Source organism: Mesorhizobium sp. Cs1321R2N1 (genome assembly GCF_037179725.1).
GTDB lineage: Bacteria > Pseudomonadota > Alphaproteobacteria > Rhizobiales > Rhizobiaceae > Mesorhizobium > Mesorhizobium salmacidum.
In genome coordinates this window covers 1-55310 of sequence record NZ_JAPYKP010000021.1, presented here as the reverse complement: position 1 = coordinate 55310, position 55310 = coordinate 1, and the positions used below count along the sequence as shown (strand labels likewise).

The following is a 55310-nucleotide window of genomic DNA, read 5'->3' as shown; positions in this document are numbered from 1 at the left end:
TCGCGCCCCGGGGGGAGCGCGGCAAAAGCCACAGTTACGCGCGTATGGCCGCCCGCATATCCGCGCGCGCGGGTAACGGCTTTGACGGCTTTAGGTCCTTTACGCGCACCCGTAACGGAGGGCCACCGAGGGTAGCGGCAAAGCCGACCATGGCAGGGAAATACTTTGCTCGGCTTTTCAGCTCGGCCTCTAGATCGGCTCCCCCGGGATGGGCGGAAGATCCCGGCGCCGAAACGGCTCGATGCTCTCGAACAGATCGCTCCTAATCCACCGAACCTCGGTGGTCACCCCCTTCAGCTTCTTGGTCGTCTTGCCGTGGTCGACGCCTTCGCGGCCAATCCCGGCCAGAAGCCTTCCGAGGACCTGGCGCTTCGTACTCCTGAACGGGCCGGAGTCCTTTCTGTCGAGGAACCGGTGAAAGTCCTCGAAGCGAAAGTAGATGCGCCTGTCCTCGTCTACGTGGGCGGGCTTACCCAGCATGAGGTCTTCGACGCTGCCGCCGCGATGCCTGTGCATGCAGAACTCGCGCAGCGCGTCACGGAACATACCCTCGACGGTTTCGTCGGGTGGAATCTGTTTCTCCTCCGCAACCGCGAGGGCAGTTGCGATCTGATCATTCCACGCGTCGGCCTTCATGTGGCGAAAGGACGTCCGCAGCTTGTCAGCGCATCGCATGTTGAAGGTCCAGTAGTGCATCGCTTCCTTGACCGGCAGCGTAATGGTGCCGTGTCCGGCCAGCGTGATTTCCCACAGGGTCTCCTCGCCGCCGCGCCAGATGACGATGCTCTCGATGCGAGGATACCTCCCTCCCTCTTCCTCGCGGTCAGGGGCCTCTTTTCTTCCGTCCGCAATGCCGCGCCGGATGTGGTCGGTCGCCTCGAAGGGCGGCAGCGGAGTGCGGCTGTCGAAGGTCGCGGCCTTCAACAGCGCGCTACAGACTGCATCCTCGTCGATCCAGTCCGCGCCGATCAGTCGTCCCATGTCCTTCGCGCGCCCATAGAGAAGCTTTGCCCGCCCGCCCTGCCGCTGTGCCGCTATCTCTGCGCAGTATCTCGCCAAGTCGCACTGCGCCCTCGCTGGTCTTTCTTCGCCCACCTCGCCTGCACAACCATTCATCGGCCGGTCTCCCCGGGACCCTGAGCCGAGCGCCCGCGTGAGGGCGACGAGTTCCGTGTGCGAGGTCTGTGCTCCCCCCGCTGCCGCGACGAACTCCGCCAGGGTCATCACCAGGCCGCCAGCCTTCACCGCATAGCGGTTCGTTCGCTGGTCGCCCTCGAAGTAGGGCATGTTCAGCCAGTTTCCCGGTCCGTCGGCCCGGGGGAACACGTCGGCTCGTGGGAAGCCGAGTTTGGCCGCCATCATCTTCAGCGCACAGTTCACGGTTTTCTGCGGCGTCCAGTCGTCGAGAAAGAGCAGCAGATGGGCACCCCCCGACTTCGATCGGCAGACGATCAGCGGAAGATTCGCCCTCTCGACCCCATCGACAACATCAGCGAGGCGTACATCGCCGTAGTTGCCGCTAGGCACGTCCCGGCCGTCCACGTCAATCACGCCCCATCTGCACATACCGTCGGCGCGTACCGGGCGGATGCCTAGCGGTACGACGCCGCCGAGGTGCTGCCGCCAAAGGTCCGGCGTTGGGGACCCCGGTACGTCTCGCGGCCCTCGCCCGGTCTCATCCTTCATTTCCATCTTGCTTCCGGCGAGGTGCAGTCCTTTGTCATACGTACCGTGGTGATTCCGATCCCCCTCGAAAAGTTCGTAGAGCCGCTCGGCCTTGCGATCGTCCGGCAACTTTGTCGCTGGCTCGCTCATCTGTCGGCCTCCTCGTCCGGCTTGTAAAGTTCGCCGGCGTCCTCCGCTGCGGTCCGGCAGATGGCCCGCATCACGCGATAGAACCACTCTTTCGGTTCGACCCAAGCGAACACCACCAGGAGCCGCTCCATGGCTCGCGCATGGAACGTTCGGTATCGCAGGATATCCCGCGCTTGCAGCGTCATCGTGCCGGCACCGACTAGGGTAATCTGCCACTGTGCACCCCTGCCGGCACCGTGGGAGATAAGGCGCAGGATCTCAGGGGCCTCCGAGCTCGAGGCCGTCCTCATCAGAACCGTCCGCCAGACAGGGCGTACTCGGACCTGGCCTTCAGCTTGGCGCGCTGAACGGCCGCCGACTCCTCGTTCTCACTGGAGGCGATCCAGTCGCGAATCGCGTTGGCGCTGATGCGAACGACCGAGCCGACCATGCGTATCTCGCGGGGCGCGCGCCCCTCGCAGCGCATCTTGTAGTACGTAGGCGTCGAGATGCCAAAGCGACGACAGAACTCCGGGATGGAGATTGCCCCCTCAAGATCAGGGTTAGCGACTTCCTTGATTGAATTCATTGGCCTAGCTCCGTTTTATCAACAGAGCTAAAGGGTAGCCCGGCTTCGCCCGCATTATTAGCCCCGCGCGCTAAGCGCGCGGTCTAATCTTAGAAGATTCTTGCTTCAGACATGCGTCGGACGGCCTTCTCAATCGCCCAGGCAGTCGTGTCCAGCTGGCGAGCTTTGGCGTTCTTCACCCTCGCCCGGGCGGCCGCGAAGGTCTCATCGGCACGTCGAACCTCGAACGCCATCAAATCCATCGCCCGCGACTGATAAATGCCCGTTCGTTTGTTAGGGTAGGAACCTCGCAAGATACCGACATACCGCTCATGTCGCCGCCTTGCTTCGGCTGGAGTTATTGTCCCTTCCTTCCTCTGACTTGGGCCGCGATTGTGAAGGGCGTTGGCTGCAATCAGGTCGGCGACGACGCCTAGGAAGTGGCGGGAAGGTTGCTCTGCTCGCAGGCACGCGATTAAATCGTCCCACGCATCGAGCTTGCCCGCTTCCTGACGCTTCGCTCCCCGCAAAACGGCCCCGTATTCTTCGCGCGAAACGCGCGGCATACTCGCGAGATAGCGGTGCAGATCATCGCGTGAAGCTGCGGTCAGGTTGCTCTCAGGCGCATCGTGGGGTTCGTAGTCCTGCTGCTGGATCCAATCACTCATCGCGGCCAACTGAGCATTGCTGGGCTTCTCCACGCCCCACTTGGGCGGGGCGGGCGTCGGATAGTCCGGCTGCGGCTCCTCGCCCGGAATGTAGCGCGTCACCGCTGCGCCTCCGTCAAGGGCACGACACTCGTCGGCGCCGTCATACCGAAACGCGGCCCACTATTGCGGATCGCCTCGTCGCGATAGTCCTCGGTCAGGTGGCCATAATGGCGCTCCACCATGCGCGTGTCTCTGTGCCCTAGGTTCTCGGCCACGATCATCAGCGGCATCCTGTTCATCACCGCCAGTGAGGCCCACGTGTGGCGCAGTTGGTGGAAGCCGACGGCCGGGACGATCTTCGCCGCTGTGCAGGCGTCGCGCATGGGCCTTGCCTGATGCGACTTAGCCCACGCCGAGCCGTCCGCGTGCGCGAATATCAGGGCATCCGCCGGGCGGCCCGCCGTCAGCGACCGGAAGAACGTTGCCGCCTCGTCGGTCAGGCGCACGTCGCGCGGCTTGCCGCTCTTGGATTCGCGAACGACGATGCGCCCACGCTGGAAGTCACCCACTCGCAGACGACAAAGCTCGCCGTAGCGGCACCCGGTCAGGAGCGCGCCGTGCGCAAGGTCGCGGAAGCCGGACTCTGCATCGGCGGCGTTTATGAGTCGCTGGGCCTCGGCGACGGACAGGTGGCCGGGTCGGGCCACGTCTACCTTGTCGAACAGCTTCAGCCGCCGCCATGCCAAGTCGTCATTCACCCGCCCGTGCTCGAACGCACGGTTCAGCGCGGCCTTGAGCACAGTGGCGGTCCGGTTGACCGTTGCTCGACGAGCACGGGCGTCGCCTGGCGTGGCCGGCGCCGGCCGATAGCGCTGCTCCCTGCCCTTTCGCGTGCGCAGCCGGGCGGGCGCGGCGGCCAGCGCGTCCCGCCACTGTACCAAGCGCTCGGTGGTCAGTTCTGCGACCTTGAGACCGCCAAGCTGCGGCAGGATGAAATTGTCGGCGCGCCGCTCGGCATCGCGGCCGGTTCGCCGCTCAGCCTTCAGGAACGCGACGTAGTCATCGACAACGTCGCGCACTGTCGGATGCCGGGGGGACGTGACGGCCCCTCCCCTCGACGCCGCTGCAGCCCACTCGTGCGCCCGCCTCTGCACGTCCGAGTAGGACAGCACCGTCACTCCGTCGGCCTCCCGGTAGTCGTCGGCAAGGCCGATCGTCTCCTTCTGGTAGGGGTTCTTGCCCTTCTCAACCGCCCCTAGGTAGCGTCTGACCAGCCACTTGCCCGGCGCATCGGCGCGCCTCTTACGGTATCCCAGATGAAGCTCGCCCGGCACCAGCGTTCGCCAGTATGGATCGTCCCCCTTCGGCAGCCTCGACCGCGCCGCCCTCGTCTCAAGTTTAGCGTCTCTCACCGTTCTCGCCACTTCCTGATCTCCAGCATCCCCGGCCAACCGGGTTAAGAATCAGGTTAATATGCCAGGGCGCTCCCGCGCTAGCCTTTGCTACTCGCCCGCGCCGAAAAAATATTGACATCAGTGCTTTAGTTGAGTTTATCCGAGCTAGCGGGGGCTAACGGAGGTGCCGAAACGCGGCCCTTTCACGGCGGTAACAGGGGTTCGATTCCCCTTGGGCGTACCAGATCTTCCGGACCTCCGGCCCCTCTTCCGATTCTACGCAGCGAACGCCTGGCCAATGCAATTTGGCAGGGGCGACATCGCGTCGACAACATTGCGGGTTACGCCATCCGTTGCAGCCGATACCCCATGCCTTTCGCGCTAGTCTAGCGCCCGGCTCCTCTGTCTTGTCGATCAGACGGGCCGGTGGTTAAATGGAATACGAAGGGAGCGCTCATATGGCAGTTCACCTTTCGGCGGATATACGCGCTCCCGCGGCAATGCCACCGAGATATCTCTTTGGTCCGCTCGCGGACTTTCTGATGCTCGGCGGCAGCGCATTCCTGATCTTGCCGGCGCTGTACTTCGTGCCACTGAGATACGAAGGTCTCGTGGCGGCGACGATGCTTTTCCTGGCTTATCTGATCAACTATCCGCACTTCGCCCACTCATACCAACTCTTCTACCGCCATTTTGGGCGGAAGCTGCGCGGCGACGGCTACGACAGGAACCTCCAGATCCGCTACATCGTCGCCGGCATCGTCGTTCCCCTGCTCATGGGTGCATTTTTTGCCTACGGCTCGATAACGGCGAACGCCCGGCTGCTGGGCAACGCAACCAACGCGATGTTCTTTTTCGTGGGCTGGCACTACGTCAAGCAAGGCTACGGTATGTTGATGGTGGATGCCGTCCTGAAGCGCAGGTTCTTCACCGATCCGGACAAGAAAATCCTGCTGATCAACAGCTATGCCGTTTGGCTGTTCGCATGGCTTCAGACGAACACGGCAGTCAGGCAGGGAAAATACCTGGGGCTGGAATATTATACGTTTGCCACCCCCTGCATGGCTCAACGCGATTGCGCTGTCGGCCGCGGCCGCTTCCACGGCCGCCACTGCCGTGATGCTGATCAATCGTTGGAGCAGGAATGGCGGCAGCCTGCCGTATAACGGCGTCATCGCCTACATCGCGTCCCTATATCTCTGGATTCTGATCGTAAGGACAAATCCGCTCTGGCTGCTTGTGGTGCCGGCGCTCCATTCCTTGCAGTACCTGGCGGTAGTCTGGCGTTGCCAGAGCAATTTCGAGCGTGACGAGCGCGATGCCGAGAACGTTCCACCATCCAGAATCCTGTCCATCCTTGGTCCGGCTTACAGGGTGCGGCTTCTGGAGTTCATCAGTGCTGGCCTTCTCCTCGGCGGTCTGGGTTTCTGGCTGGTGCCGACCGTGCTGACGGCCCTTATCCCCTATGACCGGGAAGTCCTGGGATCGTCGCTGTTCTTCTTCATCGTGTTGATTTTCATCAACGTGCACCATTACTTCCTCGACAATGTGATGTGGCGCCGCGGCAACCCCGAAGTGTCGAAATATCTGTTCCGTTAGAACTTTTTTTGCGCTCAAGCGGAAACGCTTGGCGTAATGCGGAAATGGACCAGGGATGGATCCACTCCCGCCCGATCCACCAGTCCATCAGCTTCGGAATTTTGGAGGCCTCGCCTCGGAATCGAACCGAGGCTTCCGAGATTTGCAGTCTCTAGCGTAGCCGCTCCGCCACGAGGCCATACGTGCTCTGGTAACGGGCAGAAGTTTAAAGATCCTTGATGTCTTGGATAAACTTTCGGCTACGCCCCACTGTGAAAAAGGGCCCGTCACGCGGCAGAAAAGCGCCGACCCATGACTCCTTTGCCAGACTTGAATTGCATGCTCGTCAACGAGGGGAACTCATGCAGCCCGGCCGCAGGGCTCGAGGCCAGCAGATTCGCGGTTGGCGGACTAGGTGGCTAACCGCCGACCAGCGGCACGGTAACGGTCGTCGCGTAATTGATCGGGTAGGCGTCGAAATATGGGAAATCTATGACGAACGCATAGGCAGCGGTCAGGTGCGCCATGCGAAAGCCGCCGCTCGCCGGGTCGGTGGCGATCGTGACGTTCACGTTCTTCAGACCCAGCGCAAGCAGTTTCTGCGTCGCGATCGCCTGGATGTCGGCCTGGGTCAGCGTGTTGTTAAGCTGCAGGGACCGTGCGGACGCCTCCAGCGTGTAGCGAACGCTGGAGGCCGAATTCATCGACCAGCCGAAGGCGAAGATTCCGAATAGCAGCATGATAAGGAACGGTGCGATCAGCGCGAATTCGAGCGCGGCTCCGCCCGATCGATCGGCCCTGAAGCCTCCCGCATTACCGAACACGGATCAGCTCCCGCTGGCCGATCGCGCTGGGGGCGGAAAACACGCCGAAGGTGAAGGGCGGAGTCCACGTCGCCGATGCGTCGATCTGGACAAAGACCGACGGTGCTTTCGGCCCGCTGCACAAGGTCGAGGCGTCGACCACGGTCGTCCCGCATTTGTAGATCCGGCTCAGCGTGACCTGACCGTCGTCCGGCATCCTCTCCCAGTTCGCCAGTGCCGCGGCCCGCGTCGCGCTGTCGTCGGCGGAGCCCGCCAAGACCATGTTCGCCGCCGTCTTCACGCCGGCACGCATCGACAGCGAACTGGTGACGTATGACCAGCCGTCGGCGATGCCTAGCAGTACCACGCAAAGGATGGGCAGGACCATCGCGAACTCAACCGCGGCAGCGCCCGCGTCTTCGCGAATGGCTGGGATCAATCGATGGGCCACGCGCTTCATTCGACAATCGCGACCGACGCCGCCGCGGGGATGTCCTTCATTCCCAGGCTCGAGCAGTCCTGGTTGATCGTGGAATTGCCGGACCACTGGATAGTGTCGGCCACAATCTGCGTGCAGCCATTGTTGCCTGAGAAATTGCCGAGGTAGTTGACCTGCTGCTTGGGGAAATAGACGGCGCCGGTCAGCAAGGATGTTGCCGTACCGTTGAAGGTACTCTGCGCCGCCGTGCCTGTCCTGTCACCGTAGAACAGCATGCCGGAATAGGTGCCCGACTGCGGCGCGCTGAGCGTCACCGTCGCGTTCCCGTTCATGCTGACGGTGCTGCTGCCCGCCATGAAGATGGTCACGCCGTCGCCTTGGATGACCGCGCCCGCGTTGATTTTCAAATTGCCCTGGACAACATAAACGCCGGGAGAAAGCGTGACATTGCCGTTGAGGCTCATGCCACTGCAATAGGTCCCGGGCTGGATCGTTTGGGTCGACTTGCCTCCGTTGACATTCTGGCATGGATTGCTGGCGGCGGGCGCTGGCACGCTGGCGAACGGATCGGGTATGGGCAAGGCCTGGGTGATCGGCGCCTTGCAGATCGTGGTCACCGGATTATTCAGCACGACGCCGCCCGCCGAGATCAGGCAGTCGGCCGTGAGAGCCGCCGATCCCTGCACCTTGATGGCGTCGCTGGCGATCGAATTCGTCATGATGACGCAGCCGTTGAGCGTCATGCTGGTGCTGCCGGAGAAGAGCACCGACTGCGGTGCCGACGGATTGAGCGCCCGGAGGCAAGCCTTGGAGGCGTCGGTGATGAGCGCCACCGCCCTCGCCTGTTCTGGAACCTGGCTCTGAGTGAAGATCAAGGTGAACATCCGGTCGAGATTCTGGCCGAGGACCACCTCGACGGCCTTTTTGGCAATGTTCGGCCCTGACGTCGGCGGCGTATTGACGACGATGGTGCCGTTCCCGAGGCCGTTGTCGGTCGCCGACTGGGTCGCGGCCGCGACGATTGTCGGCGTGTCGGAACCCGCGATCTTCTCCAGCGCGCCGGCATAGGCCGCGGCATCCGCCGTGGCCTGCAATCTCAAGCTGTTGTAGTACCAATAGGAGGTTTCAACGCCAAAACCCGCCGCACCGACAACGATCGGCAGGGTAAGGGCAAAGATGGTGGCGACGTTCGCGGCTCTGCTGCGGCGCATGCCGGCCGCCACGAGCCGAATCCGGGTGAAGCAGTTGAACAGCATGATCAATTAGAAAGCATGCATGTATGAATGAACGGCTAAAAAGTTCGATTCACTTTCTACGAGGCGGCCATTGGCTAGCAGCCATTGGCTCCAACAGCCGGCCTCGGCACGCGGACCTTCTCGGCACGCCATGGAGGGCAAATGACGCATTTCCGGCGTCGCCAAGCGTGCAGCCTGCTTGCGGGCAGGATTTACTTCAGGCGGTAAGGATCGGGACCTCTTCCACGGTCGCACCAGCCGATAATTCTCTTTGAACGGCAAGGAAGAACCTGCGCACTTCGTCACCGGCTGCCGTTCTGTCCCTGCCCGTCCCGACAATGAGATCGAGCAACTCCGCCGCCTTTGTCTTCCAGAACGAGGTGGCGGTCTCGCCATGCAGATTGCCGAGCTTGGCGGCAACTTCCCTGACCAAGAACAGCTGACGATCGATCGGGAACGCACGGACTTTTTCTGAGGACATCTTCCGACCCATGAAACTGACGCAACGAATCAACCATTGCCGAACAATCAATGGCTAACCGCGAAGGTGGAAACGGAAGCTTAACAGCGCCGGCCAATGCATCGGCGCAAGCGAATCGTCATGCACACTCAAGCTGAACTGGTTCCCCCCACTCGATGAAGCCCTCAGGCCTGCAGCGCTCTCGCCTCGCCGCTGCGCCTGCGCGGCGCCATCATGTCGCCGGCCATCAGTCCGGCGACGCGGCAGAACGCCATGAACGCCCGGCAGGCGTCTTCGGTCTCGACCACATCGACCGTGGCACCGAAACAGGCATTGAAGGCTTTCTGATACACCGGTCCCTGCCGGCGCGCCGGCCAGTCCTGCAGAAAATCGAGCGCCTGCTCGACGCTGTAGATTTCCTCGACGGGCAAGCCAGGGCCTGGTGCGATGCGCACCGGCACCTCGAATTGCAATCTGTCCATCCGACATCTCCCGACCGGCATCGCCCAAGCAACGCCGCTTATCGTCAAAAGTTGCTTTGTGCGGTGTGCCACGGAAATGTGTCGTCACTGCGGAAAACTGCCTCCTTGCTGCATCTGGCGCCGGCATCGAGCGGCCCGGCAGGCCTTTCCGGCGGCAGCGACTACTGGTTGGCCGGGTCGGTCTCCGCGTCGAAGGCCGTGCGCCTGACCGGCGGGGCAAGCGAATATCCGGCCGTTGGGGCCGCATCAGGCAGTTCGTCCTTGAACCTTTCGCCCTCAGGTGCCAAATCTGGTGACATCTCCGCGCCCGCGCTCCTGCGGCGCGCCACCTTCTATATGGGCAAAATGGTCACCTATCTCGACGCCGCCACGGCACCGCTCAGAAACACCGGCCAGATCCGCCTTTATGGCGAGGAAGGCTTTGCCGGCATGCGCAAGGCATGCGACCTCACCGCGCGCTGCCTGGACGAGCTGGTGCCGATGGTCGGCCCCGGAGTCACCACCGACACCATCGACCGTTTCGTCTTCGAGTTCGGCATGGACCACGGCGCACTGCCGGCCACGCTCAACTATCGCGGCTACACGAAATCGTCCTGCACCTCGATCAACCATGTCGTCTGTCACGGCATTCCCGACAACAAGCCGCTGAAGGATGGCGATATCGTCAACATCGACGTGACCTACATCCTCGACGGCTGGCACGGCGATTCCTCGCGTATGTATCCGGTCGGCACGATCAAGCGGGCAGCCGAACGCCTGCTCGAGGTCACCCACGAATGCCTGATGCGCGGCATCGCCGCCGTCAGGCCGGGCGCGCGCACCGGTGTCATCGGCGCCGCCATCCAGACCTACGCCGAAGCCGAGCGCTGCTCGGTGGTGCGCGATTTCTGCGGCCACGGCGTCGGTCAGCTGTTCCACGACGCTCCCAACATCCTGCACTACGGCAATGCCAATGAAGGCGTGGAAATGCGCCCCGGCATGATCTTCACCATCGAGCCGATGATCAACCTCGGCCGGCCGCATGTGAAGGTCCTGTCGGACGGCTGGACGGCGGTGACACGCGACCGCTCGCTGTCGGCGCAATACGAGCACACGATCGGCGTGACCGACACCGGCTGCGAGATTTTTACTTTGTCGCCCAAAAAGCTCGACCGCCCCGGCTTGCCGGTCTAGGAGGCCGTCGCGAGGTCTTGGATGGCGGCCTATTTCCAGTGTTTGCGTGGCCGCCAGTCTTCGCCCTCGTCCTGGTCTCGTAACCAGCGCATTATTGCCCGGCAACTGTGCGGACGGCCATCGCTGACCCTGCCATCGGTGCATGGATCGTAGCGCAGCAGGATACGAATGAGCCTGGGCATCTTGGTTGTCTCCGAATGGGGCGTCATCGATGACGACACCGAGAGCTTGCGCGACTCCCATTGCCGCAACATTGCGCGGAAGGCGGAGGCCATCCATTCCTTGCCGCCGAAAAGACCTCGACCGCCCCTGCCCGCCGTCCTAGTATTTCGTGGAGATCAGCGATCATTGCTCAGCTGCGGGCTGGATATGGGCGGCACATGGCGACACAAGGCGACGACGACGAACGGAGCTTCTTCTCCGAGGTGCCGGTGCGGCCGGCGGCGAGAGCCAAGGCGGCAGTCGATGAAAAACCGCATTATCTCGGCCATCGCGATCGTCTGCGCGAGCGCTTTGCCTCGGCCGGTCCGGATGCCTTGCCCGATTATGAGCTCCTGGAACTCCTGCTCTTCCGCCTGATACCGCGCGCCGACACCAAGCCGGTCGCCAAGGCGCTGCTGGCCCGCTTCGGCACCTTGGCCGAAGTGCTCGGCGCGCCCGTCGGCCTGTTGCAGGAGGTCAAGGGCATCGGCCCGACCGTGGCGCTCGAGCTGAAGGTCGTCGCGGCAACCGCCCAGCGCATGGCGCGCGGCGAGGTCCATGGCCGCGAAGTCCTGGCCTCATGGCAACAGCTTCTCGACTATTGCCGCTCGGCCATGGCGTTCGAGGCGCGCGAGCAGTTCCGCATCCTGTTCCTCGACAAGAAGAACGCGCTGATCGCCGACGAAGTGCAGCAGACCGGCACGGTCGACCACACGCCGGTCTATCCCAGGGAAGTGGTCAAGCGCGCGCTCGAACTGTCGGCCACCGCGATCATCCTGGTCCACAACCACCCCTCGGGCGACCCAACACCGTCGCGCGCTGATATCGAGATGACAAAAGAGATCATCGAAGCGGCCAAGCGGCTGGGTATTTCCGTGCACGACCACATCATCATCGGGCGAAAAGGCTATTCCAGCATGAAGGGGTTGTTGCTGATCTGAGTCCGGAATCCCGCGAGGCAGCGCCGCCAGAGCGCCGGATGATGCCTTGGCTGGAATTTGAAAATCATTCAATCTTGGAAGAACGATGCCGATATCGCGCACTTTTCGGATCAATCTTCCGGTAGCAACAGCCCAAAAGGCTGCCCCTTTTCACAATCAAGGCGGATCGGTCCTGCAGTTGCCGGCAATCTGTCTGACCGCCTCACCGAAGCCGGCCAGGTCGAAATCGGCCTGGCCGCGTCCGGACAGCAGCCCGAAGCGCCACGACAGCAGCAGGCGGTTTGCCGGGACGAGGCGCTTGATTGCCTCGGCGCCGTCGCGCATCAGCAGCCTGCCGCGTGTGCCGACGGACCAGCTCTCATCGAATTTGCTGTCACCGTCGATGGTGACCGACATGGTGATTTTCCGGCTGGCGGAGACCGCGTCGTTCAATTGCAGCCATTCGGTCCAGGCCGGCTCGCCGTCCGCACGGCAGGCAATGGTCAGCACCGGGCTGTAGCTCAGCGCACCGCCCCCGGTGATCAGCTTGTTGGTGGCATAGACCGACGCGGTGACGAGGCCGTCATTGCCGGTGTCGAAACGCCAATTGTCCGTGCCGGCCCCGGCAGCGCCGCAAGCCAAGGCCAGGAAAAACACCGTGGCGGCAGCGCGCCTCATTTCCACGAACACCCCCAACGACATCACCAACTACCTCTGGTCTTCCAACCAATCAGATAATGATCAAGGCTTCGTATCGCCACCGGTGCCCATCAGGAACGAATCCGATGTTGCAGTTTCGCAACGAAAAAGGCCGCCCGGAGGCGGCCTTTCGGAATTCGTCGGAACGTGCGCCCTATTCGGCGTCCTTGGCCGCCTTTTTCTTCGGTGCGGCTTTCTTCTTCGGCTCTTCCGCGTCGTCGGCTTTCTTGTCGTCAGCCTTCTTCGCGGCGGCCTTCTTGGCCGGCTTCGCCTTGGTCGCGGTTTCGGCCTCCTCGTCGTCGGCCATCAGCTCTTCCTTGCTGACCTTGACGTCGGTGACCGAGATCTGTTCGAGCAGGTGGTCGACAACCTTCTCCTCGAACATCGGCGCCCTGAGCGCGTTCAGCGCCTCGGGGTTGCTGCGGTAGAACTCGAAGGCTTCCTGCTGCTGGTTGGCCGGGAAGCGGCGAACCTGCTCGAACAGGCCGCGCTGCAGTTCCTCGTCCGATACGGTGATGCCGGCCTTCTCGCCGATCTCGGCCAGCACCAGGCCGAGGCGCACGCGGCGCTCGGCAAGGCGCATATATTCGGCGCGCGCCTCTTCCTCGGTCGTCTCCTCGTCGGCGAAGGTGCGGCCGGCGGCTTCCAGGTCGCGGTTGACCTGTGCCCAGATGTTGTTGAATTCCGCCTCGACGAGCTTCGACGGCGCTTCGAACGAATAGGCCGCATCGAGCTGATCGAGCAACTGGCGCTTGACCTTCTGGCGCGTCATCGAGCCGAACTGGTTCTCGATCTGGCCGCGCACGATGTCACGCAGGCGCTCGAGCGACTCCAGGCCAAGGTTCTTGGCGGTCTCGTCGTTGATTTCCAATTCGCCGGGCCTCGACACTTCCTTAACCGTGACGTCGAACGTCGCTTCCTTGCCGGCCAGATGCGCTGCCTGGTAGTTGTCCGGGAAGGTCACGGTGACCTGCTTCTCGTCGCCGGCCTTGGTGCCGATCAGCTGCTCCTCGAAGCCCGGAATGAACTCCTTGGAGCCCAGCACCAGCGGCTGATCATTGCCGGCGCCGCCAGCGAAAGCCTCGCCGGCGATCTTGCCGACATAGTCGATCGAGACGCGGTCGCCCTCGGTGGCCTTGCCGGTCTTCGGCTCGTAGCTGCGGGCCGATTCAGCGACGCGCTTGACCTGGTCGTCGATCTCCGAATCCGGAACGTCGAACACCTGGCGCGTTACCTTGATGTCGGAGAAATCCTTGATCTCGATCGCCGGAATGACCTCATAGTTGAGGCGGAACTCGAAGTCGGCGCCGCCGGCCAGGATCTTCTCGGCTTCCTTCTCGTCCTCGGTCATGATGACCTCGGGCTGCATGGCGGCCTTTTCGCCGCGCCCGGTGATGATCGAACGGGTCGAGTCGTTGAGGATCTCGTTGACCACCTCGGCCATGAACGACTTGCCATAAACCTTGCGCAGGTGCTGCACCGGCACCTTGCCCGGACGGAAGCCGTTGATGCGAACCTTGTCGCGGGCGTCCGACAGCCGCGCCATCAGCTTGGCTTCCATGTCACCGGCCGGCACGGTGATCTTGATCTCGCGCTTGAGACCGGAATTGAGTGTTTCGGTGACCTGCATCGTAAAACCTTTGTTTTCACCAATGAGGCTGCCAAACGGCTCCCTGCCGTTTACAGCCTGCCGGTAATTCTTGCCGGGAATGGCTTTTGGTACGGAACCTGGCGATTTGACCGGAAATGCGGCTCAAACTCTCCCAAACTGCGTTCCAAAATGTGAATAAGTTCTTGTTTTTCCTACTTCTTATCACATCTTGTAGAAGCGGATCGTCGCGTCCCGTCACATTTGACACGCCTTTTGTCACAGGCGAGCCTAATTTTCAACAGTCTTCGCGTTTAGGCGAATAACCAACATTTCGGCCCTGACCCGACATCTTGTCTCCGACATTGACAGAATGATGGCTACATGGGATTGCCGGGTCATGCGGATGTGGCGGAACTGGTAGACGCCCTGGATTTAGGTTCCAGTGCCGAAAGGCGTGGGGGTTCGAGTCCCTTCATCCGCACCAACCCCACATGACCGTTTGGCTCCGCCTCATCCCGGATCTGTTGCTGTCGTCCGCGGCCGAAAGCCCGTGAAAAGTCCTACCGATCGATCGCTTGAGAGATTGCCGATAATGAGGTCAACTCATTGTCGGGAATGGCGGGACAATGATGATGCTTGAATACTGGAACAAGGCCCACATCTGTGGGCTGCTCTCGGTGCGCTTCGGGCTCACGAGTTACCTGGAGATCAACACGAGCACTACGGGCTTCAGGTATATAGAAGCATCGCAATTGGGTTTTCAGCCCTGCATGCGCCTGGTGTATCGGGCAACTGAGCCGCCAGTCGATGGCCTCCCCGTGGATTTCACATCCGCAGACGAGGATATTGCGGCATGTCTCAATGACGTGCGCCTAAAGGGGCAGACATTCGACATTGTGTTCGTTGATCCGCACCACACATACGAGTGCTCGGCGCGCGATATCCGGGAAGCCTTCCGCATGGTCTCGCCCGGGGGTGCCGTGGTGGTGCATGACTGCCTGCCCCCAAACCGGACCGCGGCCAATCCCTCCTTTTTCCGCGGTGAGTGGTGCGGCGTGACCTACAAGGCATTTATCGATTTCGTTCTGGGCAATCCGGATCTCGACTATTTCACTGTGGACGCCGACTACGGCTGTGGCGTCATCCTGAAACCCAAGGGGGCCGTCGCCAAGGTAAAGAACTGGCTGCGCGCACGGCGCGTTCGCGCGTTGAGAGACGAATGGCGAGCGATCGGGAATGATTTCGACGCGGCATTCGACAGATTCGTGACCGACAAAATCAGACTCCTCCGCATTGTCGACTTTCGACTGCTTCGCCGAAAACTTCTCTGAAATCACATTATGGGCGCGATGGACATCAATAAAGCGGCTCCTCGAACAGCGTCTTGTCGCCATCCACCAGCGCCTTGATCTGCGCCGTGCCATCGGCGGCGAGCGCCAGCTTGATCCCGAACGGGCGCACCCGCATGTCGCCCTGAATCGCCAGCCCTTCGCCTTCGGGCAGGTAGAACCGTTCGATGCCGTAATCCGGCGCGATCGTCATGCCTTCGCCGCGAAGGTCCCAACTCGCGGCGACATGGCCCGAAATGTCGGCCTCCTCTGCGCTGGCCGGGCCCGGCGCCTTGCCGAACCAGGCTGTGGTCGGTGTCCAGTACCCATCGGTGCCCTTCTTCAGCCGGACCACGATCGGCGTGTCGTCGCTCGAGAATTTGCCCTCGGGAATGTTGGCGATCATTTTCACCGGTATGCGCGAAATGTCATAGCCGAGGATGATATAGTCGCCGCGCAAGAGATCGCGCGGATCGACGGGCTCGATCTTCAGCAGCACCTCCTTGCCATTGCGCAGGATCGCTGCCCGTCCGGCGATGATCCAGCTCAGGAATCCGATCTGGACGAGCGTCAGGACCAGTGCCGAGATGACAAGCCTCTTTCCGGTCATCATGCCGTGGCTCCCCCGGTGGCTGGATCCTTCATGCGTTTTTCGACGCGGATGATGACGATCGCAAGCATGCCAAGCAGCACCGCGGCGGCCAGGAAGAAGCCGGCCGTATCGAGCATCGACTGCAAGGTCACGACATAGATGATGGCGAGTTCGAAGGCGAAGCCGAGATAGGCGAGCCAGCGCAGTCCCCGGCTCTCGCGCCCTGCCAGCACGATTGCCGCGACGATGCCGGCCAGTGCGACGACCGAAGCGATGGCGAAACCGCTGTTGTAGGTACTTTCGTCGGCCAGTTCGAACTGGATGATGGCCAGGCCGGTGAGGAAGCCAAGCAACGCGTGCAACGGCAAGCGGCCGCCAAGCCGCACGATCCTGTCGACCGGTTCCGGTGCAAAGACGGCAACAGCGAAAAGCACCACAGAGACTATGACCAGCGGGATCGCCACCGGCAGCGTCGCATGGTCCATCGCCAGCAATACGAGATAGAAGAGCAGCGACAGGATGATCAGGTGCCGCGCCGGCTGGCTGCGGGTCCAGAACGAGACGGCAAACAGCACCACCGCCATGACGACGAACGCATGCGGAAAGTCGCTACGGCTGTAATAGTCGAACCCTTTCAGGAACAGCCAGGCGTCGGCGATACCGACCGCCGCGACGGTCAGCGGGTTCGACCGCAGCGCAATCGCCGCCAGCGCCGTGCCGGCGCCCCAGGTGACCAGCGCCGAAGCCTCGTCGCCGGACAAATGGTACATCTGGCCAATCAGCGCGATCGAGCCGCCGAACGCGGCCGCTGCCACGATCCACAGGGCTTCGCCGATTGCCGCATGGTCGCGCGTCTTCAGCACCGCGCCGCCGACATAGCCGCCAAGGATGATGGCAAAAAGCGCGGCCACCCGCGCCAGCCGCGGGATCGTTTCCCAATTGGCGGCGACGAAGATAAGGACGGCCGCTCCAAAGAGCAGGGCTGCCATCATCGCCAGTATCGAGCCGAAGCTGAGCGACTGGCGTGCGTTGATGTCGACGTCGCGCCTCAGCACATCAGCCGTCGAGGCGTCGATCAGTCCGGCCTGCCGCCATCGCTCGATGTCGGCCCTGACCCGTGTCGAGTACCCCGCCATGTCCTCACTCCCCACCCGGTCGTCTTTTTAGCCGACGCAGCCAAACCCTTGACGCCACGGCACTTTCTGATTCCGGCTTCTTTGTGTCAGGTCCGTGAAGCCGCGTTAATGTTGCATTGCACAATTTGCATTGCTGCCATGCAGTCATAGCGCTTTTAAATCGATATGGGTCACCCTATTTATGGTTCGTACACAAACGGAATGATCCGCGAGAAAGACGAAACGAGAACTACCATGAACCTGATCCGCAACTACCGCAACTGGCGCCGCTACCGGGACACCGTTTCCGAGCTGAGCCGCCTGAGCACCCGTGAACTGACCGACCTCGGCATCAGCCGCAGCGATATTCCTTACGTCGCTCGCAAGGCGGTCTAATTCTTCGGACCGCGAATGGTCCGAACCAGTTTTGAGAAGAGCATGACAATGAACCTGATCCGCAACTATCGTAACTGGCGCGTTTATCGCGAGACGGTTACCGAGCTGGGTCGCCTTTCGAATCGCCAGCTGCATGATCTCGGTATCGTCCGCGACGAAATCAAGATCGTCGCCCGCAAGGCGGTCTAACCAAGGAATTTCGCTGGGGTCGACCTCCTCCCCGACCCAAGCGAAGACGGTCAGCCCTTATCCTCCTCCCAAGGGTTGACCACCAAAACGGCGCCCGCCGCACCTCCCGCGGCGGGCGTTGTTTCCCAGGCAAACGAGTTTTGCCCAGAGGCTTTGCCCCTCTTTAAAGTGGCGAAAAGAATTTCGTCAAAGCCGACCTCCTCCCCGGCGATGACGAATAGGCCCAACCTTCACCTCCTCCCGAGGGTTGGCCACCCAAACGGCGCCCGCCGCACCTCCTCCCGCGGCGGGCGTTGTTTCCCGGGGCGAAACGAATTTTGCCCCAGAGGCTTCGCCCTCGCTAAAAATGCGAAAAGAATTTCGTCTGAGCCGACCTCCTCCCCGGCGACGACGAATACGGTCGGCCTTCACCTCCTCCCGAGGGTCGAACCCCAAAACGACACCCGCCGGACCTCCTCCCCCGGCGGGTGTTGTTGTTTTCAGGGGCAGGCTTTCCCGACCAGGCGTTTCGCGCGCGCGACAATTGCAATCGCCGCGGCAAGCGATTATTCCGGCGCCATGAGCAAAAATCCAATCCATATCATCGGCGGCGGGCTCGCCGGTTCCGAAGCGGCATGGCAAGCGGCTGAGGCCGGCGTTCCCGTCGTCTTACATGAAATGCGTCCGGTTCGCGGCACCGACGCCCACAAGACCGATGGCCTGGCCGAACTCGTCTGTTCGAACTCCTTCCGCTCCGACGACGCCGAAAACAACGCCGTTGGCCTTTTGCATGCCGAAATGCGGCTCGCGGGCTCATTGATCATGAGCGCCGGCGACGCCAACCAGGTGCCGGCCGGCGGCGCGCTGGCGGTCGACCGCGACGGTTTTTCCGACGCGGTGACGAAAAAACTCGAAGCACACCCGCTGATCGCCATCGAGCGCGAGGAAGTTCCCGGCCTGCCGCCGGCGGGGTGGGACCAGGCGATCATCGCCACCGGGCCGCTGACCGCACCATCGCTTGCCCAATCGATCGCCGAGGCGACCGGCGCCGATGCGCTGGCCTTCTTCGACGCCATCGCGCCGATCGTCCATTTCGATACGATCGACATGGACACCTGCTGGTTCCAGTCGCGCTATGACAAGGTCGGACCGGGCGGGACCGGCAAGGACTATATCAACTGTCCGATGGACAATGATCAGTACCTCGCCTTCGTGCAGGCGCTGGTCGACGGCCAGAAGACCGAATTCAAGCAGTGGGAAGGCACGCCCTATTTCGACGGTTGCCTGCCGATCGAGATCATGGCCGAACGCGGCGTCGAGACGCTGCGCTACGGACCGATGAAGCCGATGGGCCTGACCAATGCGCATAACCCGACGGTGAAGGCCTATGCGGTCGTCCAGCTGCGCCAGGACAACGCGCTGGGCACGCTCTACAACATGGTCGGCTTTCAGACCAAATTGAAGCACGCCGAGCAGGTGCGCGTGTTCCGCACCATTCCGGGCCTGGAAAACGCCGACTTCGCCCGCCTGGGCGGCCTGCACCGCAACACCTACATCAATTCTCCGACCTTGCTCGACGGCTCGCTGCAGCTGAAATCGCGGCCCGGCCTGCGCTTTGCCGGCCAGATCACCGGCTGCGAAGGCTATGTCGAGAGCGCCGCGATCGGCCTGCTCGCCGGCCGCTTCGCCGCCGCTGAGCGGCTTGGCCATGCACCATCGCTGCCGCCACTCACCACCGCCTTCGGCGCGCTGCTCAACCACATCACCGGCGGCCATATCGTCTCCGACGATGAGCCGGGGAAGCGATCGTTCCAGCCGATGAACGTCAATTTCGGCCTATTCCCGCCGGTTGAAGCACAGAAAGTCGAAGGCAAGCGCCTGCGCGGCAAGGACAAGACCGTAGCCAAGAGGCATGCCATCACGTCGCGTGCGCGGGCCGATTGCCGGCAATGGCTGGGATTGCCGGCATTAACGGCTGAGGCCGCGGAATAGCGGATTGCCGCATCTGTTTGGATCAGAGTGCAAAGTGGTATAGTATCCTACTTTGCGCCTCAGGAGCCGGCCCATGGAATCCGCCGAGAAACTATCCGTCACCGTCACGCCCGCCATGGCACGTATGATCCGGGAAAAAGTCGAGGATGGCTCTTTCGGCTCAGCGAGCGAGGTCATCCGCGCCGCTCTTCGCGCCTTTCAGCGCGAAGAAGAAGAACATGCCGAACGTATGGCCTCGATCCGGGCGCGCGTAAAAGCTTCGATCGAAGACACGAGGCCAGGCGTCCCGCTGGACGAAGCGATCGAGAGAGTAAAGAAGCGAATCTCGGAGCTGGCGAGAGAGAGCGATGATCCAGCGTCTCGCCGTCATTCTTAGCCAAGAGGCGCTCGCCGATCTGGATTCGATTGCGAGCTATATTCTCGACCAGAGCGGAAGCGAGCGCGTAGCCGTTCAATTCGTCGACCGGATCAAGCTTCGCTGCCAGAGCATTGGCAATGCGCCTCGCGGCGGGCGGTCCCGCGACGGGATAGCGCCGGGGCTGCGAACCGTGCCGTTCGAACACTCGGCCGTCATCGCCTACGCAATCGACAACGACCTCGTGCGTATCGTCAAAATCTTCTATGGCGGTCGCGACTATGAAGCGCTGATGCGTGATGGCGGGTCGAGCGAGCCATCGTAGCAAGACTATTCCGCCGGCTCGACACCCGCCGGCGGCAGTCCCGGCTTGCCCGCCTCGCCCGGATTTCTCCTGACATACGCCGCTTTCAAGCTCTCCGACGTCTCGCGCGAGCCGTCATGGCTCCAGCCTGGCGGCTTGATAAGGTAGTTCAGGCGCTCGCGCGGCGTCAGATCGGGTGCGAAGGCATCCCTGAACATGCCGATCCATTCGTGAAATGCAACTTTCAGCGGATTGAAAGTGCCCAGGTTCCTGACGATCCCGTAGCGCGGCCGGTCTTCCTCCAATTCCTCGACGAAGGTGCCGAACATGCGGTCCCAGATGATCAGCGTGCCGGCATAGTTGGCGTCGAGATAGCGCGGATTGGTGGCGTGATGGACGCGGTGGTGCGAGGGCGTGTTGAAGACGAATTCAAACCAGCCCCACATCTTGCCGATCGTCTCGGTGTGGATCCAGAACTGCCAGACCAGGTTGAAGCCGAAGGTAAAGGCAATCACCGCCGGGTGAAAGCCGAGCAGCACCAGTGGCGCCTGCAGCACGAACATGAAGGTGAACAGCCCGGTCCAGCTCTGCCTGAGCGCCGTCGACAAATTGTAGTGCTGGCTGGAATGGTGATTGACGTGCTCCGCCCACACCCAGCGCACCCGGTGCGCAATACGGTGATAGACGTAGTAGCGCAGGTCATCGAGCAGGAAGACGGCCAGGAACACCCAGCCCGACAGGCCGAGATTGAAGATACGGAACTGCCAGAGCCAGAGCAGCGCCCAGTAGGAGACGACGCCAAGCAGCAGCCCGGCAACGACATTGCCGGTGCCCATCATCAGGCTGGTCAACGTGTCGCGCGTCTCGAACGAGCCCTTCGCGCGACCTGTGCGCACCAGCCATAGCTCGATCAGGATCGCGGCGACGAAAAACGGAATGGCCAGTTGGGTGACCTGCGGAAAATCGTAGCTGTCCATCACGCGGCCGTCCTGGCGGAACTCGTGTCTCGCGGCTCGAGGGCGTTCAGCAAGGCCCGCGCGTCGGCGGCATTGGCGAAGCGGAAGCGGCCGCCCTTCCAGGTGAAGTCCGTCAGCCGCATCGGAATTGTGTTCGTCTCGTCAGGTTCGGACACCGCGACGTCCGCAGCGGTGACGACACGCGTCAAGAAACAGTCGCCGATGCCATGAACGATACCGACGCGCCCTCGCCCGATGGCCAGAAACGCGGTCCGGGCATCCGCCGTCAGACGGACAGTCGTGGCTGCCTCATCAGGAAAATCCTCGGCGAAAAGGCGCAGAGTTTGATCCCGGCTGTCCAGAGTGGCCAGCTTGCTGCCGCCGGTGAAATGCACTGCGGCAACCGACAGCGCAATGCCTAGCACGACGATCGCGACCAGCACGGGCAAGCTCATGGATTTCCTCCTGGCCAGCCTGTCGTCTTCGGCGACAGTTCTCGGCAGGCTGACTCCTTAACACGATTGACGTTTACGTCAAAGTGTCGGCCAGCCCTTGCCTGCACGACGCAGCAGCAACCAATGCCGGCGCAATGCCGACAGCTGTGCCACGCCGCCGAGCGGTGCGTGGCGCAGGCCTTCCATCTTGTCGAGATAAGCGCGTGACAGCGCCAGCGGCAGGAATGCCGGACGCAATGACCACGGCAGCGCCGCGGCACCCCGCTCGAAGGCCGAAAGATGTTCGCGCGCCAGCGCGATCATCGCGGCCACGGCGCGCTGGGCGCCAGACCCGCCGTCACCGGCAACAAATTCTTCCGGCGACGAGCCTGCCGCCGCCAGGATGTCAGCCGGGATAAAACACTGCCCGCGCCTGCGGTGCAGCGGCAGCAGAAGCAAAAGCCCCGTTATTGCCTGGGCGCAGCCCGCCCTGCCCGCCAGTTCGGCAAATCCTGGCGCCTCGGCGGAATCGAGCACCATCGCCGCGAGTTGAATGAGCGCGGCCGCCGTCTCGCCGCAATAGCCCTCCAGATCGGTGCGCGATGGCATCGGGTCGTCGTAGAGATCGAAGATGCGTGCCTCGAGCATGTTCTCGAAGGCCTGTTTCGGCAGCTTGAATGCCGCAATGGTGGCGTTCAAGGCTTCGGTGACGGGATGGCCAGCGCCCGCCTCGCCGCCGGCGTCAATGACATCGCGCCACCACTGCAGCCGCACCTCGCCGGGCAACGCCTCATGGATGCGGTCACGGATGCCGGCGATCTCGGCATTGAAAGCGTAAAGGGAAAACAGCGCATCGCGCTTGTCGGCGGGCGCGTAGAGGGCGGTGAGATAGCGGTCATGGTCGGCGGCGCGCACCGCCTCCATGACGATTTTGGCATTCTGCGACATATCAGTCGACGGCGATGAGCGCGGCAGCCACGGCGCGGTTTTCCGCCAGAAGGACGTTGTAGGTCCGCACTGCTGCCCCGGTCGACATCGGGTCGAAGGCTATGCCTGCATCCTTCAATGCCCCCCGCAGTGCCGCCGGCAACGGCCGCAGATCCCTGCCCATGCCCACCAGCAGGATCTCGATCTTGTCGGCCTCGGCCAGAAGCCGGTCGAAATCCGCAACCGTCAGCGCCAGGGGATTTGCCGGCTCCCAGCCGTGGATGCCGGACGGCAGACATAGGAGCGAGCCGCGATGCGACATGTCGGCAAAGCGGAAGCCGCCATTGCCATAAGCCTCGATCGGCGCGCGGCCGGGGAAATGCGCCTCGCGGATGACGATGCCTTTGCCGGTCACCACTCTGTCACCCCTTCGGGCCCGCGCGTCAGGTCGCGACCGCCTTGCCACCGTTGACCGGCTTTTCCTCATCGGCTGAAGCCTGCGGCCGCAGCTTGAACAGGATCAGCAGCGGCGCCGCGATGAAGATCGACGAATACGTGCCGAACACGACGCCGAACAGCATCGCCAGCGTGAAGGAGCGGATCACTTCACCGCCGAACAGCACCAGCGCCAGCAGCGCCAAGCTGGTCGTCACGGACGTCAGCGTCGTTCTCGACAACGTCTCGTTGATGGCGTTGTTCAACAGTTGCGGCAACGGCATTCGCTTGTATTTTCGCAGATCCTCGCGGACGCGGTCATAGACGACGATCGTGTCGTTCAGCGAATACCCGATGATGGTCAGGATCGCCGCCAGTGACGACTGGTTGAATTCGAGCCCGCTGATGACGAAGAAACCGAGCGTCATGACCACATCGTGCACCGTCGCGACAATGGCGCCGACCGCGAACTGCCATTCGAAGCGGAACCAGACATAGACCAGGATGCCGACCAGCGCGACGATCATGGCTATCGTGCCTTGCTTGGCCAGTTCGCCCGAAACCGTCGGGCCAACCACTTCGACGCGGCGGAAATTATACTGATCCTGCAACTCGCCGCGCACCTTGTCGATCACGGTCTGCTCGGCATTTTCACCCGCGTCTTGCGTGCCGACGCGGATCAACACGTCGTTGGGTGCACCGAACTGCTGCACCTGCACTTCGCCGATGTTCAGTTCCGTCAATCTGCCGCGGATGTCGGCGAGATCGGCAGTGCCCGACTTGGATTGTACCTCGATCAGCGAGCCGCCCTTGAAATCGATGCCGTAATTGATGCCGACACTCATGAACAGCACCACGGACAGTATCGACAATGTGCTCGACAGCCCGAACGTCCACCGGCGGATACCCATGAACGGAATTTTCGTGCCCGGTGGAACGAAGGTCACCGGTGCTTTCGGCAATTCCTTCGGACGGGCACGCCGCAGCCAGATCGAGACCAGCAGGCGGGTGAAGGTGAAAGCGGTAAAGACCGTGGTCAGGATGCCGATGGCATAGGTGATGGCAAAGCCCTTCACCGGTCCGGTTCCGAGATAGAACAGCACCACGGTCGCAATCAGCGACGTGACGTTGGAATCGACGATGGTCGCCAGCGCCTTCGAGAAGCCGGTGTCGATCGCCTGGATCACCGAGCGGCCGGCGCGTCGCTCCTCGCGGATACGCTCGTAGATCAGCACGTTGGAATCGACCGCCATACCGATGGTCAGCACGATACCGGCAATACCCGGCAAGGTCAGTGTCGCGCCAAGCAGCGACAGCAGCCCGACGATCATCGCCACGTGCACCGCCAGCGCGATGTTGGCGAGGAAGCCGAGGAAACCGTAGGCGACGAACATGAACGCCACGACGAGGATCGAACCGATGATGCCGGCGACCTTGCCCGCATGGATCGAATCCTGACCAAGGCCCGGACCCACGGTGCGTTCCTCGATGACGGTCAGCGTCGCCGGCAGCGCACCGGCGCGCAAAAGCACGGCCAGATCATTGGCGCTCTGGGCAGTAAAATTGCCGGAGATCTGACCCGTGCCGCCGAGGATCGGCTCGCGGATCTGCGGCGCCGAGATCACCTGGTTGTCGAGGATGATGGCAAACAGCTTGCCGACGTTCTGCGCGGTGGCCTGGCCGAAGCGTGCGGCGCCCTTCGAATCGAAGCGGAACGAAACCACCGGCTCGTTGTTCTGCGAATTGTACGTCGCCTGTGCGTCGACGAGGTTTTCACCCGATACGATGACGCGGTTCTCGATCAGGTAGGGAACCGGCGGGTCGTCCTGCGAATAGAGCACGGAAGAACCGGCCGGCGGGCGCCCCTTGAGCGCGTCCTGCACCGGCATCGACTGGTCGACCATCTGGAAGGTCAGCTTCGCGGTCTGGCCGAGGATTTCCTTCAGCCGCTGCGGATCCTGCAAGCCAGGCACCTGGACGAGGATGCGGTCGTCGCCTTGCCGCTGCACGATAGGCTCGGTCGTGCCGAGTTCGTTGACGCGGCGCTCGACCACTTCGATCGACTGCGCCAATGCGGTCGAAGTGCGGTATTTAATGCCGGCATCGGTGACGGTGAACTTGAGCAGGCCCGGCTCGGAATCGTCGAGCGACATTTCCTGGATGGAACCGCCGGTGAAGAGGCCGGCAGCCACAGGATCGGTCAGGGTCTTCAACGCCTTCTTGGCGGCATCGAGCTGAGCAGGATCGGTGATGCGGACCTGCAAGGTGCGTCCCGTGCCGCCCAAGCCGGTATAGCCGATCTTGGCATCGCGCAGCAGTGTACGGATTTCATCGCGCGTCGTCTCGAGCCGATCCTTGATCAGATCGTTCTGATTCATCTCCAGCAGGATGTGCGAACCGCCCTGCAGATCGAGGCCGAGCGTCATCTGCCGCTTCGGCACCCAACTGGGGAGCTGGGCCAGCGTGCTGGCGGGGAACAGATTGGGCGCGGCGAGGATCACTGTGGCGGCCACGGCCAGCCAGATCAGGATCATCTTGAAGCGCGAAAAATAAAGCATATGGCGTCGTCCGTCAGAGCGTGTCCGCGGATCGCTCCGCCTGGAATTTGGTTATTTCTTGGCGTTCTGGTTAGCGACCGGTTCGCCCTTGACGCGCACGTCGGCGATCGTCGAGCGCAGCGCCGTCACCTTGGTGCCGCCGCCAAGATCGATCTCGAGCTCGTTGTCGTCGATCACCTTCGTTACCTTGCCGACGAAACCGCCGCCGGTGACGACGGTGTCGCCGCGACGAACCGCCGCCAGCATCTCGCCGCGCTTCTTCAGCTGCGTGCGCTGCGGGCGGATGATCAGAAAATACATGATCACGAAAATCAGGACAAACGGCAAAATGCTGATGAACATATCGGGAGAGGCGCCGCCGATGCCTTGGGCGTATGCCGGTGTCACGAACATCGAGGTACTCCTGAATTTTGAAAAGCAGCCGCCAAACAGTTAAGCGAGATTTGGCGGCCCCGCGAAATTTGGCCGGAATATAGTCGGTAAAGTTGCCAATGCAACTGCGCGGCCGGGCAAATCCGCTGCTTTTCCGGCCTGTTTAGCCGTGTTAGAGCAGGATCACGAAAACCGAGACCCGGTTTTCGGAAAAGATCACGTTCGAACAAATGGTTGCAACCGGTTTCGAAACCGCCGGAATCGAACCGGGTCCGCCTGCCATCGCAAAAACCAAAGCAAAAGACCTGATATGACCGATACCAGCATCGACGCCCTGAACCAGAAACTGGACCGCCTGATCGAGGCCGTCAGCCGCCTCGCTCCGCCGCCGGTGCCTGAAACCGACCTCAACATAGCCGATTGCTTCGTCTGGCAGGCCGATCCCGGTTATCTGGAACCGGTGGGCAAGGTAAACCGCGTCGACATTGGTCTGATCCGCGGCGTCGACCGGGTCCGCGACATCCTCGTCGACAATACCGAGCGCTTCGCCGCAGGCTTCGCTGCCAACAACGTCCTGTTGTGGGGCGCGCGCGGCATGGGCAAATCGTCGCTGGTCAAGGCCGTGCATGCGCAAATCAATGCCAAGACCCACTCCGGCCTGCCGCTGAAGCTGATCGAAATCCACCGCGAGGATATCGATACGCTGCCCAAGCTGATGAGCCTGCTGAAGACGGCTCCCTTCCGTGTCATCCTGTTTTGCGACGACCTCTCCTTCGATCATGACGACACGTCCTACAAGTCGCTGAAGGCAGCGCTCGAAGGCGGCGTCGAAGGCCGCCCGGCCAACGTCATCTTCTACGCCACCTCGAACCGCCGCCACCTGTTGCCGCGCGACATGATCGATAATGAGCGCTCGACCGCCATCAACCCGTCCGAAGCGGTCGAGGAAAAGGTCTCGCTGTCCGATCGTTTCGGCCTGTGGCTCGGCTTCCACAAATGTTCGCAAGACGAATATCTCGATATGATCAACGGCTATGCCAGCCATCATGGCCTTGACGTCGATCCTGAGCAGCTACGGGCAGAGGCGCTGGAATGGGCGACGACGCGCGGCAGCCGCTCGGGCCGTGTCGCCTGGCAGTTCACGCAGGATCTTGCCGGCCGTCTCGGAAGGCCATTGAAGGATTGAAGCGTTTGATCGCGTCGCCAACGCGATCAAACGCCAACGTCATTTGGGCGGCTGCGCCCGTCGCAGGTCGCGCGGCGTTTGGCCGATCTCGCGGCGCATCCAGTGCGCCAGATGTGACTGGTGCGCGAAGCCCGTCATTTCAGCCACTTCGCTTGTGCTGAGATCGCCTCGCTGCAGCAGAACACGTGCGCGTTCGACGCGACGTCGCAACACATAGCGGTGCAGGGTGACGCCCGTCGCCACCTTGAACCATATCCGCAAATGCGAGCTGCTCGCGCCAGCAACACGGCTTAGTTGATGGATCGAAAGCGGCTCGTGGAGAGCCGCCTCGATGTGTTCCAGCACGCGCTGGAGCTGGGCATTCGACAATCGGTTCGTTCGATCGATATCAGGTTCACCGAGGCCAAGCAGCCTCACCGCCAGTGCGGCGCCAATGCTGTCGGCAAACAAAGGATCGCTCGGCGAATTTGCGTTCAGCTCACTCTCGAGCGCTCGAGCGAGATGTTCGATGCGCTGGTCACGAAGCAGATGACGCGTGTCGAGCCGCAATGCTTGCGCCTTGCCGCCAAGCTCCGCCGCCACCCTTTCCATCAAGGCTGGCTGCAACGCGATCTCGATCGTGTCGAACGAGGTTTCGGCCTCGAAGCCGCCCTCCTGACCGGCCGGCACCAGATCAATATCGCCGGCACGCCTGACGAAATATCGTCCGACCTGATTGCAGTAGGAGCGCGTCGCAGCGCTGGCATGCACCATGATGCGATGGTGTGGCGCCCGGGACAGGCGGTGGACGCCGGCTTCGATATGCCGGGAGGCTATTGTTACGTCTGACGCGACTTGGGCCGGAGCGTATTGCGAACGCATGCTCTCTCGATTCATGGCAAAACCTGTTCAAGATTTGGCAATTCCCGCGCGATTTTCAATGCCTTGGACCTGTACTCACGCCTCTCCATCAAACTTGGACGAGAGGTTATGCCATGAGTTTCTATGTTGTTGTCGGAGCCGGCCCGGTCGGTCGCGAAACCGCTCGCCTTCTTGGCGAGGAAGGACATGATGTCGTCCTCACCAGCCGGAGTGTCGGTTCGAACGCATTGCGGAATGTACGGGTCGTACAGGCCGACGCCACCGATGCGTCGGAACTCGCGCGTGTCTGCCAAGGCGCCGATGCCATCTTCATGTGCGCCATGGCCACCTATCATAGGTGGCCGACCGATTTTTTCCCCATCATCGACGGCACCGTGCGCGCGGCGGAAGCTGTCGGCGCGAAGCTCATCGTGCTGGGAAACCTTTATGGCTATGGGGAAAATGCCGACAGCCCGCTTCGCTCCGACCTGCCCCTGGACCCGACTTCGAAGAAAGGAACCGCGAGGACGATCATGTGGCAACGGGCGGTTCGTGCCGACGTACCGGCGATCGAAGTGCGGTCGAGCGACTATCTCGGGCATGGCGCCATCAGCTACTTCTCGCTGGTCGCTCTGCCCTCCATCATCGAGGGAAAGCCCACCGCTTTCATTGGAGACCTCGATGCGACCCATGCGTGGACCTTCACCAAGGACGTCGCCAGGACGCTTGTCGCGGCCTCCCGTTACGCGGGCGAATGGGGGCGCGCGTTTCACGTCCCCTCGCAATACGCCTCACCCAGGGAGCTCATCCAGAAAACCGCCGCGATGCTTCGACGAGAGGTTTCAGAAATCCGATCCTATTCCACTGCCGAGATGGAGGCATTGGGCATGCATGAACTCATCGAGATGAGCTATCTTTTCGAGAACCCCTTGCTGGTCGATTCTTCCGACGCCGAGATGCTTCTCGGTATCAAGGCCAGCAGCCTTGAGGTCATGATCGCCGACACGCTACGCGATCATCTTTGAGCCTTGAGGAGCAGGCATCCGACAAAACTGAAAAAGCCCGCTCCTTTCGGGGCGGGCCTGAGCCGGCGGGCCGGACTGGAGGTCAGACGGCCCGCAAATCGCTTTTTTTATTCTATTCGAGATAGCCTGACGGATCGACCGGAGCCGAGTTCTTGCGCACTTCGAAGTGCAGCTTCGGCGAGTCCGTCGTGCCGCTCATACCCGAGAGTGCGATTTCCTGGCCGCGCTTGACCTTCTGGCCGCGCTGCACCTCGATCGAGCTGGCATGACCATAGACGGTGACCAGACCATTCTCGTGACGCACCAGCACCGTGTTGCCGAATTCCTTCAGCCCGTCGCCAGCATAGATGACGACGCCGTTCTCGGCCGCCTTGACCGGCGTTCCTGCTGGCACGGCGATGTCGACGCCGTCCTTGCCGGATCCGAAACCGGAAATCACCCGGCCGCGAACCGGCCAGCGCATCTTGCCGATCCCTGTGGCACCCGGCGCCACCGCGTTTTCGTCCTCGGCCTGCTGGATGACCTTCGCGTCCTTCTTCGGCGGCGTGTAGGATGCCAGCGTTTCCGACGGCGTGGTCTTTACCGGAGCTTGCGTGGTTGCCGTGGTCACCGGATCGACCTTGGCCGGCTTGGCGCTGGCTACTGTCGCTGTTCCGCCCGCCGGCACCTTCAAGGTCTGGCCGATCTTGAGCAATCCATCCTTCATGCCATTGGCCTGCTTCAGCGCGACGACGCCGACGCCGGTCTTCCTGGCAATCGAGGACATCGTGTCTCCCGACTGGACCGTATAGGTGCCCGCGGCGCCGGTTGCCTTGGCCAGCTGCGCCGGCTTGGGCTCCTTGGGCTGGCTCGCGGCGGCCGACGCGTCGACCTGAGCCGCGGACTTACCCTCCTTGAGCTTAGGCTGCTGCGGCAGCACGGCGACCTTGTCCGGCGCGGTGGCCGGCAGATCGTGCTTGCCGTCTTTCGCCGGCTTTGCGTCGGCAACCTTCGGCTCGCCCTTGCTTGAATAGCCATAGGCCGGGATGACGATCTTCTGGCCGGTCTTCAGCCCCTTGGTTGGGCTCAGGCCGTTCACCTTCATGATGACATCGGCTGGCACCTTGTAATGCGCCGCCAGGCCGGAAATGGTCTCGCCGTCCCTGACGACGATTTCTGTCGCGTGCGGTGTGCCTGCCTGGGCCATCCTCGGTTCGTCGGGCTGGGCATTCTTGAAAGGCTTGGCGGCCGGCGAGACAGCACCGGTCGTCGTCCTGTCGACATGAGGAGCGGGCCGGACCAGGGCCGGCGCCGATGCGACACGCACCGGATTGGCGGCAGGTGCCAGCGCTGGAGCCGGCTGCGCCTGCGCGGAAGCCGGCGGCGGCAATGGCCGGCTGGAAACCGGTTCGAGACTGGAGCGACTGACCGACTGCGTATGGCTGCCGTCGAGCGGAGCGGCCGACACATCGCCCGGATAGGGCTGCACCGCATCCTGCTTGTTGATGATGGCGCGCTGATTGTTTGTCGAGGAGGTGAAGACGTCATCGACACTGTTGAACCGCGAAGCCTGGGAACTGCACCCAGCCGCCGCGCCCGCAATCATCAGAACAGCGCAGCCCCGCGCCAGATTGCGACTATTTGCCTTCAAAACACTGAGTTGCATCGCACTAACCCGCACAAACGCTGCACCAACTGGACAGGATTAAAGCGCGTTAATGTTACTGGGCGGTTAACCCATTAGAATCCGACGAAAATTTTCTTAAAACATTTGAGGATGGTCAGCGATGCCGATAGCCGGGCCCGAAAGGGATCTGGCAGCCGGCCTGAAACTAGATAACCGCTGCCAGGCTGCGCAGAATTGGTTGCAGCCGCACCATGCCGATATCCTCGCGTTCGAAACGGCTGCCGACCTTGGTGAGCTTGGCCAGCACCTGCTCGCCTTCCTCCGGCCCGATCGGCGCGATGACGATGCCGCCGCTGGACAACTGGTCGAGCAGGAAGCGCGGCAGGCTGTCGAACGCCGCCCAGGCCACGATGCGGTCAAACGGCCCCTCATTGGGCAATCCGTTGGAACCATCGGCCTGGCGCACGATGGCATTGCCGATGCCGAGCGCCTCGAATCGCTGCCGGGCTTGCTCGACCAGCGTCTTGTAGCGATCGACGGTCACGACGCGCGCCGCCAGCCGCGATATGACAGCCGAAGTGTAGCCGGAGCCGGTGCCGATCTCGAGCACGCGGTTTCCTGTTTCGATAGCGAGTGCGGCGATCACCGCCGCCTGCATGTCAGCCCCTTCGATCGCCTCGCCGCATTCGATCGGCAGCATGCGATCCGACCAGGCGATCGGGCGGAACTGCGCCGCCAGGAAGCCGCGCCGGGGTGTCGCCTCGAAAGCCGCGATCAGCGCCTTCGGCACCGTGCCCCTGCCGCGCAGCCGCAGCAGGAAAGCGGCAAATCCTTCGCGATCGTCGATTGGAAAGCCTTGGTTCATGCAAGCGCCTTGCTCAATTGGTCACGGATCTCATGCGCGGTAAGGTCAAGCTGCAACGGCGTCACCGACACCAGCCGGTTGCGCAGGGCAAAGAGATCGGTTCCCTGCTTGCCTTCGACCGGCTCGCGGCCGAAGCGCAGCCAGTAATAAGGCAGGCCCCGCCCGTCGCGGCGCTCGTCGACCCACAGGCTGTGGACCAGCTTGCCCTGCGTGGTGACAACAGTGCCGGCCACCTCCTCGGGAAGGCAGCTGGGGAAATTGACGTTGAGCAGCACGCCGTCGGGCAGCGGCGCCGCGACGAGCTTCTTCAGCAGCGTCGGCGCCAGCGCTTCGGTGGTCTCGTAAGGGACGACACGATCCTCGCCGACATAGCTGTAGCCCTGGCTGAGAGCGATCGACCTGATGCCGAGCAGCGCGCCTTCCATGGCGCCGGCGACGGTGCCCGAATAGGTTACGTCATCGGCGATGTTGGCGCCCGAATTGATGCCGGACAGGATCAGGTCGGGGGCGCCGGGCAGGATCTTCCTGACGCCCATGATGACGCAATCGGTCGGCGTGCCGCGCACGGCAAAATGCTTCTCGCCGATTTTTCGCAGCCGCAGCGGCTCCGAGATCGACAGCGAATGGGCATAACCCGACTGGTCCTGCTCCGGCGCCACCACCCAGACATCGTCGGACAGTGTGCGGGCGACGCGCTCGAGCGACGCCAGGCCCTCGGCATGAATGCCGTCGTCATTGGTCAGAAGAATGCGCATTATTTCGATTCGATCTTTTCCAGGCCGCCCATGTAAGGCCGCAGCACTTCAGGAATGGTTACGCTGCCATCCTCATTCTGGTAGTTTTCGATGACAGCAATAAGGGCGCGGCCGACGGCGGTGCCCGAACCGTTGAGCGTATGGACGAAGCGGTTGCCCTTGCCGTCCTTGTCCTTGTAGCGGGCGTCCATGCGGCGCGCCTGGAAGTCGCCGCAAACCGAGCAGGACGAGATCTCCCGATAGGCGTTCTGGCCGGGCAGCCAGACCTCGATGTCATAGGTCTTGCGCGCGCCAAAGCCCATGTCGCCGGTGCACAGCACCATGGTGCGGAACGGCAGGCCGAGCCGCTTCAAGACTTCCTCGGCGCACTGTGTCATCCGCTCATGCTCGGCCAGCGAAGACTCCTGGTCGGTGATCGACACGAGCTCGACCTTGTAGAACTGATGCTGGCGCAGCATGCCGCGCGTGTCACGCCCCGCCGAGCCTGCCTCCGAACGGAAGCAGGGCGTAAGCGCAGTGTAGCGCAGCGGCAGCTTTTCATGCGACGTGATTTCCTCGCGCACGAGATTGGTGAGCGGCACTTCGGCGGTTGGGATCAGGCCAAGCCTGCCCTCCCCGTGTGGCGTGAAGAACAGATCCTCCTCGAATTTCGGCAACTGGTTGGTGCCGAACAGAACGTCGTCCTTCACCATCAAAGGCGGGATGATCTCCTCATAGCCGTGCTCGGTCGTGTGCAGGTCGAGCATGAATTGGCCGATCGCGCGTTCCATCCGCGCCAGGCCGCTCTTCAGCACGGTGAAGCGCGAGCCCGACAGCTTCGCCGCGCGCTCGAAATCCATCATGCCGAGCGCTTCGCCGATCTCGAAATGCTCCTTCACCCAGTTCGGCCGCGTCGGCGCCTTGCCGACGACGTGCCTGACGACATTGTCATGCTCGTCCTTGCCGACCGGCACGTCGTCGAGCGGCACATTGGGCAGCACCGCCAGCGCGTCGTTCAGCGCCTTGTCGAGCTCGCGCTCGCGCGCCTCGCCGTTCTGGATGAAAGCCTTGATCTCACCGACTTCGGCTTTCAGTTTTTCGGCAAGGGCGGCATCTCCCGAACGCATGGCGTTGCCGATCTCCTTCGAGGCGGCGTTGCGGCGCTCCTGCTTGGTCTGCAGTTCGGTGACATGCTCGCGCCGCGCCTCATCCCGGGTGATCAGATCATCGACCGTGGACTGCGCCTCAGCCGACGGCCACGAGCGCTTGGTGAGCGCCTCGACAAGGGCCTTCGGGTTGTCGCGAATCCATTTGATATCAAGCATGGTTTGAACGCTCCTCGGGTAGCATGTCGCCCAAAGTGCGCAGCGGTTTTGGGACAACGACATGCTCAAAACAAAAACTGAAACGCACCGCCTTTATGGCGATGCGTTTCAGTCAGAGGGGGTAAACCGCATCCTTGATCGATGCAAGATGGGCTGATTGCTGTTTTCCGACGCTGGCCCGGCCCCGTTGTCCTACGAAGCAGCTGGCGCTGGCGGCTCGTCCGGCGCCTTGTCCGCCACAGTGTCGCCGGCTTCCTGCTTCTCGCGGGCAAGCCGCTGTTTTTCCTGATCCCGCTCGATCCATCGCGCGGCCCAGATGGAGACCTCGTAGAGAAGGATGGTCGGAATGGCCAGACCGATCTGGCTCATCGGATCCGGAGGTGTCAGCACCGCGGCCACGATGAAGGCGATGACGATCGCCCATTTGCGCTTTTCCGCCAACGCTTTGGACGACAGCATGCCGACACGCGTCATCAGGCTGGTCACCACCGGCAGCTGGAACACCAGGCCGAAGGAGAAGATCAGCGTCATGATGAGGCTGAGGTATTCCGACACTTTCGGCAGCAGGGAAATCTGTACCTGGTCGTCCGTGCCGACCTGCTGCATGGCGAGGAAGAACCACATCACCATCGGCGTGAAGAAGAAATAGACCAGCGAGGCGCCCATCAGGAACAGGATGGGCGATGCGATCAGGAACGGCAGGAAGGCATTGCGCTCGTTCTTGTAGAGGCCGGGCGCGATGAATTTGTAGATCTGCGTGGCGATCAACGGGAAGGCGATGACCATGCCGCCGAACATGGCGAGCTTGACCTGGGTGAAGAAGAACTCTTGCGGCGCGGTGTAGATCAGCTCGACCTTGTGCGGGTCGAGCCCCGCCCATTTCGTCGCCCATTTGAAGGGGACGACCAAAATGTTGAACAGCCTCTTGGCGAAGAAGAAGCAGACCAGGAAGGCTACGAAGAAGCCACCGAGCGACCAGATCAACCGCCTGCGCAACTCGATCAGGTGCTCCATCAGCGGCGCCGACGATTTTTCGATCTCGTCCTTTTCCTTGTCCGAAACGCTCACTTGGCGGCTCCAGCCGTCTTTTTGGTCGCCTGCTTCTTCGCCGGAGCAGGCTTCGGGTCGGCTTTCGCCCCAGCCTTGGCGGCGGTCGACTTGGCGGCGGCAGGCTTCGTCACGGCCGCGGCTGCAGGCGTTGCCGCTGTCGTGGCCTTGGTCGCGGGTACGGCTTTTGCCGTCGGCGCGGGCGCGGCTTTTGCCGTCACGGCCTTCGCGGACGTCGAGGCCTTGGACGGCGCCTTCGCAGCCGGTGCCGTCTTCGCGGTTTTCTTAGCTGCCTTCGGCGCAACGGCAGATTCCGTGGATTCCGCCACCGCCGATTCATCGGTCATCGCCGGAAAAATCGGGGCTGATGTCGTGGCTTCAGGCCCGTTGACGCCAGGCATGGTCGTTGCACCGTTCTTCAACGGCTCGGCCGCCTGTGGCGTCGAAGCGGCGGGCGCCGACGGATCGGCGGCTGGTTTCGGCTTCATCGCGGCGTCGACGCCGGCGCGCACATCGGCCGCCGCCTGCTCGAACGGATTGAGCTGCTTCTTGATCTCGGCGACCGGGCTCAGGCCCCTGAGCTCGTCGACCGACTTCTTGACGTCGTCGAGCTCGGCTTCCTTCAACGCCTCGTTGAACTGCTTCTGGAAGTCGCCCGCCATGGCGCGCAGCTTCGCCGCCGTGCGGCCAAAGGTGCGCAGCATGTTGGGCAAATCCTTTGGCCCGACGACCACGATCATGACGATCGCGATCACCAGCATTTCGGTCCAGCCGACTTCAAACATGGCAATCTGTTCCGACTAGAACTCTTTGGCTCAGCTCTTGCTGGCCTTTTCCTTCGCGGCCGAAACGGTCTCATCGGCACGGTGTTCGACGGTGCGCTTGTCGTCGGCGACGTCGTCGTCGGCCATGCCCTTCTTGAAGCTCTTGATGCCCTTGGCCATGTCGCCCATCAGCTCGGGGATCTTGCCGCGGCCGAACACCAGAAGCACGATGACCAGCACGATCATCCAGTGCCAAATCGAAAATGAACCCATAGCAAATCTCTCTCGAATGGTTTCCCTGGCGATGATCTATGCGTTTTCGCGTTGGGATTCAAACACAACCGCGACAGAGTTTATGAAAGGGTGTCGGATGTCACGCATTTTCAGCGAAGCGGCCCGCTACCAAACGGCGCATGTAAAGGCGTAAAGCGGCTTTTGATAGGCGCTCGTGGTCAATCTTCCGTGACGCGCGGCGTCAGCAGACCGAGCTCCTCGAGATCGATGTCGGTCAACGGATCCTCGTCCTCGGTCAGCACGTCGGGATCGGCGGGCGGCTGCGGGATAGAGAAATTCGACGGCATGCGGCCTGAGAGCAGACCGGCGCCCTTCAGTTCCTCCATACCCGGAAGATCGCGGATCTCCTCGAGCGCGAAATGGTCGAGGAAGGTTTCGGTGGTGCCATAGGTAACGGGACGGCCGGGCGTTTTGCGCCGGCCGCGCATGCGCACCCATTCCGTCTCGAGCAGCGTATCCAGCGTCCCCTTCGAGGTCTCGACGCCTCTGATGTCCTCGATCTCGGCGCGCGTCACCGGCTGGTGATAGGCAATGATCGCCAGCACCTCGAGCGCCGCCCGCGACAGTTTTCGCTGCTGCACCGTATCGCGGCTCATCAGGAAGGCCAGGTCGCCGGCGGTGCGGAACGCCCAGGCGTCGCCGACCCGCACCAGATTGACGCCGCGCCGGGCGTAGATCTGCTGCAGCTCTGTCATGGCGAGGGCGACGTTGATGCCATCGGGAAGCCGTGCGGCAAGCTGCTTTTCGCTCACGGGCTCGGCGCTGGCGAACACGATCGCCTCGGCCATGCGCACGGCTTCCGCCATATGCAGCCGCTCGGCCGGATTCTGTACCGAAGCCTGGTCGATCTCACCCTCTTCCGGCTCATCGTCCATCTTGAAAGGAATAACCGAAGCGTTGGCGCGTTCGCTCATGATGCCACCTCGACTGCCTTGATTGTCTGTGCGCGGTGGTCGCGCAGATAGATCGGTGCGAACACCTCGTCCTGCCGCATATCCATCTTGCGCTCGCGCACCAGTTCCAGTGTGGCCGCGAACGAACTGGCGATCGCGGTGCGCCGCTCTTGCGGGCTGGTCAGGTATTGGATGAGGAAGCTGTCGAGCGTCGTCCAGTCGCGCAACGAGCCGATCAGCCGGGTCAGGATGTCGCGAGCATCCTTGAGTGACCAGACGCCGCGCCTGGCGATCGTCACATTGGTGATCGCCTGCTTCTGCCGCTGCTGGGCATAGGCGGTCAAGAGATCGTAGAGCGAAGCCGAATAAGTGTTGCGCTTCTCGATGATGACCATTTCCGGCATGCCGCGCGCGAACACGTCGCGGCCGAGCCGGTTTCGGTTGACCAGCCGCGCCGACGCGTCGCGCATGGCTTCGAGCCGCTTCAGCCGGAATTGCAGCACCGCCGCCAGTTCCTCGCCGCTTTCGCCCTCTTCGCCCGGCTGCTTGGGGATCAGGAGCTTCGATTTGAGGAACGCCAGCCATGCCGCCATCACCAGATAGTCGGCGGCAAGTTCGAGCCGCAGCGCCCTCGCCGTCTCGACAAAGGTCGAATATTGCTCGACCAGCGCCAGGATCGAAATGCGCGCCAGATCGACCTTCTGGGTGCGGGCAAGATGCAAGAGAAGATCCAGCGGGCCTTCGAAGCCGGCCACGTCGACGACCAGCGACGGGTCGCCCGTCAACCGTGACTCATCGTTCTCGGCCCACAGGCGGTCCATCGGTGCAGCCTTCGCGGCCTTGCTTTCCAATGCTTCCGCCACTGCCTGTCACGTCCTCTTGCTAGGCCACCGCGTCGAAATAGGTGGCGAATTCGGCACGGATCTCGGTTTCTTCGGCCGCGTCGCGCTTGCTTATATAGGTCATCGCCCGCTTGGCGCGCTCCAGCGACTTGCCTTCAAGCCCCGTGGTGCGCGATGCGATGCCAGCCATCTCCTCAAAAACACCGTTGCAGTGAAGGACCAGATCGCAGCCCGCCGCAAGGATCGAGGCCGCCTTTGTCGGGAAATCCCCAGAAAGTGCCTTCATCGATGTGTCGTCGCTCATCAGCAGTCCATCGAAGCCGATCTCGCGTCGAATGATCTCGTCGATGACCTTGCCGGAAGTCGTCGCCGGGTTCTTGGGGTCGATCGCGCTGTAGACGACATGCGCGGTCATTGCCATCGGCAGATGGTTGAGCTCGCGGAACGGAGCAAAGTCGTGCCGCTGCAGATCGCTGAGCGAGGCGTCGACGACAGGCAGTTCGAAATGCGTGTCGGCAAAGGCCCGGCCGTGCCCCGGAATGTGCTTCATCACGGGCAGCACGCCACCCGACATCAGGCCCTCGGCCGCGGCGCGGCCGAGTTCGATGACCGGACGTGGATCCTTGCCATAGGCGCGTGCGCCGATGACATCGCTGGCCCCTTCGATCGGCACGTCGAGCACCGGCAGGCAATCCGCCGATATGCCGTAGCGCAGCAGGTCGAAGGCATGCAGCCGCGCCATCAGCCAGGCGGCGCGGGCACCGGCGTCATGGTCATCGCGCCACAGCGTCCCAAGCGCGCCGCCGGCCGGGTAGTTCGGCGCCAGCGGCGGCCGCAGGCGTTGTACCCTGCCGCCTTCCTGGTCGATGAACACCAGCGCGTCGGGGCGTCCGATACAGTCGCGCATTTCGGCGACCAGATCGCGGATCTGCTCGGCCTCGCCGATATTGCGGGCAAACAGGATGAAGGCCCACGGGCATTCGTTGCGATAGAAATTGATTTCTTCGCGGGTGAGCGATTTCCCGGCACAGCCGAGAATCATGGATTTTGATTCGGTCATTTCAGGAGTCTAGGGCTTCGCGCGATCAAAGGGAATCATGCCTGACCGCATGCGGCGGACTGCAAGACATGCTTCCACATGAAAAAGTCAGGCATATGAATGTCGCCATATGAAAAAGCCGGCGTGGCCTTGGGCCGCGCCGGCTTTGAAGGGTTGGATCGAGGTCTAGCGCGAGACGAAGCAGTTGCCGCCCGCAGCCTTGTAGCTGGTGCACAAATTGATGGCATCGTTGCGCGACTGGGCCGGAACGCGGACGCGGTAGAACGTGCCCTTGCCGGCAATCTCGGCCTTGACGATGTTGGCCGTGCGGCCGGAAAGCACGCTGCCATAGCGGCGCTGCAGATCCTGATAGGTCGACTGGGCGCTGTCCACCGTCGGCTGCGAAGCGATCTGTATCGACCACGAACCGCTGCCGGTCGCGGTCGAGGCCGGATCGATGGAAGCGACCTGATCGGGTTTGACCTCGCCGACCACGTCGACCGGCTGGTCGGACGGACGCTGCGGCGCGATCGCAACCTTGGCTGGCGTATTGGCCGACTGCGCCTTGGCTTCAGCCTTGGCAGGCTTGGCGGCGGGCTTCAGAGCCGGCGCATCGTCGGCCTGCGCGGCGGCGGGCGCCACGGTGCCGGTCTGATCGGTGCCAGTCTGATCGGTGCCAGTCTGGTCGGTGCCAGTCTGGTCGGTGCCAGTCTGGTCGGCCTCAGCCTGACCGGCAGGCGCCACATGCTGTGGCGCCGGATCGGTCGGCTCCGCCGCGGCCACCTGAGGTGCCGCCGGTGCCGGGTCCTCGCGCGCCACCAGTGAGCCGTCGGATTTGACCACCATGGTCCTGACCTTGCGCGGCGCAACGGCAACGACATTATTGTTGGTGCCCTTGTCGGCGTCCTGCAGGACCTGGGCGATGCGATCCTCCGACTTCGGCGCGGGCGCCGTGTTGTCGGCCGGGGCCGCGCCAGCGGTCGAAACGTCGCCGCCGCCATCCGTGCCGGCGGCAGCGTTCTGGTCGGGAGAAAGATCGACGGCGCGGGCCGCGTCCTTCGCCTGCACGTTCACCGGTTCCTCGACGTTGGTGACAAGCTTCTGCTGGACCGGCTCGGCGGGCTTCGCACCCTTGACCACCGCGTCATAGACCTTGTTGTCCTGGTTCGGCACCACGGTGCCGCCCGGATTTTCCGGCTTGATCTTGATCGGCGAATTGTCGGCCTTGACGATCACCGGAGCTTCGCTGCCGCCCTTGCCGCCCAAAGAGAGCGCGAAGGCGCCAAGACCCCCAGCGACCGCGACGGCACCGACAATCGCGGCAATGAACAGGCCGCGCCGGCTCGACGACCTGGCGGCTTCCCGCTCGCCGAGGCCTGGAACCGACATCGCTTCGTCCAGTTCGGGATCGTAGTCGAGTTCATCGACGGTAAAATCGTCCGCCTGCGAGACCGGCTGGCTGCCGGGCAGATTGTCGAGGTCGAAGCCTTCGGCGGCATCGGCATAGGCCGAAACCGCCGACGCGCGGCCAGCCATTTCCGCCGGCCGTGCCGCATAGGTCCGCGCTTCCGGTTGATAAGCTTGTCTGGGCTCTTCGGATCCCGGATTGGCCGCGCCATATCTGGGATTGACGCTGTCATAGCCCGGATTGGTTGCGCCATATCCCGGATTGGCTGCGTCATATCCCGGATTGACCTTGTCATATCCCGGATTGTACCCGGCATTGTAGGATTCGTCGGCATAAGCGGCGGCGCTGGCGTCGGCAGGCGCGACCTCCACGGAATTCATCTCAGTCAGAAGGCTGGCGAATTCGGCGTCGAGATCGTCATAACCGGACGCTGCCGGCTGATCTTCCTCGAAATGCAACTCTGGAATATCGAGATCGTCAGCCAGCGCCACGACACGCTCCGGCACATCGACCGTCTCGACATCGGGCATCTCTTCATAGCTCGAGGACTGCGGCGCCTGCGGTGCCGACACCGGAGCCATATAGGGAGCAGCTGCAACCGGCTCGGCCGAACGGTAGGAGGGGACCGCAGCCACTTCCGGCGCTGCCGTCCTGGCCGCCGTCGAGGCGACAGGCTGCGCGGCAAATGCCGGCTGTTGGGGGACCGGTGTCACGCGGCTCCAAGAACGGGCAGGCTCCGACTGTGCCGAGCGATCCGCCAGCCAATCGAGCGAATCGGCCTGATCCCGCCGGGACGCTGTTTCGTCATGCGAATCGATGCTTTTGGCCAGGGCGGCATCCAAGGCATCATTGTCGAGATCGACATCGCCCTGTTCAGCGCCATCCGAACCGAAATCCTGGTCCTGAAGTTCATCGAGCAACACGTCGTCGAGGTTGGCTCCGGCGGCCTGGGCGGACCCGGCGTGATGCACATCCTCGGATACTGCTTCATCGAGATCCCAGTCGAGATCACCAACAAGATCGGTGGGTTCCTCCGCGACCTTTGCTGTCGCGCCGAGAGGCGGCTGAACGGGTGCCGCGGCCGGCTGGGCCACGACGGGCTGAGTCATGACCGGCTCCTTGGCCGCTGGCGGCGTGCGCGCTGTCATGGCGCCAAGAAGCGCGTTCAACTCGTCTTCGAGGCTTCGTTCGTCCGCGATGGGGGCTTGCACTGGCGGCGCAATGGTTGCCATGGGCGCTGCCGACTGCGCCGGAGCCGCGGCGATTTCAGCGACGGGCTCTTCGCCAGGCTGGGCAAACGCCTCGTCCAAATTCAGGTCGAAAGCGTCATCCGAAACGGCTTCAACACCTGGAATCTCGTCCGTCGTGTCGACGGCATCGGCAAGCAACTGGTGCGCTTGCGTTTCGTCAAAAGCCTCTGGCTCATTCGCCTGAACGTCAAAATCCACGTCGACATCTGCCATGGCGTCGTCGAAGTGACCCACGAAATCCTCTTCGGAGATCGCCTGGGTCTCATTCGCGGCGGCCAGTACAGGTTCTGGATATTCGACAGCAGCCCCTTGGCGCTGATCCGCCGGATGGTCGTCGAGCATCAGCTCGTCTTCGAGCGAGATCGCGACCGCATCGTCGAATTCATGATTGGAGGCCGGCTCGACGGCCACCGGCACTTCGGCAACCGGCGATTCAACGGCATGCCGGGTCTCGGCTGCCTCGTCCTCGATATGGAAATCCTGGTCGAGGGAGGCGGCAAGCTCGTCGTCCATTGGCAGATCGTCGTCGAAGGGCGAAACGTCTTCGAGAGAACTGGCGACGGCACTGTCGAAATCGGCGTCAAAGGCCGGCTCGACGGACAGCACGGCTTCCGAGGCGCCAGGGTTCGCATGGCTTGCGGCGACCGTCTGGTCATCGACTTCAGCCATGTCCAGGTGGAAATCGTCATCGAGCGACAGCGCAAGATCGTCGTCCGCCACATCGACGGCCATCGGCTCGAATGCCGGCTCACGAGCTTCGACAACTGGAGCAGCAACGCTATCGACAGCGTCGAACTCGCCCATCAGTTCCTTCTCGAGATCGATGTCGAAATCGCCCTCTCGCGCGGCCTCATCGGCGACAGCGGCTTTCGGCTCGGCCGGCTTGACCGGCTGGCGTGGGTCGAATCCCATGATCCTGGTCAGTTCCGCGAACGGATCATCCTCGCCGATATCGTTGTTGTCGGCTACTCTCAGCTGGGTTCTGTCTGCCATTATTGTTCCCGAACTCGCACTCATTCGGACGCCTTGGACGTCGCGCAGGGTTGGCCCTTACCAGCGCAATGTGGGCAAAAGGTGACAGGTTTTTTAGTCAAACCTAACGCATTTCGGTGGGCGCGGCGGCTCCGATCAACGTCAGGCCGGACGTGAGAACATCCGAAACAGCCTGCACCAGCCCTAGTCTGGCATGCGTCAATTGTCGGTCGTTAACCTTAACAAAACGTAAGTCCGGATTATCCGTGCCACGGTTCCAGTGTCCATGGAAACTGGAAGCCAGATCATAGAGATAAAATGCCAGCCGATGCGGCTCGAGCGCAAGAGCGGCGGACTCGATCAGACGCGGATATTCAGCGAGTTTTCGGATCAGGCCGATTTCACCTTCGTCGGTCAGCGACGTTGCCGCGGCCGCCAGGCCGTTGCGATCGAAATTCGCCTCCCCCAACTGTTCGCTCGCCTGCCGAAACACCGAATGGCAGCGCGCCGAGGCATACTGCACGTAGAACACCGGATTGTCCTTGGACTGCTCGGTCACCTTGGCGAAGTCGAAATCGAGCGGCGCATCGTTCTTGCGATAGAGCATCATGAAGCGGATCGGATCGCGTCCGACTTCCTCCACCACCTCGCGCAGCGTCACGAAGTCGCCGGACCGCTTCGACATACGCACCGGCTCGCCATCGCGAAACAGCTTGACCAGATTGCACAAAAGGACGGTGAGCTTGACGTCGTCGCCGGCAATCGCCCGCGCCAAGGCTTCCAGGCGCTTGACGTAGCCGCCATGGTCGGCACCGAGAACATAGATCAGGTCGACGAAGCCGCGATCGACCTTGTCCTTCAGATACGCCACATCGGCGGCGAAATAGGTGAACGAGCCATCGGACTTGACCAACGCCCGGTCCATGTCGTCGCCGACGGCAGTCGAGCGGAACAGCGTCTGTTCGCGGTCTTCCCAGTCGTCCGGCTTCTCGCCCTTGGGCGGCGGCAGCTTGCCCTTGTAGATATGGCCCTTCAGCGTCAGGTCGTTGATCGCAGAGCGGATCTTCCGGGCATTGTCTGCATGCAGCGTGCGTTCGGAGAAAAACACGTCGTGGTGGACGTTGAGCAGCGCAAGGTCCTCGCGGATCATCGCCATCATCGCATCGATGGCGCGATCCTTGACGATGGCCAGCGCCTCCTCGTCCGGCATCTGCAGCAGGCCCCGGCCAAATTCCTTGGCTAGCGCCTGGCCAAGAGGGACGAGATAGTCGCCCGGATAAAGCCCTGGTGGTATCTCGCCGATGTCGTCACCGAGCGCCTCGCGGTAGCGCAGTATGACCGAGCGGCCGAGCACGTCGATCTGCCCACCGGCGTCGTTGATGACATATTCCTTGGTCACGTCGTAGCCGGCGAACGCCATCAGGTTGGCGAGCGCATCACCGACGACGGCACCCCGGCAATGGCCGACATGCATCGGCCCGGTCGGGTTGGCGGAGACATATTCGACGTTGGTTTTGTGGCCGGCGCCGATCGTCGAACGGCCATAATTGCGCCCCTCGCCCAGAAGCGCCGACAGATGCGCCTGCCAGAAACCGTCCTTGAGCCGCAGATTGACGAAACCCGGACCGGCGACCTCGGCGGCGGCGACGTCCCTGTCGGCCCGTAGCGCTTCCGCCAGCTTCTCGGCCAGCGCGCGCGGGTTTTGTCCGGTCGGCTTGGCCAGCACCATTGCCGCATTGGTCGCGAGATCGCCGTGTGTGGCGTCGCGCGGCGGCTCGACGGCGATACGCGACAGATCAGGCGAAACGCCGTCCTTGTCTTTCAGGTCAAGCGCTTCGACAGCTTTTACGACTCGCGCGGTGAAATCGGCGAAGATGTTCATGGTGTATGCTCTGGCGGCTTTGTGACGAATCCAGCCCTTTGGCCGGCAAATCGAGCCCGCCCTAGCTCAAATCCGGGGTGCGGTCAAACAAACGCCTGTGTTCCTTGAGCGCGTAGGTGTCGGTCATGCCGGCCAGGAAATCGGCGACGCTGCGCGCCTTGATGCGATCCTGCGCGCGGTCCAGCCCTTCGCGCCAGCCGTCCGGCATGGCGCGCGGATCGGCGAAATAGACATCGAACAGGTCCCTGACGATCTGCTCGGCGTCCGCGCGCACCCGCATGACCTCCTCGTGCCGGTAGAGGTGCTTGTAGAGGAAGGCCTTCAGTTCCTTCTCGGCTTCCGCCATCTCGGCCGAAAAGGTCACCATCGTCTCGCCCGCCGCCCTCACCGCGTCGGCACTCGGCGGCCTGATCCGCTCCAGATTGGCGGTCGTCGACTTGATCACATCCTCGACCATGGCCGTGATCTGCCGCCGCATCAATTCGTGACCGGTGCGCACGTCATCAAGCCTGGGATAGCGCTCACGCACACTCGTCAGGATCGTTCCGGGCAGCGAAACGCCCTTCAGCATGTCCAGCGTCAACAGCCCTGACCGCAGCCCATCGTCGATATCATGCGTGTTGTAGGCGATGTCGTCGGCAATCGCCGCGCACTGCGCCTCGATGCCGGCGAACCGGTCGAGTTCGAGATCCTGCAATTGCGAGTAGTCGCGGATCGCCTGCGGTACCGGCCCTTTCAGGCCTTGGCCGCTGCTGTCGGTGAGCGGACCATTGTGCTTGACCAGGCCTTCCAGCGTTTCCCAGCTCAGATTGAGCCCATCGAATTCGGCGTAGCGAGCCTCCAACCTGGTCACGATGCGCAGCGATTGTGCGTTGTGGTCGAAGCCGCCCCAAGCCGCCATCTTTTCGTTCAGCGCGTCCTCGCCTGTGTGGCCAAAGGGCGTGTGGCCGAAATCATGCACCAGCGCCACCGCCTCGGCGAGATCCTCGTCGCCGCGCAGCGCCCGCGCCAGCGCACGCGCGATCTGCGCCACTTCGATCGAATGGGTCAGCCTTGTCCGGTAGTGGTCGCCTTCATGGGCGATGAAGACCTGCGTCTTGTGTTTGAGCCGCCGAAACGCCGTCGAATGGATGATCCGGTCGCGGTCCCGCTGGAACGGCGTGCGGGTCGGGCTTTCCACCTCGTCGAACAGCCGGCCGCGCGAGCGGGCCGGATCCGTGGCATAGGCCGCGCGCGGCCGATAGCCGAATCCGATGTCGCCAAGCTCATTTGTCATGGCTGATGCTGCCGCAGTTGACTTGCCTCGTCGCGCTTCATACCTATCATGTGAAACCGAAAGCAAGGTGACGCCTATGGGCGCGGATGCCAAGACCGCCATGAAAGTCGAGATGACCGAGGCTGCCGCCAAGCGGATCGCCAGGATTGTTTCGGCCGAAGCCGGCAAGACAGCGCTGCGCGTTTCCGTCGAAGGCGGCGGCTGCTCCGGCTTTTCCTACAAGTTCGACCTCGTCGACACACGCAACGACGATGACGTCGCTATCGAAAAGGACGGCGCCACGGTGCTGATCGACGATCTGTCCCTGGTCTATATGGGCGGTTCGGTCATCGACTTCGTCGACGATTTGATGGGCCAGTCGTTCCAGATCAGGAACCCGAATGCGGTCGCCTCCTGCGGCTGCGGCACCAGCTTCTCCATCTAGGACCGAGATGCCCGCAACCGGCGCGGTTCGTCAGGTTGCGCTCTCCGCCGGTCGCGACCTCGACGCGACGTTGGCCTTTTGGCGCGATGTCCTCGGCATGAACGTTCATGCCCGCTACGATCCGCCCGGCATCGCCTTCATCATGGCCGGCGATGTCAGGCTGTTGTTCACCGACGGCATCCCAGCCGGCACCATCTATCTCGATAGTGTTGGCCTCGAAGCCTTCCACGCCGAGGCAAGGGCAGCCGGCATTCCCTTCACCGCGCCGCCGATGCTGGTCCATCGCGACACCGAGGGGCAGTTCGGTCCGGCGGGGGAAAGCGAATGGATGGCCTTTCTAAAGGACCCGGCAGGCAATACGATCGGACTCGTCGAACGCCTTCCGCCGCAGGAACAATAAGACCGTCATGAAAATCGTCACCTGGAACATCAATGGCGTGCGCGCCCGCATCGGCAACCTGACCCATTGGCTGACCGAAAGCGCGCCCGACATCGTCTGCTTGCAGGAGATCAAGACGGTCGACGAGCAGTTCCCGCGTGCCGAGATCGAGGCGCTTGGCTACAATGTCGAAATCCACGGCCAGAAGGGCTTCAACGGTGTCGCGCTGCTGTCGAAGCTGCGCTTCGACGAGGTTATCAAAGGCCTGCCGGGCGACGATGCCGACGAACAGGCGCGTTTCATCGAAGGCGTGTTCTCGACCGACAAGGGGGCGCTTCGCGTCGCCTCGCTCTATTTGCCGAACGGCAACCCGATCGATGACGAGAAGAAATTTCCCTATAAGCTGTCCTGGATGGCGCGGCTGGAGCGCTGGGCGCAGGAGCGCCTGAGGCTGGAAGAGGCGCTGGTGCTGGCCGGGGACTACAACGTCATCCCCGAGCCGGTCGACGCGCGATTTCCCGAGAACTGGCTGGGCGACGCGCTGTTCCAGCCGCAGACGCGGCAAGCCTTCCGGCGGCTTTTGAACCTCGGCTTCACCGAGGCGGTGCGCGCGGTCACCGATGCCTCGGACACCTACACCTTCTGGGACTATCAGGCCGGCGCCTGGCAGAAGAACAACGGCATCCGCATCGACCATCTGCTGTTGTCGCCGGAAGCCGCGAACAGGTTCTCGTCGGCCTCGATCGAAAAGCATGTGCGCGCCTGGGAAAAACCGTCCGATCACGTCCCGGTTGCCATCGACCTCGCCTTGCTGCCGGCCTGACCTAGGGCCTGCCGGTGCGGGCTAGTGCCGGGCGAGCCGATACCGGAGGACCTCATATCGCCACATTCCGACGCATGATGGGAGATCATCATGGCGGCCGGGGTTCCCATGGCCATTCGATTTGCTCTTTGTCCGATCGGCTTGGCATTCGCCACGGTCGCGATCGTGCCGGCCCTCGCCGCGCAGGAATGTCTTGCCAATGGAAAATCCTATCCGGTCGGCCAGGTCGCCTGCCTGACGGTCGCCGATCAGAGTCATTTGGCTCGCTGCGACATGGTGCTCAACAACACATCCTGGACCAAGGTCGGCGATAGCTGCCCCGCAAACACCATGGCGCCGCACGTGCACGTCACGCCGATCTCCACACCCGCGCCGAGCATGGTGCCGACGGAACCGACCGAAAACTGATTTTCTTCTGGATTGCCTCGCCTTCAGGTCGAGACGAGCCTTGATAGGCCGACGCTGCCCCTCAGTGCCTTGCTGGCGTTTGTCGCTCGAAAAGCCAAGCAGTTGGCTTTTCGTCCGCTACACGGATCGCTCCTCCGCTCGTCGCATGGTGACGGGAGAAAGAGCCTACTGATCGGTGTTGTTGCCCTTGGTCAGGATATCGTCCGCCAGCGAGATCGCGGTGCGGCGGTCGGCTTCGCCGGCCGCGGCGAACGCCTCTTCCTGCATGCCGCGGATCCAGGGCTGATCGGCCGGCGACGCACGCTCGAGGGCCGCGGTCATCATCGCCAGGCCGCGCACGATCTTGCCGCTCTGGAACAACAGGTGGCCAAGCGTCGCCTGTGCGCCGGCATGGCCCTTCTCGGCGGCGAGCTGGAACCAGCGCCCGGCCTGCTTGACGCTGGCCTTCACGCCGCCCTCGCCCTTCAGGAACATCTGGCCCATCTCGAACTGGGCGTTCGGATTGCGGTAGTTGGCGGCGGCGCGCATGTAGTATTCCTGCGCCGCTACCTCGTTCTCGGTGACCGGGCTGCCTGGAATGCCCGTGCGCAGATAGTCGCCGAGCGCCACCAGAGCGTCGGAGACGTAGCTTTCTTCCGGAGAGCCGGGCTCGACGTCCTGGTCGACGATCTCCGAGAAGAACTTGAACGCCTCATAATCGTCGCGGGCCACGCCGTCGCCTTCGGCATACATGCGGGCAAGCTTCCAGGTGGCGCCGATCTGGCCGTTTTCGGCGGCGTATTTATAGGCCTCGGCGGCCTGCTCCTTGTGGCCACTCTTGTAGGCGGAGAAACCGAACTGGAACACCGCCCAGGGGCTCGACTGCGGCTTCACGCCGGTCTTGTCGTCGAAGACCTTGTCGTCGAAGGCCATGGCCTGGTCCACGGCGCCAAAGATCGCAACCGCGACCAGTGCCGAAAGGACGGATGACCTCAACAACTCTGGTGTTGACTTCAACAACTCAGATATCCGCATAGCAGTGTGTTTCTTTCGCACCGCCCGGATGGGTGACCGCGCCATCCCTGGCGGACCCTACGGTTTGTGCGTATTTCCATATCGCGCCAGACTGATAGTCGGTCGTGCGCGCCTTCCATGTCTTCGCTCGCGCCGCCAGCTCGCTCTCGGACAGCGCCACCTCGATCGTGCCGTTCACCGCGTCGATCGTGATCACGTCGCCATCCCTGATGAGACCGATCGGGCCGCCCACCGCCGCTTCCGGCCCGACATGGCCGATGCAGAAGCCGCGTGTCGCGCCCGAGAAACGGCCATCGGTGATCAGCGCCACCTTGCCGCCCATGCCCTGGCCGTAGAGTGCCGCCGTCGTCGACAGCATCTCGCGCATGCCCGGGCCGCCGCGCGGTCCTTCATAGCGGATGACCAGAACCTCGCCTTCCTGATAGGCGCGGTTCGTCACCGCCTCAAAACATTCCTCTTCCGAATCGAAGCAGTGCGCCGGGCCGGAGAATTTCAACTCCGCCATGCCCGCGACCTTCACGATCGCGCCTTCGGGGGCAAGGTTTCCCTTCAACCCCACGACACCGCCGGTTTGGGTAATAGGTCTGTTGGCCGGGCGGACCACATCCTGGTGTTCATTCCAGGCAACGTGCTCCATATTTTCGGCCAAAGTACGGCCAGTGACCGTCAGGCAATCGCCATGCAAATAGCCGTGGTCAAGCAGCGTCTTCATCAGCAGCGGGATGCCGCCTGCCTCGAACATGTCCTTGGCGACATATTTGCCGCCTGGCTTGAGGTCGGCGATGTAGGGCGTCTTCTCGAAGATTTTCGCCACGTCGAACAGGTCGAACTTGATCCCCGCCTCATGCGCGATCGCCGGCAGATGCAGTGCCGCATTGGTCGAGCCGCCGGTGGCCGAAACCACGGTCGCCGCGTTTTCCAGCGCCTTCAGCGTGACGATGTCGCGCGGGCGGATGTTTTTCGCGATCAGCTCCATGATCTTTTCGCCCGAGGCGAAATTGAAACGGTCGCGCATTTCGTAGGGCGCCGGTGCGCCGCAGGAATAGGGCAGCGCGAGGCCAATTGCCTCCGCGACGGTGGCCATGGTGTTGGCGGTGAACTGGGCGCCGCAGGAACCGGCCGACGGACAGGCGGCCTGCTCGATTTCAAGCAGCTCGGCATCGTCGATCGTGCCGACCGAGTGCTGGCCGACCGCCTCGAACACATCCTGCACCGTGATCTGGCGGCCGCGATAGCTGCCGGGCAGGATCGAACCGCCATAGATGAAGATCGACGGCACGTTGAGCCGCACCATGGCCATCATCATGCCGGGCAGCGACTTGTCGCAGCCGGCGAGGCCGACCAGCGCATCGTAGCAATGGCCGCGCATCGTGAGCTCGACCGAATCGGCGATGACCTCGCGCGACACCAGGGACGACTTCATGCCCTGGTGGCCCATGGCGATGCCATCGGTGACGGTGATGGTGCAGAACTCGCGCGGCGTGCCGTTGGCGGCTGCGACGCCCTTCTTGACCACCTGCGCCTGGCGCATCAGCGAGATGTTGCAGGGTGCTGCTTCGTTCCAGCAGGACGCGACGCCGACCAGCGGCTGCGCGATCTCGGCCGCCGACAAGCCCATGGCATAGAGATAGGACCGGTGCGGCGCACGCGCCGGACCGACAGTCACATGGCGGCTAGGGAGCTTAGCCTTTGAAATGACCTTGGCGTCCATTCTCATCCTTGCCGCGGGCGGTGCGGCCTGTCCCATCGCCGAGCCTTTTGACGCATGTCCCGGGACAAGATCGAGGTGCGCCGGGTTTATGGCGGGAAATAGGCAATTTCCTCGGCCTGCCCCTTAGCGGAGGGGTTGTTCAGAAAGTGTTGCTGAAACGTCACAATTGCGCGAGACGGCCGAGAGTGCGGCTTATATGCAACGGCGCTTGGGCACCGGACATACCAGTGATGTCGGCTTAAATGAAAAGGCCGGGCAACGCCCGGCCCTTTCCAATAATATTCAATAGTTTAGAACTTTATCTTTACGCCACCGGAAATTGCCGTGACCAGATCGTTGCCGAAGTCGTAGCTGGCATCCTCGCCGGCAATATAGCCGTTTTCACCGGCCAATTCTCCTGAGTGACCGCTGGTCAACACGCCGACCGCTCCCGCCAAACGAATTTCGACGCTCGGCGACGGCGTATAGGCCACGCCACCACCCAGCGTCCATGTATCAGTCTGCGCGCCATAGCCATGCGAGGTGCCACGATCCCACGAAAGCTGGCCGGCGGCACTCCACTGATCGTTGAACTTGTGGCCCAGACCGCCTGTGACGGTCCAGCCGTCACGATACATCAGATCGAGCGAAGTCACCGCGGCCGGCGAACCGGTGAAGCATGACGAAGCGGGGAAACCCACCGGGCAGATCGGAACGCTTTGCAGCAGGCTCCAGTTGACCCACTTGACCGAGCCAAAGGCGAGCCAGCCGGGCGCGATGCCTGACTGAAGTTTCAACTCCAGGGTATCAGGCATGTACTGCGTTGAGCCGTAGATGGGGGTAATACCCCTGCCGATACTGGTGAGATCCAGTGTTCCCTCGATATTGTCGAGCTTGACTTTCGAGTTGTAGACCAAGCTTGCGCGCAACGCGATGTCGGGGATTTCGTAAGCAATTCCCGCGCGCCAGCCCCAGCCGCTGGTTTTCAGGTCGACACGACCCGTCAGTGCCGGAAAAACATTCACCAGGCTTTCCTTAAAGCCCGAAATATCCTGGTAGAACAAACCGCCGATAAAGCGGAGTTGGCCCTTGCCGGCATCCATCTTGTAGGAGCAGGTACCTGCGTAGTTGTCGCTCTTGATATCGGTTTCGATATTGGAGAGCGCTCCGTTCCATATACCTGGCGCTGTGTGCGCGCCCCAGGGTTGCGAATAGTCGACCATGCAATCGACGCCTTGCAAAACTTGGACCTTGGCCCCAATGCGCGGAACCCAATAACCCTCGGCACCATCGGCTGAGGTGCCCAAGCCGAGATTTGCTCCGCCCGGACCACGCGCATTCTCATACTTGCGATCTGGCATCACATAGGTCGCTTCAGCTTCCGTAGTGAATGGCGCCGGATCGAACAGCAGGTCAATATCGTAGCCGCCGCGCTCCAGACCGCCGGCATGCGCCGGATGCATAACCGAGCCCATCAAGGCCAGCGAAAAGCACCCCGCCCCCAGCAGTGCTTTCAGACGCGAATTGTTCATGGATGTCCTCCCCGAATAACTAGTGGATCAAGCTAGAACCAATTCACGTTAACGGTGCAATAACGAATACGTTGGGCGTACATGTACATGTTCGCCCAACGTATTTCGGGCAAAATGCAGGCCGGACGCCGCGACCCCAAAAAACGGTCTTTGGTGAGGTTCATCGCTCCAAAAAAAGGAAAAAGCGACCGGAAAGGCTCAAAAAAGGCCGATTTAAGCGGTCTGCGGTCCCATTGTTACATTATGGCAACAATGGGGCAAAAACTTCCGTTTACGTCAACATTAACGCAACGGAATGCCGGTTTTCGAGGCACGAGACCGCCCATTTTAGAGGGCGCTAAAATCTCCCGAATCTGCCCTTCAGCCGGCGTCACGAACCCTGGTCAGCGCCACCGAAAGCTTGTCCTGCGCGTCGCGATATTCTGCGAGCTTTTCCCGTTCGCCTTCGACGATCCCGGCCGGCGCGCTGGCGACGAATTTCTCATTCGACAGCTTCTTGTGCAGGCGCGCGATTTCCTCGGTCACCTTGACCAGTTCCTTTTGCAGCCGCACGGCCTCCGCCGTGAGGTCGATCAGGCTGCCAAGCGGCAGGCAGATCGTCGCCTCGTTGAGCACGATCTGCGCCGACCCCTTGGGTGCCGCATCGGCGAGCGAGATGTCGCCGACGCGCGCCAGCCGCTTGATCGCGGACTCCTCGCGAACCAGTCGTTCGCGCGTCACGTCGTTGGCGCCGACCACCACGAGCGGCGCAATGGCCGCCGGCGGCACGTTCATCTCAGAGCGCACCGAGCGGATGCCGGAGACGAGATCGACCAGCCAGTTGATGTCGGCGGCAGCTTCCGCGTCCTCGAAATCCGGCGACGGCCATGCGGCATGGCACAGCAACGATGCCCGTTCCTTACCCTCGCCCGCCGTCTGCGCCCACAACTCTTCGGTCATGAATGGCATCATCGGATGAAGCAGCTTGTAGATCTCGTCGAGCACGAAGGCGACGCAGGCGCGGCTTTCAGCCTTGGCCGCCTCGTCCGTGCCCATGAACACCGGCTTCAGCAGTTCCAGATACCAGTCGCAGAACAGGTTCCAGACGAAGCGGTAGGCCGCTCCAGCCGCCTCGTTGAAGCGGTACGAGGTGATGCCGTCGGTGATCTCGCGCGCGGCGCGCGTCAACTCGGTCAGGATCCAGCGGTTGACCGCCAGCTTGGCGTCGTTCAGCCAGAAATCGTCATTGCGCGCGACTTCGTTCATCTCGGCAAAGCGCGTCGCGTTCCACAGCTTGGTGCCGAAATTGCGGTAGCCGGCGATGCGCGCCGGGTCGAGCTTCACGTCGCGCCCCTGCGCCGCCATCACGGTCAGGGTGAAGCGCAATGCGTCGGCGCCATATTCGTCGATGAGATCGAGCGGGTCGATGACGTTGCCTTTCGACTTCGACATCTTGGCGCCGTTCTTGTCGCGCACCAGCGCATGGACATAGACGGTGTGGAACGGTTCCTCGTCCATGAAGTGCAGGCCCATCATCATCATGCGGGCAACCCAGAAGAAGATGATGTCGAAGCCGGTGACCAGCACGTCGGTCTGGTAATAGGTTTTCAGTTCCGGTGTCTGGTCCGGCCAGCCAAGCGTCGAGAACGGCCACAACGCCGACGAAAACCAGGTGTCGAGCACATCCTCGTCGCGGATCAGTATCTCGCCCGGCTTGAAATTCTCGAGCTTGTCCTCGACCCAGGCCTTCCATGGCCCTTCCAGAGCCAAATAATATTCGATCGCCGCACTCAGCGCCTCTTCCTCGGTCTTCTCGACGAAGACGCGCCCGTCCGGCCCATACCAGGCCGGAATCTGATGTCCCCACCACAACTGGCGTGAAATGCACCAGGGCTGGATGTTCTCCATCCAGTCGAAATAGGTTTTTTCCCAATTTTTCGGGACGAAGTTGGTACGACCTTCGCGCACCGAGGCGATCGCCGGCTTGGCGAGTTCGGCCGCATCGGCATACCACTGTTCGGTGAGGAACGGTTCGATCGGCACGCCGCCGCGGTCGCCATGCGGCACCGCGTGGCGATGCGGCTCGACCTTGTCGAGGAAGCCGCCCGCCTCCATCAGTTCGACGATCTTCTTGCGCGCGACGAAACGGTCGAGGCCGTCGAGTTCGTCCCATACCGCCTGACGCACCGGCGTCACCTCGAGGCCGGCGAGGAAGTCCTCATTATCCCTGAGCTTGATGGCGGCTTCGACGGTGAGGATGTTGATCGCCGGCAACTTGTGGCGCTTGCCGACCTCGAAGTCGTTGAAATCATGCGCCGGCGTGATCTTGACCGCTCCGGACCCCTTTTCCGGATCGGAATACTCGTCGGCCACGACAGGTATCTTGCGCCCGACGATCGGCAGGACGACGTTCTTGCCGATGAGATGCTGGAACCGCTCGTCGTCGGGATTCACCGCGACAGCCGTGTCGCCCAGCATCGTCTCGGGACGAGTCGTCGCCACGATGATGAAGGTTTTCGGGTTCTCCGGATCGAAGGCCGCGCCTTCGATCGGATAGCGGAAATGCCAGAGATTGCCGTTGACCTCCTGCTGCTCGACCTCGAGATCGGAGATTGCGGTCAACAGTTTCGGGTCCCAGTTCACAAGGCGCTTGTCCTTGTAGATCAGCCCTTCCTTATAGAGCGTGACGAACACTTCGAGCACGGCCTTCGACAGGCCCTCGTCCATGGTGAAGCGTTCGCGCGACCAGTCGGCGGAGGCACCGAGACGTTTCAGCTGGTTGAAGATCAACCCACCCGATTCGGCCTTCCATTCCCACACCTTCTCGATGAATTCTTCGCGGGTGAGATCGCGGCGATGGATCTGCTTTTCCATCAGCCGGCGCTCGACCACCATCTGCGTGGCGATGCCGGCATGGTCCATGCCGGGCTGCCACAGGACGTTCTTGCCACGCATGCGCTCGAAGCGCACCAGGATGTCCTGCAGCGTGTTGTTGAGCGCATGGCCCATATGCAGCGAGCCGGTGACATTGGGCGGCGGAATGACGATGGTGAAGGCCTCGGCCCCCTCCTCCGCCCCAGCGCCAGCCCGAAACGCATCGGCTTCCTCCCACACCCTGGCGATCTTCGGCTCGACGGTCTTGGCGTCGTAGGTCTTTTCAAGCATGGGAACGGTCCGCGCTGTCGGGATTTTGCTGGTTCGGTGTAAATCGGAAGGTCTTGGTCAAGTCAACCGCGAGGGCCGCCCGGGATCATCACAAGCAGATAGGCGCGGCCCTGTTCATTTCAACGGACGGCCGTAAGGCATCGTTGCGAACCGAGCCCTGGGGCTGCTGCACCTTCATTGTTGGCGACCCCGACGGCAATTTGATCGCCTTTGCCAGTTCGGCGACCAGCGGCTGATCGCGCCGCAACGAGAAACGCCGCCTCGACGGCGACGTTTCTTCTGGAATGGAAGCCTGGACGCTATTGCGCCCCGCGTGCCACGCGCTCGATCTCTTCGCGCACCAGCCTTTCGACCAGCGTCGGCAGATTGTTGTCGAGCCAATCCTGCAGCATCGGCCGCAGCATTTCTTCGGCCATCTCGTCGAATGTCTTCTTGCTGCGGCTTGCAAAGGCGTCGGACAGCTCGCCGAAGGCGGCAGCAACCTGCCGGCCGGTATGTTCGGAAAGAATCGCGGGACGGACCGCATGCGCTTCGTTTGCCGCCGCGCGCGCCTGAGCCGTGCCCGGAGCATCGCTCGACAAAGACCGCTCGGTCGCGGGGTCCACCGCCGTTTCGCTCGCCGCCACCTCCGGCCGTGCCGCTGGCTTGGGGATGCCCCGGTCCGGCATCGCCTTGGCTTGCTCGCCAACCGCCGCGATCTCGCGACGCCAATCGGCGATAATGGCTTCA

57 protein-coding genes and 2 tRNA genes are annotated in these 55310 nt (G+C 62.4%); 18 read left to right on the top strand and 41 right to left on the bottom strand.

The annotated features are described in order from the left end of the window. Nucleotides 1–189: 189 nt before the first annotated feature. From O7A61_RS08610 to O7A61_RS08590, 5 genes are all read right to left on the bottom strand, one after another. The gene (locus tag O7A61_RS08610) at nucleotides 190–1815 is read right to left on the bottom strand and encodes a hypothetical protein (RefSeq protein ID WP_337129355.1); all 1626 of its coding nucleotides are present in this window, start codon (nucleotides 1813–1815) and stop codon (nucleotides 190–192) included. Next, entirely contained in the window at nucleotides 1812–2000 is a 189-nt protein-coding gene (locus O7A61_RS08605; protein WP_337129354.1) for a hypothetical protein, read from the bottom strand. The genes O7A61_RS08610 and O7A61_RS08605 overlap by 4 nt, the downstream gene beginning before the upstream one ends. Before the next feature lie 104 nt (nucleotides 2001–2104). Beyond that, on the bottom strand, nucleotides 2105–2383 hold the full coding sequence (locus tag O7A61_RS08600; RefSeq protein WP_337129353.1) for a helix-turn-helix transcriptional regulator: 279 nt from the start codon (nucleotides 2381–2383) through the stop codon (nucleotides 2105–2107). Between the two features lie 89 nt (nucleotides 2384–2472). Beyond that, nucleotides 2473–3132 (bottom strand): hypothetical protein, encoded by a 660-nt coding sequence (locus O7A61_RS08595; RefSeq protein WP_337129352.1) that lies wholly within the window; start codon nucleotides 3130–3132, stop codon nucleotides 2473–2475. Then, nucleotides 3129–4346, bottom strand: a complete 1218-nt coding sequence (locus O7A61_RS08590) for a tyrosine-type recombinase/integrase (RefSeq protein WP_337129351.1) — start codon at nucleotides 4344–4346, stop codon at nucleotides 3129–3131. Before O7A61_RS08590 ends, O7A61_RS08595 begins: the two co-directional genes overlap by 4 nt. A 518-nt stretch (nucleotides 4347–4864) precedes the next feature. Between O7A61_RS08590 and O7A61_RS08585 the strand changes: the two genes are divergently transcribed. Continuing rightward, nucleotides 4865–5572 (top strand): hypothetical protein, encoded by a 708-nt coding sequence (locus O7A61_RS08585; RefSeq protein WP_337129350.1) that lies wholly within the window; start codon nucleotides 4865–4867, stop codon nucleotides 5570–5572. Further along, nucleotides 5526–6005, top strand: a complete 480-nt coding sequence (locus O7A61_RS08580) for a hypothetical protein (RefSeq protein ID WP_337129349.1) — start codon at nucleotides 5526–5528, stop codon at nucleotides 6003–6005. Before O7A61_RS08585 ends, O7A61_RS08580 begins: the two co-directional genes overlap by 47 nt. 102 nt (nucleotides 6006–6107) lie before the next feature. On the opposite strand, the gene O7A61_RS08575 is transcribed toward O7A61_RS08580, so the two are convergent. From O7A61_RS08575 to O7A61_RS08550, 6 genes are all read right to left on the bottom strand, one after another. Beyond that, a tRNA-Cys gene (locus tag O7A61_RS08575) sits at nucleotides 6108–6183 on the bottom strand. A 220-nt stretch (nucleotides 6184–6403) separates the two neighbouring features. Further along, nucleotides 6404–6808 (bottom strand): TadE/TadG family type IV pilus assembly protein, encoded by a 405-nt coding sequence (locus tag O7A61_RS08570; RefSeq protein ID WP_337129348.1) that lies wholly within the window; start codon nucleotides 6806–6808, stop codon nucleotides 6404–6406. After that, a complete protein-coding gene (locus tag O7A61_RS08565; protein WP_337129347.1) occupies nucleotides 6798–7247 on the bottom strand; it encodes a TadE/TadG family type IV pilus assembly protein in 450 nt (149 codons plus the stop codon). The genes O7A61_RS08570 and O7A61_RS08565 overlap by 11 nt, the downstream gene beginning before the upstream one ends. Further along, nucleotides 7244–8482, bottom strand: coding sequence for a pilus assembly protein TadG-related protein (locus tag O7A61_RS08560; RefSeq protein ID WP_337129363.1), 1239 nt, complete (start codon nucleotides 8480–8482; stop codon nucleotides 7244–7246). Before O7A61_RS08560 ends, O7A61_RS08565 begins: the two co-directional genes overlap by 4 nt. A 196-nt stretch (nucleotides 8483–8678) precedes the next feature. Then, entirely contained in the window at nucleotides 8679–8942 is a 264-nt protein-coding gene (locus tag O7A61_RS08555) for a DUF6074 family protein (protein WP_027146822.1), read from the bottom strand. Between the two features lie 164 nt (nucleotides 8943–9106). Then, nucleotides 9107–9403 (bottom strand): DUF982 domain-containing protein, encoded by a 297-nt coding sequence (locus O7A61_RS08550; protein WP_337129346.1) that lies wholly within the window; start codon nucleotides 9401–9403, stop codon nucleotides 9107–9109. A gap of 345 nt (nucleotides 9404–9748) precedes the next feature. Between O7A61_RS08550 and map the strand changes: the two genes are divergently transcribed. Beyond that, the gene (gene map, locus O7A61_RS08545; protein ID WP_027146820.1) at nucleotides 9749–10576 is read left to right on the top strand and encodes a type I methionyl aminopeptidase; all 828 of its coding nucleotides are present in this window, start codon (nucleotides 9749–9751) and stop codon (nucleotides 10574–10576) included. A 380-nt stretch (nucleotides 10577–10956) separates the two neighbouring features. Next, entirely contained in the window at nucleotides 10957–11718 is a 762-nt protein-coding gene (gene radC / locus O7A61_RS08540; protein ID WP_337107219.1) for a RadC family protein, read from the top strand. A gap of 156 nt (nucleotides 11719–11874) precedes the next feature. Here radC and O7A61_RS08535 read toward each other — a convergent pair whose 3' ends face one another. Together O7A61_RS08535 and tig are read right to left on the bottom strand one after the other, a co-directional pair. Next, entirely contained in the window at nucleotides 11875–12375 is a 501-nt protein-coding gene (locus tag O7A61_RS08535) for a hypothetical protein (RefSeq protein WP_337129345.1), read from the bottom strand. A 175-nt stretch (nucleotides 12376–12550) separates the two neighbouring features. Further along, entirely contained in the window at nucleotides 12551–14026 is a 1476-nt protein-coding gene (gene tig / locus O7A61_RS08530; protein WP_337129344.1) for a trigger factor, read from the bottom strand. Between the two features lie 360 nt (nucleotides 14027–14386). Between tig and O7A61_RS08525 the strand changes: the two genes are divergently transcribed. Both O7A61_RS08525 and O7A61_RS08520 read left to right on the top strand, forming a co-directional pair. Then, a tRNA-Leu gene (locus O7A61_RS08525) sits at nucleotides 14387–14471 on the top strand. A gap of 142 nt (nucleotides 14472–14613) precedes the next feature. After that, the gene (locus O7A61_RS08520; protein WP_337129343.1) at nucleotides 14614–15318 is read left to right on the top strand and encodes a class I SAM-dependent methyltransferase; all 705 of its coding nucleotides are present in this window, start codon (nucleotides 14614–14616) and stop codon (nucleotides 15316–15318) included. A 25-nt stretch (nucleotides 15319–15343) separates the two neighbouring features. On the opposite strand, the gene O7A61_RS08515 is transcribed toward O7A61_RS08520, so the two are convergent. Next, nucleotides 15344–15928, bottom strand: a complete 585-nt coding sequence (locus O7A61_RS08515; protein WP_337129342.1) for a GDYXXLXY domain-containing protein — start codon at nucleotides 15926–15928, stop codon at nucleotides 15344–15346. Next, on the bottom strand, nucleotides 15925–17043 hold the full coding sequence (locus tag O7A61_RS08510) for a DUF2157 domain-containing protein (RefSeq protein ID WP_337129341.1): 1119 nt from the start codon (nucleotides 17041–17043) through the stop codon (nucleotides 15925–15927). Before O7A61_RS08510 ends, O7A61_RS08515 begins: the two co-directional genes overlap by 4 nt. Before the next feature lie 234 nt (nucleotides 17044–17277). Here O7A61_RS08510 and O7A61_RS08505 point away from each other — a divergent pair, with 234 nt between their 5' ends. Then, complete coding sequence (locus O7A61_RS08505; protein WP_084637119.1) at nucleotides 17278–17418, top strand: DUF1127 domain-containing protein; 141 nt, start codon at nucleotides 17278–17280, stop codon at nucleotides 17416–17418. 48 nt (nucleotides 17419–17466) lie between these two features. Beyond that, nucleotides 17467–17607, top strand: a complete 141-nt coding sequence (locus O7A61_RS08500) for a DUF1127 domain-containing protein (RefSeq protein ID WP_084637117.1) — start codon at nucleotides 17467–17469, stop codon at nucleotides 17605–17607. Between the two features lie 50 nt (nucleotides 17608–17657). Here O7A61_RS08500 and O7A61_RS08495 read toward each other — a convergent pair whose 3' ends face one another. After that, entirely contained in the window at nucleotides 17658–17834 is a 177-nt protein-coding gene (locus O7A61_RS08495; RefSeq protein ID WP_337129340.1) for a hypothetical protein, read from the bottom strand. Between the two features lie 331 nt (nucleotides 17835–18165). On the opposite strand from O7A61_RS08495, the gene trmFO reads away from it, so the two are divergent. The 3 genes from trmFO (at nucleotide 18166) to O7A61_RS08480 (ending at nucleotide 20258) form a co-directional block, all read left to right on the top strand. Beyond that, a complete protein-coding gene (gene trmFO / locus O7A61_RS08490; RefSeq protein WP_337129339.1) occupies nucleotides 18166–19578 on the top strand; it encodes a methylenetetrahydrofolate--tRNA-(uracil(54)-C(5))-methyltransferase (FADH(2)-oxidizing) TrmFO in 1413 nt (470 codons plus the stop codon). 73 nt (nucleotides 19579–19651) lie between these two features. Then, the gene (locus O7A61_RS08485) at nucleotides 19652–19954 is read left to right on the top strand and encodes a type II toxin-antitoxin system ParD family antitoxin (protein ID WP_084637101.1); all 303 of its coding nucleotides are present in this window, start codon (nucleotides 19652–19654) and stop codon (nucleotides 19952–19954) included. Further along, nucleotides 19929–20258, top strand: coding sequence for a type II toxin-antitoxin system RelE/ParE family toxin (locus O7A61_RS08480; RefSeq protein WP_442921060.1), 330 nt, complete (start codon nucleotides 19929–19931; stop codon nucleotides 20256–20258). Before O7A61_RS08485 ends, O7A61_RS08480 begins: the two co-directional genes overlap by 26 nt. 5 nt (nucleotides 20259–20263) lie before the next feature. Here O7A61_RS08480 and O7A61_RS08475 read toward each other — a convergent pair whose 3' ends face one another. The 6 genes from O7A61_RS08475 to yajC form a co-directional block, all read right to left on the bottom strand. Beyond that, nucleotides 20264–21214: a sterol desaturase family protein gene (locus O7A61_RS08475; protein WP_337129337.1), complete on the bottom strand. Its 951-nt coding sequence runs from the start codon at nucleotides 21212–21214 to the stop codon at nucleotides 20264–20266. After that, entirely contained in the window at nucleotides 21214–21648 is a 435-nt protein-coding gene (locus O7A61_RS08470) for a hypothetical protein (protein WP_337129336.1), read from the bottom strand. Before O7A61_RS08470 ends, O7A61_RS08475 begins: the two co-directional genes overlap by 1 nt. Nucleotides 21649–21726: 78 nt before the next feature. Continuing rightward, nucleotides 21727–22575: a phytoene/squalene synthase family protein gene (locus O7A61_RS08465; RefSeq protein WP_337129335.1), complete on the bottom strand. Its 849-nt coding sequence runs from the start codon at nucleotides 22573–22575 to the stop codon at nucleotides 21727–21729. Between the two features lies 1 nt (nucleotide 22576). Next, entirely contained in the window at nucleotides 22577–22972 is a 396-nt protein-coding gene (locus O7A61_RS08460) for an Mth938-like domain-containing protein (protein ID WP_337129334.1), read from the bottom strand. Nucleotides 22973–22997: 25 nt separating this feature from the next. Beyond that, entirely contained in the window at nucleotides 22998–25547 is a 2550-nt protein-coding gene (gene secDF / locus O7A61_RS08455; RefSeq protein ID WP_140768055.1) for a protein translocase subunit SecDF, read from the bottom strand. 51 nt (nucleotides 25548–25598) lie between these two features. Continuing rightward, the gene (gene yajC, locus O7A61_RS08450) at nucleotides 25599–25940 is read right to left on the bottom strand and encodes a preprotein translocase subunit YajC (protein ID WP_010909882.1); all 342 of its coding nucleotides are present in this window, start codon (nucleotides 25938–25940) and stop codon (nucleotides 25599–25601) included. A 289-nt stretch (nucleotides 25941–26229) separates the two neighbouring features. Here yajC and O7A61_RS08445 point away from each other — a divergent pair, with 289 nt between their 5' ends. After that, nucleotides 26230–27105, top strand: coding sequence for an ATP-binding protein (locus O7A61_RS08445; protein WP_337129333.1), 876 nt, complete (start codon nucleotides 26230–26232; stop codon nucleotides 27103–27105). A 39-nt stretch (nucleotides 27106–27144) separates the two neighbouring features. Here O7A61_RS08445 and O7A61_RS08440 read toward each other — a convergent pair whose 3' ends face one another. Continuing rightward, nucleotides 27145–27966 (bottom strand): AraC family transcriptional regulator, encoded by an 822-nt coding sequence (locus O7A61_RS08440; protein WP_140508748.1) that lies wholly within the window; start codon nucleotides 27964–27966, stop codon nucleotides 27145–27147. 113 nt (nucleotides 27967–28079) lie between these two features. On the opposite strand from O7A61_RS08440, the gene O7A61_RS08435 reads away from it, so the two are divergent. Beyond that, nucleotides 28080–28970 carry an NAD-dependent epimerase/dehydratase family protein gene (locus O7A61_RS08435; RefSeq protein WP_337129332.1) on the top strand — a complete coding sequence of 297 codons (891 nt, stop codon included), beginning with the start codon at nucleotides 28080–28082 and terminating at the stop codon, nucleotides 28968–28970. A gap of 112 nt (nucleotides 28971–29082) precedes the next feature. Here the strand turns inward: O7A61_RS08435 and O7A61_RS08430 are convergent, their stop codons facing one another. From O7A61_RS08430 to O7A61_RS32575, 11 genes are all read right to left on the bottom strand, one after another. After that, nucleotides 29083–30615 (bottom strand): peptidoglycan DD-metalloendopeptidase family protein, encoded by a 1533-nt coding sequence (locus O7A61_RS08430; RefSeq protein ID WP_337129331.1) that lies wholly within the window; start codon nucleotides 30613–30615, stop codon nucleotides 29083–29085. Between the two features lie 166 nt (nucleotides 30616–30781). Beyond that, on the bottom strand, nucleotides 30782–31441 hold the full coding sequence (locus O7A61_RS08425) for a protein-L-isoaspartate(D-aspartate) O-methyltransferase (RefSeq protein WP_337129330.1): 660 nt from the start codon (nucleotides 31439–31441) through the stop codon (nucleotides 30782–30784). Further along, nucleotides 31438–32196 carry a 5'/3'-nucleotidase SurE gene (gene surE / locus O7A61_RS08420; RefSeq protein WP_337129329.1) on the bottom strand — a complete coding sequence of 253 codons (759 nt, stop codon included), beginning with the start codon at nucleotides 32194–32196 and terminating at the stop codon, nucleotides 31438–31440. The genes O7A61_RS08425 and surE overlap by 4 nt, the downstream gene beginning before the upstream one ends. Beyond that, nucleotides 32196–33500 (bottom strand): serine--tRNA ligase, encoded by a 1305-nt coding sequence (gene serS, locus O7A61_RS08415; RefSeq protein WP_337129328.1) that lies wholly within the window; start codon nucleotides 33498–33500, stop codon nucleotides 32196–32198. The genes surE and serS overlap by 1 nt, the downstream gene beginning before the upstream one ends. A gap of 192 nt (nucleotides 33501–33692) precedes the next feature. After that, a complete protein-coding gene (tatC, locus tag O7A61_RS08410) occupies nucleotides 33693–34568 on the bottom strand; it encodes a twin-arginine translocase subunit TatC (protein ID WP_337129327.1) in 876 nt (291 codons plus the stop codon). Beyond that, a complete protein-coding gene (tatB, locus tag O7A61_RS08405; RefSeq protein WP_337129326.1) occupies nucleotides 34565–35332 on the bottom strand; it encodes a Sec-independent protein translocase protein TatB in 768 nt (255 codons plus the stop codon). Before tatB ends, tatC begins: the two co-directional genes overlap by 4 nt. 30 nt (nucleotides 35333–35362) lie before the next feature. Continuing rightward, complete coding sequence (locus O7A61_RS08400) at nucleotides 35363–35584, bottom strand: twin-arginine translocase TatA/TatE family subunit (protein ID WP_015317533.1); 222 nt, start codon at nucleotides 35582–35584, stop codon at nucleotides 35363–35365. 179 nt (nucleotides 35585–35763) lie between these two features. Continuing rightward, the gene (gene scpB, locus O7A61_RS08395) at nucleotides 35764–36519 is read right to left on the bottom strand and encodes an SMC-Scp complex subunit ScpB (RefSeq protein ID WP_027146798.1); all 756 of its coding nucleotides are present in this window, start codon (nucleotides 36517–36519) and stop codon (nucleotides 35764–35766) included. Continuing rightward, entirely contained in the window at nucleotides 36516–37319 is an 804-nt protein-coding gene (locus tag O7A61_RS08390; protein ID WP_337129362.1) for a segregation and condensation protein A, read from the bottom strand. The genes scpB and O7A61_RS08390 overlap by 4 nt, the downstream gene beginning before the upstream one ends. Nucleotides 37320–37380: 61 nt before the next feature. Next, a complete protein-coding gene (gene nagZ, locus O7A61_RS08385; RefSeq protein WP_337129325.1) occupies nucleotides 37381–38400 on the bottom strand; it encodes a beta-N-acetylhexosaminidase in 1020 nt (339 codons plus the stop codon). A 165-nt stretch (nucleotides 38401–38565) separates the two neighbouring features. Beyond that, the gene (locus O7A61_RS32575) at nucleotides 38566–38874 is read right to left on the bottom strand and encodes an SPOR domain-containing protein (protein ID WP_442921059.1); all 309 of its coding nucleotides are present in this window, start codon (nucleotides 38872–38874) and stop codon (nucleotides 38566–38568) included. Between O7A61_RS32575 and O7A61_RS32570 the strand changes: the two genes are divergently transcribed. Beyond that, nucleotides 38758–39204 (top strand): pentapeptide repeat-containing protein, encoded by a 447-nt coding sequence (locus O7A61_RS32570; protein ID WP_442921058.1) that lies wholly within the window; start codon nucleotides 38758–38760, stop codon nucleotides 39202–39204. The genes O7A61_RS32575 and O7A61_RS32570 overlap by 117 nt on opposite strands. A gap of 2929 nt (nucleotides 39205–42133) precedes the next feature. Here O7A61_RS32570 and argS read toward each other — a convergent pair. Then, a complete protein-coding gene (gene argS / locus O7A61_RS08375) occupies nucleotides 42134–43891 on the bottom strand; it encodes an arginine--tRNA ligase (RefSeq protein WP_027146794.1) in 1758 nt (585 codons plus the stop codon). 61 nt (nucleotides 43892–43952) lie between these two features. Further along, nucleotides 43953–45167, bottom strand: a complete 1215-nt coding sequence (locus O7A61_RS08370) for a deoxyguanosinetriphosphate triphosphohydrolase (RefSeq protein ID WP_337129323.1) — start codon at nucleotides 45165–45167, stop codon at nucleotides 43953–43955. Nucleotides 45168–45243: 76 nt separating this feature from the next. On the opposite strand from O7A61_RS08370, the gene erpA reads away from it, so the two are divergent. From erpA to O7A61_RS08350, 4 genes are all read left to right on the top strand, one after another. Continuing rightward, nucleotides 45244–45591 carry an iron-sulfur cluster insertion protein ErpA gene (gene erpA / locus O7A61_RS08365; RefSeq protein WP_140508725.1) on the top strand — a complete coding sequence of 116 codons (348 nt, stop codon included), beginning with the start codon at nucleotides 45244–45246 and terminating at the stop codon, nucleotides 45589–45591. A gap of 7 nt (nucleotides 45592–45598) precedes the next feature. After that, nucleotides 45599–45991 (top strand): VOC family protein, encoded by a 393-nt coding sequence (locus tag O7A61_RS08360; protein WP_337129322.1) that lies wholly within the window; start codon nucleotides 45599–45601, stop codon nucleotides 45989–45991. 7 nt (nucleotides 45992–45998) lie between these two features. Beyond that, complete coding sequence (gene xth / locus O7A61_RS08355; RefSeq protein WP_140711439.1) at nucleotides 45999–46793, top strand: exodeoxyribonuclease III; 795 nt, start codon at nucleotides 45999–46001, stop codon at nucleotides 46791–46793. A 90-nt stretch (nucleotides 46794–46883) separates the two neighbouring features. Next, a complete protein-coding gene (locus tag O7A61_RS08350) occupies nucleotides 46884–47201 on the top strand; it encodes a hypothetical protein (RefSeq protein ID WP_337129321.1) in 318 nt (105 codons plus the stop codon). A 165-nt stretch (nucleotides 47202–47366) separates the two neighbouring features. On the opposite strand, the gene O7A61_RS08345 is transcribed toward O7A61_RS08350, so the two are convergent. The 5 genes from O7A61_RS08345 to O7A61_RS08325 form a co-directional block, all read right to left on the bottom strand. After that, a complete protein-coding gene (locus tag O7A61_RS08345) occupies nucleotides 47367–48215 on the bottom strand; it encodes a tetratricopeptide repeat protein (protein ID WP_337129320.1) in 849 nt (282 codons plus the stop codon). After that, nucleotides 48202–49926: a dihydroxy-acid dehydratase gene (gene ilvD, locus O7A61_RS08340; protein ID WP_027146787.1), complete on the bottom strand. Its 1725-nt coding sequence runs from the start codon at nucleotides 49924–49926 to the stop codon at nucleotides 48202–48204. The genes O7A61_RS08345 and ilvD overlap by 14 nt, the downstream gene beginning before the upstream one ends. A 290-nt stretch (nucleotides 49927–50216) precedes the next feature. Continuing rightward, the gene (locus O7A61_RS08335; RefSeq protein ID WP_337129319.1) at nucleotides 50217–51437 is read right to left on the bottom strand and encodes an OmpP1/FadL family transporter; all 1221 of its coding nucleotides are present in this window, start codon (nucleotides 51435–51437) and stop codon (nucleotides 50217–50219) included. Between the two features lie 360 nt (nucleotides 51438–51797). Next, nucleotides 51798–54581, bottom strand: coding sequence for a valine--tRNA ligase (locus O7A61_RS08330; RefSeq protein WP_337129318.1), 2784 nt, complete (start codon nucleotides 54579–54581; stop codon nucleotides 51798–51800). Between the two features lie 299 nt (nucleotides 54582–54880). Continuing rightward, the coding region (locus tag O7A61_RS08325) for a PopZ family protein (RefSeq protein ID WP_337129317.1) at nucleotides 54881–55310 on the bottom strand (430 nt) is incomplete at its 5' end.

Bases quoted from the DNA above. Each gene is read 5' to 3' on its own strand.
- O7A61_RS08390 (WP_337129362.1), bottom strand. From the start codon at position 37,319: ATGGACCGCCTGTGGGCCGAGAACGATGAGTCACGGTTGACGGGCGAC.
- ilvD (WP_027146787.1), bottom strand. From the start codon at position 49,926: ATGGACGCCAAGGTCATTTCAAAGGCTAAGCTCCCTAGCCGCCATGTG.
- O7A61_RS08345 (WP_337129320.1), bottom strand. From the start codon at position 48,215: ATGCGGATATCTGAGTTGTTGAAGTCAACACCAGAGTTGTTGAGGTCA.
- xth (WP_140711439.1), top strand. From the start codon at position 45,999: ATGAAAATCGTCACCTGGAACATCAATGGCGTGCGCGCCCGCATCGGC.
- O7A61_RS08350 (WP_337129321.1), top strand. From the start codon at position 46,884: ATGGCGGCCGGGGTTCCCATGGCCATTCGATTTGCTCTTTGTCCGATC.
- secDF (WP_140768055.1), bottom strand. From the start codon at position 25,547: ATGCTTTATTTTTCGCGCTTCAAGATGATCCTGATCTGGCTGGCCGTG.
- O7A61_RS08435 (WP_337129332.1), top strand. From the start codon at position 28,080: ATGAGTTTCTATGTTGTTGTCGGAGCCGGCCCGGTCGGTCGCGAAACC.
- tatB (WP_337129326.1), bottom strand. From the start codon at position 35,332: ATGTTTGAAGTCGGCTGGACCGAAATGCTGGTGATCGCGATCGTCATG.
- O7A61_RS08360 (WP_337129322.1), top strand. From the start codon at position 45,599: ATGCCCGCAACCGGCGCGGTTCGTCAGGTTGCGCTCTCCGCCGGTCGC.
- argS (WP_027146794.1), bottom strand. From the start codon at position 43,891: ATGAACATCTTCGCCGATTTCACCGCGCGAGTCGTAAAAGCTGTCGAA.
- O7A61_RS08580 (WP_337129349.1), top strand. From the start codon at position 5,526: ATGCTGATCAATCGTTGGAGCAGGAATGGCGGCAGCCTGCCGTATAAC.
- O7A61_RS08510 (WP_337129341.1), bottom strand. From the start codon at position 17,043: ATGGCGGGGTACTCGACACGGGTCAGGGCCGACATCGAGCGATGGCGG.
- O7A61_RS08505 (WP_084637119.1), top strand. From the start codon at position 17,278: ATGAACCTGATCCGCAACTACCGCAACTGGCGCCGCTACCGGGACACC.
- O7A61_RS08565 (WP_337129347.1), bottom strand. From the start codon at position 7,247: ATGAAGCGCGTGGCCCATCGATTGATCCCAGCCATTCGCGAAGACGCG.
- O7A61_RS08335 (WP_337129319.1), bottom strand. From the start codon at position 51,437: ATGAACAATTCGCGTCTGAAAGCACTGCTGGGGGCGGGGTGCTTTTCG.
- O7A61_RS08425 (WP_337129330.1), bottom strand. From the start codon at position 31,441: ATGAACCAAGGCTTTCCAATCGACGATCGCGAAGGATTTGCCGCTTTC.
- radC (WP_337107219.1), top strand. From the start codon at position 10,957: ATGGCGACACAAGGCGACGACGACGAACGGAGCTTCTTCTCCGAGGTG.
- O7A61_RS08330 (WP_337129318.1), bottom strand. From the start codon at position 54,581: ATGCTTGAAAAGACCTACGACGCCAAGACCGTCGAGCCGAAGATCGCC.
- O7A61_RS08550 (WP_337129346.1), bottom strand. From the start codon at position 9,403: ATGGACAGATTGCAATTCGAGGTGCCGGTGCGCATCGCACCAGGCCCT.
- O7A61_RS08440 (WP_140508748.1), bottom strand. From the start codon at position 27,966: ATGCGTTCGCAATACGCTCCGGCCCAAGTCGCGTCAGACGTAACAATA.
- O7A61_RS08370 (WP_337129323.1), bottom strand. From the start codon at position 45,167: ATGACAAATGAGCTTGGCGACATCGGATTCGGCTATCGGCCGCGCGCG.
- O7A61_RS08605 (WP_337129354.1), bottom strand. From the start codon at position 2,000: ATGACGCTGCAAGCGCGGGATATCCTGCGATACCGAACGTTCCATGCG.
- O7A61_RS08560 (WP_337129363.1), bottom strand. From the start codon at position 8,482: ATGCTGTTCAACTGCTTCACCCGGATTCGGCTCGTGGCGGCCGGCATG.
- scpB (WP_027146798.1), bottom strand. From the start codon at position 36,519: ATGAGCGAACGCGCCAACGCTTCGGTTATTCCTTTCAAGATGGACGAT.
- surE (WP_337129329.1), bottom strand. From the start codon at position 32,196: ATGCGCATTCTTCTGACCAATGACGACGGCATTCATGCCGAGGGCCTG.
- O7A61_RS08400 (WP_015317533.1), bottom strand. From the start codon at position 35,584: ATGGGTTCATTTTCGATTTGGCACTGGATGATCGTGCTGGTCATCGTG.
- O7A61_RS08585 (WP_337129350.1), top strand. From the start codon at position 4,865: ATGGCAGTTCACCTTTCGGCGGATATACGCGCTCCCGCGGCAATGCCA.
- O7A61_RS08600 (WP_337129353.1), bottom strand. From the start codon at position 2,383: ATGAATTCAATCAAGGAAGTCGCTAACCCTGATCTTGAGGGGGCAATC.
- nagZ (WP_337129325.1), bottom strand. From the start codon at position 38,400: ATGACCGAATCAAAATCCATGATTCTCGGCTGTGCCGGGAAATCGCTC.
- O7A61_RS08430 (WP_337129331.1), bottom strand. From the start codon at position 30,615: ATGCAACTCAGTGTTTTGAAGGCAAATAGTCGCAATCTGGCGCGGGGC.
- O7A61_RS08555 (WP_027146822.1), bottom strand. From the start codon at position 8,942: ATGTCCTCAGAAAAAGTCCGTGCGTTCCCGATCGATCGTCAGCTGTTC.
- O7A61_RS08535 (WP_337129345.1), bottom strand. From the start codon at position 12,375: ATGAGGCGCGCTGCCGCCACGGTGTTTTTCCTGGCCTTGGCTTGCGGC.
- trmFO (WP_337129339.1), top strand. From the start codon at position 18,166: ATGAGCAAAAATCCAATCCATATCATCGGCGGCGGGCTCGCCGGTTCC.
- O7A61_RS08515 (WP_337129342.1), bottom strand. From the start codon at position 15,928: ATGATGACCGGAAAGAGGCTTGTCATCTCGGCACTGGTCCTGACGCTC.
- O7A61_RS08475 (WP_337129337.1), bottom strand. From the start codon at position 21,214: ATGGACAGCTACGATTTTCCGCAGGTCACCCAACTGGCCATTCCGTTT.
- map (WP_027146820.1), top strand. From the start codon at position 9,749: ATGGTCACCTATCTCGACGCCGCCACGGCACCGCTCAGAAACACCGGC.
- erpA (WP_140508725.1), top strand. From the start codon at position 45,244: ATGGGCGCGGATGCCAAGACCGCCATGAAAGTCGAGATGACCGAGGCT.
- O7A61_RS08610 (WP_337129355.1), bottom strand. From the start codon at position 1,815: ATGAGCGAGCCAGCGACAAAGTTGCCGGACGATCGCAAGGCCGAGCGG.
- O7A61_RS08500 (WP_084637117.1), top strand. From the start codon at position 17,467: ATGAACCTGATCCGCAACTATCGTAACTGGCGCGTTTATCGCGAGACG.
- yajC (WP_010909882.1), bottom strand. From the start codon at position 25,940: ATGTTCGTGACACCGGCATACGCCCAAGGCATCGGCGGCGCCTCTCCC.
- tig (WP_337129344.1), bottom strand. From the start codon at position 14,026: ATGCAGGTCACCGAAACACTCAATTCCGGTCTCAAGCGCGAGATCAAG.
- O7A61_RS08485 (WP_084637101.1), top strand. From the start codon at position 19,652: ATGGAATCCGCCGAGAAACTATCCGTCACCGTCACGCCCGCCATGGCA.
- O7A61_RS08470 (WP_337129336.1), bottom strand. From the start codon at position 21,648: ATGAGCTTGCCCGTGCTGGTCGCGATCGTCGTGCTAGGCATTGCGCTG.
- O7A61_RS08445 (WP_337129333.1), top strand. From the start codon at position 26,230: ATGACCGATACCAGCATCGACGCCCTGAACCAGAAACTGGACCGCCTG.
- serS (WP_337129328.1), bottom strand. From the start codon at position 33,500: ATGCTTGATATCAAATGGATTCGCGACAACCCGAAGGCCCTTGTCGAG.
- O7A61_RS08465 (WP_337129335.1), bottom strand. From the start codon at position 22,575: ATGTCGCAGAATGCCAAAATCGTCATGGAGGCGGTGCGCGCCGCCGAC.
- O7A61_RS08520 (WP_337129343.1), top strand. From the start codon at position 14,614: ATGATGATGCTTGAATACTGGAACAAGGCCCACATCTGTGGGCTGCTC.